The organism is Caballeronia sp. dw_19, from assembly GCF_018449515.1.
Classification (GTDB): Bacteria; Pseudomonadota; Gammaproteobacteria; order Burkholderiales; family Burkholderiaceae; genus Caballeronia.
The window spans coordinates 1-57671 of sequence record NZ_JAAVUQ010000041.1 but is presented as its reverse complement, the minus strand read 5'-3'; the positions used below and the strand labels follow the sequence as shown (position 1 = coordinate 57671).

The following is a 57671-nucleotide window of genomic DNA, read 5'->3' as shown; positions in this document are numbered from 1 at the left end:
ATTTCGGCGCGGAAAACCAGCTCGTGTTCGAACTGCGTCCGGCCCACGATCCCACCAAGGCATACGGCTTCGTCAACTCCGTAATCAGCCTGAACGATTTATCCGCGTCGATCTGGACGTGGTATCGCGACGGCGACCGCTGGGCCGTCAAGAAGATCATCGAGATTCCGGCCGAGCCCGCCAACCCCGATCTGTTGCCACCCATGCTGAAAGGCTTCGGCGCAGTACCTCCGCTCGTTACGGACATCGACCTGTCAATGGACGACCGATTTCTCTACGTCGCGTGCTGGGGAACCGGCGACTTGCGGCAATACGACGTGTCCGATCCCTTCGCGCCGAAACTCACCGGGACCGTGAGGATCGGCGGGATCGTATCGCGCGAATCACATCCGAAGGCGGCCGGGCGACCCTTGAACGGCGGACCGCAGATGGTCGAGGTCAGCCGCGACGGCCGCCGCGTGTATTTCACCAACTCGCTATACGGCGCTATCGACGATCAGTTTTATCCCGATGGTCTCAACGGCTGGATGGTGAAACTCGATGCGTCGCCCGAAGGCGGTATTGAATTCGATCCGAGCTTCCTGGTTGAGTGGCCTTCCACGCACCGGCCGCATCAGGTGCGGCTCGAGGGCGGCGATTGCTCGTCGGACTCGTATTGTTATCCGTGAGCCGCGGCTCTCGCGAAGCGCTCACGCCGGGCACATCATGAACATGGCATGGGCGGGGACGGGCCACGTATGGGAGTGGCTCGCCATTGCAGGGCTCGGCGTCTTTCATGGAATCAACCCCGCCATGGGCTGGCTGTTCGCGGTCGCCCTCGGTCTGCATCGGCGTAGCCGGCTGGCCGTCCTGCTCGCGATCCCGCCGATGGCACTGGGCCACGCACTCTCTATCGGTATAGTCGCCGCGCTCGTGCTCACTACAGGGATGGTCGTGGACAGCCATCTTATCCGCATCGCAAGCGGTGTCCTGCTCGTCGCGTGGGCGGTGTATCAGGTTCGCTACGGACACCGGCACCGCGTGCGTGTTGGCATGACAACCGGTTTTGTCGGCCTCGTCCTCTGGTCGTTCCTGATGGCGACCGCGCACGGCGCAGGTCTCATGCTGATTCCAGCGCTGATCCCATTGTGCGGGTCCGTGGCAGGCCAATCATCCGGGCCCTTGCTGGTCTCGCTCGCCGCCGTTGGCCTGCATACGCTGGCCACCTTGCTCGTGACCGGGGCCATCGCGCTGCTGGTGTACGACTGGCTGGGCGTGGGCGTGCTCAGGCGCGGCTGGATCAACTTCGACAGGCTCTGGACCATCGGGCTCGCGGGCACCGGCGTATTGCTGATCGCCACGGCTTAGCAACCGAACGCCGGATTGCTCGCCCGGCTTCGGCAAGCGCCTGTCATTTCTCACTCGTGCGCCAAACCGGGCGACGGCTGCCAAGCGGCGATAATGCGGCTTGCGTAGCGAGCTTGTCTGACAGCCACGATCGGCTACGATTGACGTCCACGGCCTGCGAGACGCGTCTTCACTGCGGGTTTCGCCCGATCCCTATAGAGCATTCGCGCCTTCCCGGAACCACAACCGTTTTGTCACTGAGCGAAAACGACAATGAAAAAAACGCCCGCATATCCAGTAAGCAAAAAAGCTTTCAGTGTCGTTTCAATTCACGCATAGGCACAGGGCAATGGCTCAAAGCTCCTCGAACTGGTTCGTGCGCGCGCGCCTCAAGACGCGGCAGTTGATGCTGCTCGCGGCCATGGAAGAAGAAGGCAATGTCCGCCGCGCCGCCGATGTCCTCGGCATGACACAGCCGGCTGCATCGCGTTTATTGAAGGAGCTGGAGGACGTGCTGGAGGTGCGGCTTTTCGACCGCACGCCTTACGGGATGCACGCTACGCTGTACGGTGAAGTGATGATCCGGCACGCGCGCATGGTGCTCTCGAATCTGAGCCAGGCGCACGACGAGATCTCCGCGTTGCGCGCGGGACTCGTGGGTCAGGTGCAGATTGGCGCAATTGCCGCAGCCACCGCAACCATGGTGCCACTTGCCATCGCGCGCGTGAAGGCGCTTTATCCGCAATTGCAGATCTGGCTGCAGGTTGAGACTTCAGACGTAATGCTGCCGCTGGTTGCAGAGGGCCACCTCGACATCATGATCGGCCGCGTGCTCGAGCGACAGGGTCAGTTCAAGGATGCTGTGCGATACGAGCCTATTGCCGAGGAACCGCTTTGCGTGGTCGTGCGCCCCGGGCATCCGCTCGAACAGGCGACCGGCTTGACCATGCACGACATTGTCAACGCTGGCTGGGTTCTGCATCCTCCCGGTAGCGTGCTGCGGCACAGATTTGATATGGTGTTTTCGCAGATCGGCCTCAGTTCGCCGCAGAATGTGGTGAATACCAACAACATCCTCGCCATCTCCGGCATTTTGCTGCAGAGCGACATGCTCGCTGTGATGCCCGAAGAGGTCGCCCGGCAATACGAGGAATTCGGCACGCTCAAACGGCTGGCTATTAAACTGCCCTGCCGCATGGATGCATTCGGCATTATCACGCGGCAGACGCAATTATTGTCACCGGCGGCAACCGTTGTGCTTCGGGCGCTGCACGATGCCGCGCTCGAAGTGTATGGCGCGCGGCAAGATGCCATCGCTTAAGGCCTCTGCGCAACAAGGCACGCGAGGCCCTTAAGTTATATTGCAGGTCGATCCACCATTCACGGAGTGTTACTCATGATCATCGAAGAGAACAATCAGCTCATGCTGCGGCCACTCGAACGTACCGATCTCCACTTCGTCCACAGCCTGAACAACAACGCAAAGATCATGCGTTACTGGTTCGAAGAACCCTACGAAACGTTCTCTGAGTTGTCCCAGCTATACGATCGCCATGTCCACGATCTGCGTGAACGCCGCTTCGTCGCTGTCGACAAGACGGGCGAGACCGTAGGGCTCGCGGAATTGATCGAGCTTGATTACATCCATAGGCGCGGCGAGTTCCAGATCATCATTGCGCCCGGCGCTCAAGGCCAGGGCTATGCAACAAACGCAACCCTGCTCGCAACGGACTACGCGTTTTCCGTGCTCAATCTGCGCAAGCTTTACCTGATCGTCGATGTGTCGAATCAGTCGGCTATTCACGTCTACGAAAAGTGCGGCTTCAAACAGGAAGCGGAATTGATCGAAGAGTTTTTTGGCAACGGCCGGTATCACAATGCGTATCGCATGTGCATTTTCCAGCACGATTTCCTCAAACAAACGCAGGCAGCCAAGTAAGCGCGGGTTGGCGTCGGCGAGTGGATCAGGTTCACCCGGCCATTGTTTGCCGCGTCGCTGTTGTTGTCAGACGCTACGCTGGCGCTCGTGGTGGTGACAGGGTATTGCGCCGCCGCTTGAGCGCCTTAAGCCGCATGACCCGCGGCCTACACACGCGCAAGCGATTCCGCCCGTTCGTTCGACTGTGCCCGGCGCAACATTTGATGAGTCAGCATGACGTGTTGCCGGGCGAAACCGCGCGTCGTCAGATCCTTCGACACCAACTCCTGCTGCGAGCGACGAATTCGCTTCGTCGTGCCTTCAGGGTCGGCGCCTAGCGCGGCGACAGTCTCGCGCAGGCTTTGTGCATCGTGGACCGGTACGTATGAGACGGCGTCATCGGAGAAATAGTCGGACAGACCGCCTATGCCCGTTGCAACGACCGCCTTGCCGGCCGTCACCGCTTCGAGCAAAACCGTAATGCCCGATGCATGGTGATTGGGATGAAGCGGCACGACGATTACATCGGCCCATTCATAGAGCGCACGTTGCTGCGCCAACCCCGACACCGGCGCGACAACAACGTTATCCGCCCGATCAGAACGCGTGACTTTGCGCTGGGTCGCCAGCCTCGCGTTGAAGCGCGGATCGTTTTCAAACGCGGCCATGAAGGTCTGCCAATCGCGGTCGCGATCGTTACCAATGGCCGCCACGCGCAATGGTTCGTGAGGACGCCACTCGGACACGGGCTGCAAAGGGAAATCGTCGGTACTGACACCGTAGAGCACCACCGTTGCTTCGCGATTCCAGAATTTTTTCGTGAGCGCTGCGTTGTCGTGAGTCAGGGTCGTCAGCAAGCTCGCCTGGCTTAGCAGCCTCTTGAAGATCACGCGTTTTAACACGCCAAGCGATTCCCAGATGTCGAGCAGCCACACGCTTTGTGCAAGCAGAAGCGGCTTACGCGGACCACGTTTGAGCATCAGCAATAACGCCGCCGATAGATACTCGCGCTCCGTATGCGTCCAGATCACGTCCGCTTCAAGCAGCGCTGCGCGATTGCGAAATGTATGAACGAGATCGCAACCGAGAAGCGCTTTCAAGCCGCGTCGAATAGTGCGGAGAGCACGTCCTTCGGGATGATCGTGGGAATACGAAAGGGTCATCGATTCCGACTCGGCGTGGTGATAACCGTACAGGCACCCAACGTTCTCGTCCTTGCGATATATGCTTGGATCGACACCATAGTAGAGGTGAACATGAACGTTAGTCGACTCGTTTGCCACCGTGCTTTTCGCTCCCATATCTCCCCCGATATCAGCGCTTTCCCAAGCGCCTGACGCGCCGAAAGACGCATCGTACCGATGCACGGACACAGAGGGAACGCCCTGAAGCAAGACATTGGCGTTTGAGCGATGGGTAACCCACACAACGCGTTGCATCTGCGCTGCGTGTTCGGCAGCGCTCATAACGCACGCGCGGATTCTGCTATTTAACGCACGCGAACAAGGAGCCAAGGCCAGGGAAGGGAAGTGGCCTGCCCTCAACTAACGAACAAGCGCCTATTTTATTTCCCGTCGATCTGACAACAATTGACAAATACCCAGGCTCTTTCTGCCACTTAAAGCGCGATGCTGCACAAAGCAGGTATTACTCAGTAAGGTTTCCAAGTTCGTTCGTTCGGCTAGCCACATTCACAAGATAGCCTGCTTGTTAAATTCCGCCCGCTTTTACAGATAACAACACCGGGGGCGGTTCATGTCTAATCCAGTTCGTTCGCGAGCGATCTCGCTTGCACCATCACTTCTGCTGATTCCTTTTCTCCTGAGTCCCATTGCGGCGGCAGCAGCATGTGCCGTGAACGGCCTCGATACGGTTTGCGACTCGACATCGCCGAACCCATGGACCACGACCATCGGTACCGGCTATATTCCGGGCAACGACAATCAGACGGTCACTGTCCAGAACGGCGCGAGGATTACCACGCAAGATGCATCGGCAATCAGTCTCGCTAACAACGCGAACATCACCGTGCAGACGGGCGGCACAGTCAGCAATTACGCCGTGAATTCGCACGGCAACTATGGCACGGGCGCCAACACCATCGAGTTCCAGGACAACGGCACGCTGACCGTGCAAGCGGGCGGCAAGGTGCTGTCCAAGGGCACGCAGGACATTGCCGAGGCCGTGAACATACAAGGCCAGGGCAATGTCATCATCAACAACGGCTTGATCCGGGCGATCAACGCCAGCGCCATCTGGTTCCAGAACAAGGTCGGCGGTAACACGATCATCAATAACGAAACCGGCGTGATCCGGTCACCCGGCAGCGTGATCGGTTCGAGCGGCGACGCCCCTATCGATTTCACCAACAAGGGCACGGTTATCGGCGACATCATTTTCTCCGGTGGCGACGACGTCATGCGCATCTACACCGGCTCGTCGGTGCAGGGCAATATCGACGGCGGTGCGGGCAACAACCAGTTATTCCTGAGCGGACTCGGCGTGGACACGCTGACCGGCAACATCGTCAACTTCCAGACGCTCATCAAGACCGACACGGGTACGTGGACCGTCAACGGCATTCCGGTCGACGTGCAAAGTGCTGAAGTTGCGGGTGGTACGCTGATCCTGACGGGCGACAACAGCACGTACACCGGACAGATGCTCGTCGATGCCGCGGGGACGCTTCAAGCCCGGGCACAGAGCCTGCCGGCCGCAATTACCGACAACGGCCTGGTCCGCTTCGCGCAAACCGATGACGGCACGTACGCGGGATTGTTGAGCGGCACGGGTTCGATCGAGAAAACCGGTGCGGGCACGCTGTTCCTCACGCCCACCGCAACCGGCGGCAACACGTATTCCGGCGGCACGCTGATCACGCAAGGCACGCTGAATATCGCAGCGGACAATGCACTGGGCGCGACCACTGGCGGTGTCACGTTCAACGGCGGCACGCTGCAACTGAACAACGACCTCGACCTCGCCGCGACCCGCGCCATCTCGATCGGTGCGAATGGCGGGACGATCGACACGCAGCAATATTCGTCCACGCTCTCACAAGCGGTGACCGGTACCGGCTCGTTGACCAAGCTCGGCAGCGGCATGCTCACGATGAACGGCGTGAGCGCCTATGGCGACACGAACGTGCTGGCGGGTACCCTTGCAGTCGGCGACGCACAGCACAATTCGGCAAGCATCGGCACGGGCACGACGACCGTCGCGGACGGCGCCACGCTTGGCGGTTTCGGTACCGTATTCGGCTCCGTGACGAACTCGGGCACGATCGCGGCGGCGAACGCCTTGCCGGCTTTTTCTGCATCGACGACCGGCACCTTTGCGATCCGCGGTGATCTCACCAATAACGCCACGATCAACCTGGCGGCTGCATCGGGCACGCCGGGCAACGTGCTCAATGTGAGCGGCAACTATGTCGGCAACAACGCGCAGTTGATTGTGAACACTGTCATGAACGCGGGCGGCGCGCCGTCCAACCAGTTCACCGACCAACTGGTCATTGGCGGCAACGCGAGCGGCAGCACGACCGTGACAGTGCGTCCGAGCGGGCTGGGCGCGCTGACGGTGGGCGACGGCATCAAGCTCGTCCAGGTGAACGGCAGCGCCGCTGCCAGTACCTTCCACATGCTTGCGCCGGTTCAGGCGGGGGCGTACCAGTATCTGTTGTATCAAGGCGGCTCGGGGCGCCCCAACGACTTCTATTTGCGCTCGGCGCTTGAGAGCGTGCCGGTGACGCCACCTGTGACGCCGCCGGTTACACCACCTGTGACACCGACGCCACCAACCACGCCGGCCGACTCTGGCCCGGTGGTTACACCGGTGACACCGATCGTGTCCGCGGGCACGCCCAGCTCCCCGCCTGCCGCTCAGCCTTCGGTCATCGCGTATCGCCCGGCCGTGGTCGGCTACACGATGACGCCGTCGCTCAACCTCGACTATGGTTTCACGATCATGGATCGGCTGCATGAACGTGTCGGCGACATCGCGAGTCTCGAGAACGCGCAGGGAACGTATGGCAACGGTGTGTGGGGACGTATCGGCGGCCAAAGCCTGAACGCCAACTCGGGGGACCGTTTCTCCGGCGATGAACGCACGTTCTTCGCGGAGTTCGGCAAGGACTGGACGCTCTCGACGAACCCGGCCGGCGGCAGCACGCATGCAGGCGTCACGGTGACTATTGGCTCGTCGTCCGCAACCTTCGAAGACAGCGCACGCAGTCTCAATCCGGCGCTGACGACCGCTACCGGCTCAGTCGAAACGCAGGCGCAATCGCTCGGTGGCTACTGGACCAAATATCTGAAAGACGGCAGCTACTTCGACGCCGTGGCGCAACTCACCCACTATCGCAACAAGTACGGCGATGTGTATGGCGGCGGCGCTTCGCAGAACGGCGTTGGCACGGGCCTGTCCGGTGAAGTGGGCAAGCCGTTGCTGATAGGATCGACGACAATTGCCATCGAACCGCAAGCCCAGTTGATGTACCAGTACCTGCATCTGAACGGCTTCGACGACGGCATTTCGCCGGTATCGAGCACGTCGAGCAACGCGTTGCGCGGCCGCGTCGGCTTCCGGATCTTCAAGGCGAACCTGACCAATGACACGAAGACGGGAACGGCAACGCCCTACTTCACCGCCGACGTACTGCACGACTTCCTGAACCCGGGCAACACGGCAGTGGATGGGGCGTCGTTCAACAGCGGGCTCTCGAAGACCTGGTATGAAGTCGGCGTGGGTGTCACCACGAGCATGAGCAAGTCGTCGGAGATGTACGCCAACGTCAAATACTCCCGCAACCTTGGTGGCGATTATCGTCAGGGCGTGTTTGGTCAGGTTGGATATCGATATAGCTGGTAAAAGCGATGCGCGCCGGTGTGGGTGACCGGTGCATGAGGTTTGACGTTCAGTTAAGCTCGTGTCAGAAACAGAAAGGCCGCGCCCGGAAACGAGCGCGGCCTTTCTGTTTGAAGGCTTACTCGTATCGACGAACTCTACCGCGAGTAAGGCGATTGATTCGGGCTACTGAGCAGGTCTAGAAGGAAACAATAAACCGGGTTCCGGACGCCAACGTTCTGACGGTAAGTTTCCAATTGTGCGCCACCGCTATTTCTTTGCAGATCGACAGGCCCAGGCCGGCGCCGTCGTGTTGAGCATCGGGCGCGCGCCAAAAACGCTCAAACAGAAATGGCAAATATTCAGGGTTGACACCGGGTCCCTCGTCCTGGACACAGATCGTCTTTTCGTCGACGGAAACAATGACGGACCCATGCGAAGGCGTCGCGTTGATCGCGTTTTCAACAATGTTTTTCAGCAAGATGAAAAGCGCGCTCCTGTCAGCTCGCATTGTTGCGGGAATGACAGGGACATCGACATGCAGTTTCACCTGCTTTTTGTCTGCCTTGCGTGCCAGATAGTCCACGACGTCCTCGGCAACATCGACCTTGTCGACCTCGCTGAATTCAAAGTTCTGCGATTCGCTTACCTCGGCGAGGTGCAAGAGTTGCCGGACCTGCCGCGCCATCAAGTCGATTTCGCGGAACAGCAAATCCTTGTTCTCGACCTCGGGTTGCAACTCGATCTGCCCTCTTATCAAAGTCAGCGGTGTTTGAAGTTCATGAGCAGCCGAGGCGAGAAATTGCTGTTGCACAGCGAAGCCATTTTCGAGGCGCGCGAGCGCATCATTGAACGCGACAAGGATAGGTTTGATCTCACTGGGGACGCCCTTGATGGAAAGCCGCATGCGAAGGTTCCGCGGGGTGATTGAAGCGGCGGAATCCGACGCCACGCGCAGAGGCCGCAGCACGCGGCGAACAGTGAACGTCAAGGTCAGGCCAAAGATGATTGTCGCGATCAGCAAGGTATAGCCCACGATCTTCGGGATCGGCTCGATCCTCTCGCCGAGAACGGCTTTATTGAACGCTACGCTCGCCGCGCTCTGTAGAAAATAAGGGGCTTGCCCGTGCATGATCTCCAGGGTCACCACGTCAAAAGGCTTGCCATTAATGGTCACGCGTTTCATGGCGCCGAGGGCGCTTGTCAAGTCACCGGCATCCCAGGAGGCATTGTTCAGCGCGCCACGCGACGCAAAAAGCACATGTCCCGAAGCGTCGAGCGTACGATACAGCAACTCGGTCGATGCGAAGTCGAAGAGCCACGTCGCGTGCTCGTCGAGGTTTATCGACACCGGGCGCCCCGACTCGTCAAAGCGCAATTGGGAGGCTAACTGGTGCGCGCTTCTTATGCTCTCGCTCACCCGGAATGTATCGGGTGGCAAGTGATTGAAGGCGTACAGCACGATTGTGGCGATGAGGGTAAGACTCACGGCCAACGCCGCCACGCTTGTAACCCATAAGCGCACCGAGAGGCCTTTGATCCAGTAGTTGAGCATGATGATGCTGTCCGTGTAACTTGATCGAATGCGGTGAAGGATGACATTGCGCGATGCGGGCGCGGACCTGATAGTGATCCATCCGTGTGCCGTCAGCCACCGGCAAACGTCAGTACAAACGGTGCCGAAGTGATTAACCGTACCGGTCACTGCGACCGGTAGTCATCTCGCATTGCGTTGGCTTGCCGCTGACGGTTCAGCATCCACTCTTCGGCGTTGCGGCGTAGGCTGACGGTCGGGATGGAAGACGTATCCATGGCCGCGAAACGTCTCTATGAACTCACATGCACCGACTATCAGCTTGATCCGTTCGCGCAGTCGATGAACCCAGACACCAACGTTGGTGCGAGCGCTGGACGCGTCCGAATGCATGCTTTGAGCAATCGCAGCTTTTGAGAAGACTCTCCCTGGTGCTGTTGAAAACAGGGCGAGTATGGCGTATTCATGCTGCGTCAGTGAGACTGGATCATCGAGGTACGTGAGCGAGCGCAGCCCGTAGTCCAGTTTAAACCCGCTGAACAAAAATGGCTTCCGGTATGTAGGGTCCTGAAAATGATGCTGTCCGACCCGTCGCAGAACGGTGCCGATTCTCAGCAACACTTCATGCACATTGAATGGCTTGGATATGAAATCGTCAGCGCCGCACTCGAGCGCGACAATGCGTTCCGTTACGTCATCGCGATTGCCTATCATGATGACCGGTAAGTCATCCTGAGCGATTCGCAGCGCCTGAAGCGCCCGGAGTGCGGGGAGACTACCGCGTTCGGACGAACCGCTGGCCATCAGGATCAGCGCAGGCCGCTCCTCTTCGATCCGGCGAGCCACTTTGCTCGCGTCATATAAGACCGCGACGTCGTAGCCATCGGTCTGCAAGGACGTGCGCAAGACATCGCGACACGTGGGGTCGCTGTCTACTATAAGTATAAGCCGTTTCATTTCTGCCTTTCATCGCGTTGCCCGACGCTCGCCTGCAAAGGGAGGCGGTCCAGTCGCTGGACTGCGAAACCCGCACCCCTGATGTTTGCAAGTCGTGTGGTCGCACCCACCGCAAGCAGCTTCTTTCGCAGCCGGTGAATGGTCACTTCAAGCGCGTTGGGGGTGACCGCGTCGCCCAGACCCCAGCCCGCATGCTCAAGCGCCGAGTGGCGAACGGTCCGGCCCGCGGCCTTCAATAGAACAGACATGATCTGTAATTCAGCGGGCGCAAGCGGGACGGACTGGTTGCCGCACCGCATTGCATGTTGCTGTGGATCGATAGCAATATCAGCGAAGCTTTGAACCAGCGTCGTCATTTCGGCAGGCCTGCGCATCAGCGTTCGTACGCGCGCTACCAGCTCACTCATCTCAAATGGCTTGGTAACGTAGTCGTCCGCGCCAGTCTCGAGCCCTTCTATGCGGTCGTGCAACGCATCCCGAGCGGTCAGCATCAGGCAAGGGGTCATGGTTCCGGCGGCACGCAACGTTCGAAGAAAAAGTAGCCCGTCGCCGTCGGGCAATCCGCGGTCAAAGATCATTACCGAGTAGTCGGCATGGCTCAGGCCATACGCTGCTTCAGAAAGATTGCTGAAGATATCGGTTTCGATTCCAGCACCGGACAACGATTGCCGGATCATGGCCGCCAGGCGGACATGATCTTCGATCAGTGCAATTCGCGACATAGGGCCGGTTCAATTGAATTGATAGAGATAGGCTACCTTGGCCTCAGGAATGAATCGCTTGCCCACGATGGGACTGTCAGTCATTCCGCTGCCCAGGTGCGCGATACCCAGGTCAAGGCTTACGAGCTGCTTGCGCGTTACGCGATAGTCGAACTTGGCGCCGACGGTTTCCTTGTAGGTGGATGTCCCGGTGTATGCAGGTCGTCCGGCTCGCGCCTCCGACGTCCTCACGCCATAATAATAATCAACGTAGTCGCCGCTGAACCAACTGACCGCTGCATGGGGCTCTATAGAGAAGTTACCATAGTCCAGGGTCTTGCCGAACTCGATATCGGCCTTCTGCCCTTTGTTTCCGCTAGTCAGGTACTCACCCGAAAGATCGCCATATTGCGTCTGCCATTTGAGTGCAGGGCCCAGCCAGAATGCAGCGCTCCGGTTTTGCATTCCGTTGAGTATGGGTGCGTCGGAGCCCCTGTAGCCGTCGGCGATCGCGTAATTCCCGCGCAGAGTGAACGCAACGCCGCCCCAGGTCCCGACCTTCAGATCGACCGTTGTGCCAATGGCGTGAATCCATTTATCGTCGAAAAAGAAGAACGGAATAGGCGTTATGTGCGTGCCATATCCTTTGTAGGGTGATTGCTCAAAGGCCGCCCCGCCGCCAAGTCCCCAATGGGTAACGTTCGTGGCATTGCTCAGAACTGTGAAGCCGGTCGTGTCGGCGTAAGGCAGATTCGCGCCAGGACCATCTGCCCAAGCCGCGCCCGAATACATCAGAGCAGATGCAACGGCGAATAGCAGTTGATACTCGCGACGAAGGTGTTTTTTCACAGTGATGCCTTTTATTGGTGTGGTCGTGAGGACGCACTGTAGGACCGGGGCACTTACTGTTCACTTACCCAGCAAACAATTACTTCCATGGAACAGATATCGAAAAATGGGGCACTTCACGTCGCGCGATGCGGCGCTCGGTTGTAGTCATGTGATTTGGAATGGAAGTTCGGCCGACATCAGAAGGATCTGGTGGCAGTGGTTACCTGCACGATCCGAAAGACTGGCAAGCGCCAGGTTTAGCGCTGCGCCATTTTGTGCTGCCCAGCCTCAAGGCGTGACGTATCTATCCGTGCACGATCCACGTTCAACTGCTTCGCTATAAGAAGAGGAATCCTATGCGTATGCTTTTTCTCACAGAAGTCAAAACTCGTCCAGACGTCAGCTGTTCCGAAAGGGACAATGCGCATCCGGTGATGCACCGTCGACCTGACCTCTCACCGGGCAAAGTAACGCTATGCGCATGGCCTCGCAGCCTGCTAGTCGTTGTCTTTCGCAACGACCGCGCCCGCAATCTGATGACGCGCCAGAGACGCCGCGACAAAGCCGGATGCTTTCATGTCCTCGACAAACGTCGACAAGTACGCGGCCGCTTCATCGCCCTTTGCTTTTGGCACCCCCATCGCTTGACGGATCACCATGAAACGTTGATCGAGCATCCGCAATCCACCTGCCTTCGCGGCATCTCTTTCAAGCTGTTGCCTGACGCCGGCGGCCACGTCCAGATGCTGATCCAGGAAACCTTGCACCACTGCGGGTGACGTCGGAATTCGCACAATCTTCGCGCGATGCAATTCGCGCGTGAGGAACAGATCGTACGCACTGTCTTTGCCAACGGCGACAGTCACTCCCGGTTGGTCGACCTGATCGTTGGTGGTAATCGGCGACGCGGCGCGCACCAGGTAAAAGCCTTCGATCAACACATACGGTTTCGTGAAACTGATTTCTTGTCCACGCTTTGGATCAACGGCGAAAAAGCCGACGTCCGCTTTGTCCTGATTGACGTTATCCACAGATGCACCCGCCGACCTGACCACGACCAGTTGCAGCGGCACACCGAGACGCCTGGCGAGCTCAGTGGCGAGATCAACCGATACCCCTGCCGCCTTGCCGGTTGCCGGATCGATACTCGCCAGCACCGGATTCCCGAGATTGATGGATGCGCGCAGCGTGCCGCTTGGCGCAAATACTTTCACCATGGGTTCACTTGCCTGCTTCGCGGATTGTGGAACAGTTGGTGGCGGCGGGATCGCGCCTTGGGACTGCGCGAACGCGGAAACGGATAGGGCGGCGCTAACTGCCAACACTACAGATAGCGTTGCGATGAAACCCGTCCGGCGTTGCATCATCGAAAGCTTCGTCATCTTGGGATGCCTTCTATTTAGCGAACCGGCACCCATTATCTCAGTAGGATCGTTGCTTGATTCCCTAACGATCCGCGTCGTAGGTGACCACCCATAAGTTCTTGTGAAGCGTGGATGTCTCAAACGCACCGGGGGCGTCGCCGCAACCAGACAAATGAATGTCCCTTGCCACCGACGCTGTTAAAAATCCGTGACCGTCGACACTCTTATCTCGCCTCGTCAGCCAGCCCTGGTCAGCCGGAGAACGAAAGCAAGGCCGGTGAAAACGAATCCCACTACACAGACACCGGTCCAGCCGGCCATCGCCCACGCGGCGCCGGAAAGCGCGGCACCCAACGCGCCGCCGACAAAAAATACGCCGACGAACAAACCGTTCAGCCTTCCACGCGCGGCAGGATCCATCAGGTTGATCGCACGCCGGCCCAAGGTCTGGTCAGTGACGACGCCTGCGTCGAGCGCGGCCGCGCCCACGACGAGCATCGCAACCGCCAGCACCGGATGAGCGCTCGCCGAAAACCCTCCCCAGCCCGCGCCCGCTACGCCGATTGCCACAAGCGCAAGGAGCATCGCGAGGTGGCCGGCAAGCAACGTCTTGCGACCCGACCCACGGTCGCCCGCGCGGCCGGCGAGCGGCGTCACGATCGCACCCGCTGCGCCGGCGAGCGCGAACAGGGCAATGCCATTCATATCGAAGCTGAAAGGCGGCTGCACGAGCCGCAAGCCGATCGCCGTCCAGAACGCGCTGAACGCCCCCATCACCAACGCCGCCGATGCAGCGTTCCGTTGCAACACAGGCTCGGTGCGCATCAGCGTCCAAAGCGAGTACAGGAGTGCCGGATAACGCGTCGGGATAGCTGGCATGCGCACAGGCAGTTTCATGTACAGGACGACAGCGAGTAGCGCATCGATCACCGCGGCAAGCCCGTAGAAGGCACGCCAGCCCATCGACCCGGCAATCACGCTCGCAGCCGGACGCGCCAACAGGATGCCGAGCATCAAGCCGCTCATCACGTTGCCGACTGCACGTCCGCGGTGACTGTCAGGCGCCATCGAAGCGGCCATCGGCACCAGCATCTGGATCACGCTGGATGCGGCACCGGCCAGGAATACAGCGGCCAGAAACAATACGCGTGAGTCGGTGAACATCGCGACCGCGAGAAAACCGGCGCCGCATGCCAGTGTGCGCACGATCAACCGCCGGTTCTCCAGCAGGTCGCACAGCGGTACGAGCAACACCAGTCCGACTGCGTAGCCCAGTTGCGGCACCGTGGCTGCGAGGCCGGAGAACTCAGGGGCGAGATGCAAGCTGCGGCTGATCGCACCCGTCAGCGTTTGCGCGGCAAACAGGTTCATCACAATCACGCCGACTGCCGCCGCGAAGAAGGCAGTCAGTGGTCCGGTGAGCCTGTGCGGATTGTCGGCTTCCTGCGTCGCGACGGCACGGGCGGGACCTTCTGCGGATGGATTCATCGAACGGGTTCTCAAAACGGGATCTGAGAAAGCATCCTAGCGAACCCCACACTATGCGACAATTGAAATATGTTGATAATGATTATGCGAGTTAATATGGAAACACCCGTCGGAGCCGCCGTTTGAACACCCGTGATCTACAAGCGTTCGTTGCCGTTGTCGACAGCGGTTCGATGGTGCGCGCTGCAGAAAAACTCCATCTCACGCAACCTGGGTTGACGCGGCGCGTGCAAAACCTTGAAAGCATGCTGGGTGTGGAATTGCTCGATCGCCAAAGCAAGCCGCTCAAGCCGACCGCTGCAGGCAACGAGGTCGTTGCCCTGGCGCGCACCGTGTTGCGCGCGGTGGACAACCTATTGCTGGCGGCCTCTCCCGAAAGCGAGCCGTCCGGCGAGTTGAGAATTGGAATGCCGCCATTTCTGGCCGAAGCAGCACTCGAAAAGCCGGTCGACCTCCTGCGCGGTGCCTTTCCGCGACTTACGCTGCGCGTAACAGCGGGTTGGTCGCCGGCTCTGTTGCAGAGTGTCGAACGGGGCTCGCTCGATGCATCGATCGTGATGATGCCGTCGGGCTTCGCACCACCCGAGACGTTGCGTGCTGCGCGCCTCGCGTTCCTTCCGACCGTGATCGTCGCGGCGCGCGCCCTCGGTCTGCCCGATACGCCGGTGACACTGGCGGATCTGGCGCGTTACGAATGGGTACTCAATCAGGATGGCTGCGGGATGCGCTCGGTGCTAAGACGTGCGATGGAGGCGGCGGGAGTGCCATTCAATGTCGCCGTCGAAGCGTTTGGCTCCGAACTGCAATTGTCCCTGGTAGCGCGTGGACTCGGTATCGGGCTCGTCACGCCGGACTTGCTGGAACGCACGGTGCATCGTCCGGCGCTTCAGGTTATCGACGCCACTGACTTTCGCACGGGAGTCGATGTGTGGTTCATTCACGGTTCCGTCCCCGGCCGGCTCATGCGGGCCATTGATCTGTTGCGCTGTTCGCTCACCGAGGCGCTCACCAAAGGAACAACGGCGATGCAACGGGAAGATACAGACTCCTAAAACAGTTTGGCATCCTGAGTAAAATGGGTTGGCGTTATTGCGCGGATGCCGGACCGGCATGCGTGACGCCACCCTTCCAACGGCCGACTACATACACGCACCTCGGCGATAAGATCAGCAGCGCCCCAGAATTTCAGGTCCGGGAGCGCTTCGCGGAAGCTCGTGCAGCGAGATCTGACCAACGTCCATGTGCCATCTTCAACGAACTCACTGCCGGATGCGCCTGAAAAAGCTACGAATATCGGCTGCAAGGAGTTCAGGTTCTTCCATTGCCGCGAAATGACCACCACGCGGCATGTCGGTCCACTGCGTGACATTGAACGTTCGTTCCAGCCATGCGCGCGGCGGGTGATTAATCTCTTTCGGAAAGTGCGCAAAGCCCACCGGCGGTAATATCCGTTGTCCAGCGGCGAAACGCATGGGCTGCAACCGGTTTTCCCAATACATTTGAATTGCTGTACCAATGCTTTGGGTGTACCAGTAGAGCGATAAGTTGGTGAGCAACTCATCTTTCGAAAATCTACGCTCGATCACCCCGTCGCAGTCGCTCCATGCGCGAAACTTCTCCCCGATCCACGCAGCAAGCCCGGCCGGCGAGTCGTTAAGCGCCGCGGCTAACGTCCGCGGCCTCGTGCCGTGCATATGCGCATAGCCGCCCTCGAGCGCAGCCCACTCACCCTTCTCTCGAAGGAAGTTTTGTTCTGCGACGGTCAGCGGCGAATTAGCGGCGTCGATTGCAGGTTCATACGAGCCCGGCAGAAAGTTGAGATGAATTCCATCGACTACCTGGGAGTGCCGCAAGGCGAGCGCGACCGACACGCCCGCTCCCAAGTCGCCACCTTGAGCACCAAATCGCTCGTACCCAAGACCTTGCATCAGCGATGCCCATAGATCGGCCACCTGAAACGAGGAAGTGCCAGAGGTGGCAGGCGCTGGCGAAAAGGTAAAGCCCGGCAGTGAAGGAATAACGACGTCGAAGGCATCGTTCGGGTCCGCGCCGAATGCAGCCGGGTCGCACAACAGATCAGCCAACGCGTGAAATTCGAAGAACGATCCCGGCCAGCCATGCGTAATGACCAGCGGATAGGGCCGGGGTCCCACACCACGCCGATGAACGAAGTGCACGCGCTGACCATTCACGTCGGCCATGAATTGGGGTTGCTGATTCAGACTGCGTTCAGCCGCCCGCCAATCAAAACTGTCGGCCCAGTACTTCACCAATTCGCGCAGCCATGTGGTGTCTGTGCCTTGTTGCCACGACTCGGATGGCGTCATGGATGCCCACCGGCTCTCGCGCAAGCGCCGGCGCAAGTCGTCGATCTCAACATCGGACACGGAAATCTGAAATGGCTCGATATGCATGACACCGCCGCTAGAACAGTGCAGTCGATTCTCCACGATCTGACTGTGAGGGACAACACGCCTATTGGCGCCGCTAATATCGCCACACGCATTCGCACGGCTTGACACTTATATACTCCGTGGCGTATATATAAAAAATGGAATCAACATTTGCCATCATCGCCGAGCCGAGCCGCCGCGCCATCCTGAGTCTGCTCGCGACTTCCGAGCGGTCCGTGGGTGATATCGAGGAGAAGTTAAACCTCTCGCAGCCCTCGGTTTCAAAGCATCTGCGGGTGCTTCGAGAGGCCGGATTCGTGGAGTCGCGCGTTGACGCGCAGCGGCGTCTATACCGGATAAAACCGGAACCACTGATGGAGATAGACGCCTGGCTCGCGCCGTTCCGCCAATTCTGGTCGGTCCACGTCGACGCACTCGAACGCCACCTTGATCGGATGGATCCTGTACCGCGCAAAAAGGGGAAGAAACGATGAGCAACCGCGACGAATACATGCCAGGACCGGCCGCCGGCGCCGAAGTCCAAAAGGATGGAGAAAAGTGGACACTGATTCTCGTGCGCGAGTTGCGCCATCCGCCGGAGAAAGTGTGGAAAGCGTTGACCGACCCGGCCAGTCTGCGTGAATGGGCGCCGTTCGATGCCGACCGGAGCCTCGCGTCTGTCGGCCCCGTCAAGCTCTCGACAGTCGGAACGCCGACGCCGCACATCTCGGACACGCAGGTGACGCGCGCCGAGGCGCCGAACCTGCTCGAGTACCGCTGGGGCGAAAATGACATGCGATGGCAACTTGAGCCGTTTGGCGACGGCACGCGTCTCACGCTCTGGCACAACATCGATCGTGGCTTCATATCGATGGGTGCAGCCGGCTGGCATATCTGCCTCGATGTACTCGATCGGCTCGTGGCCGACGATCCTATCGGGCGTATCGTCGGTGGCGATGCGATGAAATTCGGTTGGCCGCGCTTGAACACCGAGTATGCGAAGCAATTTGGTATCTGAACCCCAGAGCGCGGAAGGCGACGACGTTCAAGTCCCCGAGCGCAGGAAAAGGCTTTCCCCGAAATATGGAAGAGTCTGGAAATTTAGGATGACATAATGAAAAAATCGGATTCAACCGCGGGTCAACCGGCATCTGAGCTGATTGACAAAAGAATCACCGAGCTTGCCGATTGGCGTGGAGAGACCTTGAGCAGAATGCGCAAGCTCATCAAAGACGCAGACCCGGACATCGTGGAGGAGTGGAAGTGGATGGGCACTCCCGTGTGGTCACACGACGGGATCATCTGCACGGGGGAGTCTTATAAATCTGTAGTGAAATTGACCTTCGCCAAAGGGGCTTCGTTGAAGGACCCGGCCAAGCTCTTCAACTCAAGCCTCGACGGGAACACAAGGCGCGCGATTGACATCCATGAGGGCGAGGAGGTCGACTCGGATGCATTCAAGGCGCTCATCAATGCTGCTATCGCCCTGAATACATCCGGCGCAAAAGCAAGGCCAAAGCGAGCGAAATGAACTACGGGATTCGTTGCCTCCGTGGGCCGGGCAAATGCTCCGCCGGAGCCTCGCCCTGCTGCCCGAATTTGCCATAACGCGCGTTACAGGTGGGGCGCGGTCGCTATTACTCTTGCGCCCCATGCGATTAAAGCGCTTGTTCGCTTTGCGCTTGCGCATTTTTTCGCGGCCGGTTGTCATCTTTACAGCTGTTATTGGCCGGCGGCCGGTGACTTTACGCTCGGCGTCGCCAGCGTGTTGTTGCTGGTGGGAGCGCTGGTACCAGTCGTCAAGCTGTTGTTCGTGCCACTCGGCAGGCCCGAGTTCGGCGCCTTGGCACCCATGCCGCTGTCCGAGTTGGTGGTGCCTGGCGTGCCGTAGCCGCCTGTTGTACCGTTCACGTGGTTCACCTCGTTCGCCGGGCTAGCCGTGCTGCCTGAAGAACCGCCGCCGCTTGAACCTCCACCGCTTGAACCTCCACCCGCCTGTGCATAAGCGCCGCCCGACAACGTGAGTGCGGCAACTGCCGCGATTAATATGCTGGTTGCCTTATTCATGATCCGTCCCTCCTTGATTTGACTGGAATATAGACACAGACGGTCGCCGCCTGCTTGACTATGAACGAGCAGTTACCGTGCCGCGTGCTCCTTGTCCGCACCAAAACGGCGTGCGTCGCAGCCAGCGGCTTTCGTCTGCGCTTAGCAGATCGACCACGCCGTTCAGTCGCGCCGCCGCGTGCGATTTCGACGCCGGCCAGATGCGGGAGACGCCGCGTAACCTGAATTCACGCGAACGAGGTCATGCAGCCAGCATGCATAGTTGAATTTCACGAGATCGTAATAATTGGCGGCTACGGCGGCATGACTGCCCGACACCAAGGACAATGGAAGACTTCTAATCGACCGATTTCCTGAAGCGCTTCCCTTAGTAGTTGAAGCGGAGAGTGCGCGATGTCGGTGCCGATGGTGTCGACGTCTGCACACTCTGCTCACCGACCGATACTGGCCGCACCCAGGCCGCCGTTGATCGGCCCGCGTCGGGCAGACATCGACCCGAAGGGACATTCAGTCTTCTTCTTGAAAGCGGCCCTTCAAGACTGAAATTCAGCGCGAACTACCTTCTACGTGAAGATGGTGCCGAAGGGTACAAGCCGCTGAGCAGCTTGCAATGCCTGATCGACTGCCGCACGTTGCATTTCCAGCGGCTGTTCGAGGTCTATACGCGCGACCAGAATGTCCGCGGTGACGGACTTTGGGAGTCCGGTAAGTCGAACGCCGTCGGGCCAATCTGTACGCAGTTCGAGCAACTTGGCAAGGTTATGCTTGAAAAAGCTGAGCCGGACTATGCCGTCTGTCAGCTTGTGGTCGATCTGAACGTCGTGCTTTGGAAAGTTGCGACCTTTCAGTACGACCCATGTGGAACCGGCACCCCGCCCTTTCACGGGTCTCATGACAAGATCAGGATAGTTCGAACGCACGATTTCCCAATAGGCGTGATGAAACGCGGTATGGGCCGTATGCAGGACGAGTTGATAGCCGCGGCGTGCCTGCTCGATCGCGTGTTCGATTACTTGACGTCGCCATGAAGAACGTCGGTCCGGTTGTTCACTAAACCATGTGGCGATCTCTTCGTACGACACCTTGTACTGGTAGTTACTTTGCGCATTGAGACCTGAGAGATAGCGTTCTGGTGCACAGATCACAGTCACGTATGCATCGCATTTGCCCTGTTGCTGTTCACGCGCAGCGCGAATGTGGTATCGCTGCGCCTGCTCATGCTGTTCGAGAGCAGCCACCTTGTTTTCGATGAATACTGCGACGCGCTGACCGTCGGTGTTGACGCGCAACAGGAGGTCGGTTTCGCCATCCGAATCTGAAACGCTATGCCATGCTCCATCGCCGCGCACTTCCGGCAAGCCCAGTTTTGCGCAGAACCACGAGACAAACGCGTCACTCGCGTGAAATTCTTCCATCAGCAGCAGATCGACATCGCGCTCGGCGACACTCACCAGATAGTGGCCGAAGCCAGACGACGGTTTGTCCTGCAGTTGATCGCTCATGGATCGTTCTCTCGATGACTTCCGGCTTGCTTGCCGGCAGCGTTGAACAACCCGCCTATGCGAGCATTCATCTCATCAAGGATAACCCGCTGTACGGGGCCGTTCCGTTGCCCAACGGACAGAATCTCCGTTTCGGCTTAAGCGTCAAGACTGTTGCCCGATCGAGCCATAAAACAGACGTCGCCAGCTTGTCAACTGACAGCAGCGTCTCTGGCGAGATACGCAGAGACCGCCGCTGTCAGCGCGATGCCGTGCAATTCCTCCGGCGATGCCAGATGCGCGGCGATAATCTCGCGATTATCAAGCCGCAATTCGGGCATACGATCGAGGTGCAGCTCAAAGAAATGGACCCGGTCTCGTCGCCCGTCCCAAATGCCGCAGGCGCTGCCCGCTGGGAGTAATGCGTACGACGAGAGACCAATTTCCTCCTCCATTTCGCGCTGCGCCGCTGCATCAGGCGTCTCACCGGGATGGACACTACCGCCAGGAAAATTCCACTCGGCCCGGTACGATGACTTCAGCAGTAACAGCGCAGGCCCGACGTAGATGGCTACTAGCGCGCCCTCGTGGCGAGGCCGTCGAAGGTGCCACCAGACGCGAGCGAGCTGGAATCCGACGCGAAGCGCCATGCGCCAGACAGCGTCGATGAGCATAGCAGATCGACCTCGCTCAAGCCTCGGCATGAGGTCTTTCCTTTTCGTTCATGTCAGTGGATTCCGGTTCGCCGCGTTCGTGCGGCTTGGGTCACTCAGCGTCTGTCGCAGCACTGCCTGAACCGTAGTTTAGCCAGCCGTTGCGCCCGCGCGGGATAGCGATTGTCAAAAATTCAGGGGCGTGTGTCGATCGGCCGTTCGTGGCCGGACCCGGTCTAGTGCGATGCGGCGCGCTAGGCCAGTTGTTTGCACATATGCTCCTCGTCATAAAAACGATCTCCAACCTTCATCGCGCGTGGCTCCAAGCCGAATGTCTGAAAGCCGTGCGACGCGTAAAGCCTCTTTGCTGGCAGGTTTTCCGCATTAACGCAAAGCATCAACTGAATGGTGTCCCACTCCTTGGACGCATGGACTGTCGCTGCCGACAAAAGCGTTTGCGCGATTCCTCGTCCACGGTATGAAGGGTTGACAAACACGCCCCAAATCGTGGCCTTGTGATTTACCTGACACAGCGGTTCGCGACGGACACCCGTGATGCCGACCAGTACCTCGCCCTCGAACGCACCGAAGACGGCCTGTGTTGGCGTTGATCGAATGCGGGCGGCGATCTCCTCAATCGAGCGTGCCATTTCCTCCTGACGAGTAGGCCATATGGCGGTGGGGGAGTTGTCGACGGCGAGAAGACGTAATGCTTTGAATTGTCCTGCGTCATGTGGATCTAGTAGGCGGGCAGTGACCATGCGATATAAGGGGATAACCAAAGAACGCTTACCGTACTCGATATCAACAACGCCGCGCAAGTTTTGACGGTCAGGTGTTTGGCCCATCCGCATAAGTCAAGTTGTCGACGATCTAGGCGAGGACGACGAAGGGCTGCTTTTGGCCGAATGCGGCTCTGCACGGTTGGTAAAGACGTTCGAACCTTTGAAACGTGCTAGCGATCGATCAAGCCAACGGTCCCCGGCACTACAACGTCGCCCATCGGCGCCTATATAAAATTCCCTACGGACGGTGGCTGAACTGAGTGCGCATTGCCCCCCCCACTCGCATGACCGGTTCCATGCTGTTAGCGCATTTGCGAGTGGTCTCGGGACCAAGGACGCACACGTTGGCCGGTTGCGAACTCCCACGATTCAACGCCTCAGTCATGCACTTCGTACGGTCGGCGAAGATAAATGCGTCCGCATGGGATCCTGCTATGCACGGAACCGCAAATGCGCTTGCGATCAGCGTTTTGCGGCTGGAGCTATAGGAGAAAGATGAAAAGGAGTCGGTCAAGCACAATTTTGGTGCGCACTGATGCACCAACGTCCGAGAGGAAACGGCCAGACGTAGTGAGCCATACAGTTAGCGAATGGACAATTAGCGGCTAACGGGCAAACCGGCTCCCGCCGCTATGCTCGAAACCGCACTCGGTTTAATAGTTTCCGATTTGTTTTCCTGCTTAAATTGAGTGCTTGCTGCGTCCGCGTTTCCTATGCGTAGCGGCGAAAAAAACTTACGAACCCGTCAGAACTCTTTAATCCGCCACACGAGATCAGCCAATGAAGAACGCAACGTCGATCACTCTTTTTAAAGCTGCTTTACTGCTGGTTGCGACGCTGGGCGCCAGCGCCGCATTCGCCGCTGGGACCCTCCACTACGGACTGGAAGCGCAATATCCGCCGTTTGAGTCCAAGTCCGCGTCGGGCGAGTTGCAGGGTCTCGACATCGATATCGGCAACGCCATCTGCTCAGAACTCAAGATGAAGTGCGAGTGGACGGAAAGCTCGTTCGACGGCATCATCCCCGCGCTGCAAGCCCGCAAGTTCGACGTAATCAATTCGGCCATGAACGTCACGGCGAAACGCCGCGAAGTAATTGACTTCACTAACATCATCTACAAGGTGCCTACTCAATTGGTCGCTAAGGCGGGCATTGGCCTGATGCCGACACCGGACTCGCTCAAAGGCAAAAACATTGGCGTATTGCAAGGCTCGACCCAGGAGACCTATGCGAAGGCCAAGTGGGCCAACAACGGCGTAACGGTGACCACCTATCAGGACCAGAACCAGATCTACACTGACCTGAAGTCCGGTCGTATCGACGGCACGCTGGTTCTCGCCGCTGCGGGCCAATCGGGCTTCTTGTCGAAACCGGACGGCGCAGGTTTCAGCTTCGCCGGCGGTCCAGTGAATGATGACGCAATCCTTGGAAGCGGCATTGCGTTCGGAATTCGCAAAGACGACGTCGCGCTAAAGGAACGTCTGAACAAGGCGATCGCCAAGCTGCAGGCGAACGGCACGGTTAAATCGTTAGCGAAAAAGTATCTGGGCGACATCGACGTCTCGCCGAAGTAAGCATTCTCGCGAGGATCCGTCGACGCTAAACGCAATCAGGCTGCTTGACCCGTCTACGGGCGACGCCTTACGGTCAGAAGATCGCCAAGAATTTTTTTGGTCGATTGCAAGGCCGTGAGGCCGCGCTCAATATCTGAAACGTCTCCTCCATGTCTTCACCGATATGGATTACGCCCGCCTCGGTTCGCGGGCGTTTTTCGTTTTTGCGATCGTTGGCGATCGAGCGTTTCGGTCCCTCGATTTTCCGCGAAGCGCTCATTCAACGTTGGTCGAATTCAGCCATCTGACGCCTTACGGTGGGCTAGCCCGGTCGCTATTATTCAGTAGGTGTGCCGCAAGCCGCAGCTAGGAAGAGGTTAGGGAGAAACAAAAAGCCGTTGTCCGTGAGGGCAGCGGCTTTTCTTACGACGAGTGATGAATGAGGGGACGCTTGTTCGCTTTTTGCTTGCGCCTGTTTGTCGTCATTAATTGCCGTTATTGGGCAGCCGGCGACACGGTGCTCGGGGTTGCCAGCGTGTTGTGACTCCCGGGAGCGTTGATGAGGGACGTCGGGCTACTGGTCGTGCTATTCGGCAGGCCCGAGTTCGGCGACCCGGCGGGCTTGCCGCTTTCCGAGTTGGTGGCGCCTGGCGTGCCGTAGCCGCTCGTTGCGTGGGCGGCGGCCGGCGACACGGTGCTCGGGGTCGCCAGCGTGTTGTTGCTCTGTGCATAAGCGCCGCCCGACAGCGCGAGTGCGGCGACGGCCGCGATTAATGTGCTGATTGCCTTGTTCATGATCCGTATCTCCTTGATTAGACTGGAGTATCGACGCTGACGATCGCTCCCTGCCTGACCACGAATTGCGCAATCACCGAATTTCACGAGATCGTGGTAATTGGCAGCTACGCCGGCATGACCGCTCGATACCATGCACAGTGTAAAACATCTAACAAAACGATGTTCTGAAGCGGTCCATTAGTAGTCGAAGCAGCGAATACGCGGTCCCGATGCAGATCGACGATCTGGACGTCTGTCCTGACCGACCAGTGCGGACCACATTCGGTCCGACGATAAAACACCGAAGTCACCCTCCCCAAACCGCCGATCAGTGACGGTTTCCCCGACCGACACATGCCTCGGTACAGCCGCCTGGCAGAGCGTCAAATCACCCATGTCGCATGGCGCGCAAACTATCTGTGTTCTTCGTTCTCCGAACCAATCTGTTCCCGTTCCCTTTGAAGCGATGGAGAGCGTTCAGTTAGCCGGGCGACATCCTCGTCATCAGGAACGCCGGCCTCGGCAAACTCCCGGCGATACGCTGCCGGCGTCGTTTCCTTCGCCGTCTTGAACTGCCAGTTGAAGTTGGAAACATTCGCTGAGCGGGCTATGTCCGGGAACGTCAAACCAGTAGCGAAATGATTCCTCCAACGGTGAGTCCCGCAGCGATCCATCTCCCAGCCGTGTAGAACTCGTTGCGATTCTGTTGCGGCTGGTCGGGACGTTCGAGGCCAAGCGTCCCGTAAGCAAGCGACTTGACCGCCGATACGTTCGACGCTGACCCGTCATCGCTGCTTGCATCCTGACCCGCCATTGCAGCCCCTTCGGGCGAAATCGTGACGGCCGAATCCTGGGTCGTGGCATCTGCCGGGTTGGTCGCTTGCGTTGTTTGTGCTGTTTGCGTTGTTTGTGCCGGGTCGACGTTGTCGTCCGATACAGACCATGGGTCAGTCGCGGGACTCGAAGTCGATATCGTTCGCTCCGAAGTGGGTGACGACGCAATATTGCTTAACTGCATGGCAACTTCCCTCATCCTCTTGGTCGGTCTCTCCAGCTTATCGACTCAAGCGCGCAGATCTTTAGTGTTGGTAAGGATAGGTAAGGTCGGGGCAATGCGTCGTAGAAATACAGGGTGGCTTAAGCCAATACCTGCAACAGCTTCTGTCGCACTACAGCCGTAATGTCAAGCTGGCGGTCATTTTCCAGTATGCCGATTACGCGCTTGAGCGGACCATATGGAAGTTGTAGAGCAATCAGCGAATGGTCGCGCGTCCATGCAACATGCTTAAACAAAGGCACGATGGAAATTCCCACGTTTTGCCTGACCAGATCGATGATGGCCGCCACTGAATTGACCTTGAGAATCTTCTTGGGTTTTATCCGCATACGCCGCAAGGTCTGCTCGACTTTTGCGCCCGTTGGCGAGATCCGGTCGAAGCGAATGAACGGATGACTCTTGAGCAAGGATGCGACGTCTGCGTGTGCCGTCGCAACCCGCCACTATGTTCCCGCTTTTTATGTCGTCTTTGCAGCGCTGGTTTCGCTCGCGCTCGTGGCGTTCACGCGTACCCGGCAAACGGCCTTGGCTGGCGACCGTAGTAACAGGAAACCATTTTCTGCAGCGCAGCAAGGACCCACAGTGGACCTTCAGTCTTCCGATAGCTGATCCTCAAGTCCCCCCATCGCACGCCCTGCGCCAATTCGCTACACTTGAGCGCATCGAGTGCACTGGGAGGGATCTCATTCATGGCGACCCGGAAGACGGCGGGCAAGGCTGGGCAGATCAGGATCGGCATCGGCGGCTGGACCTTCGAGCCGTGGCGCGGCACGTTCTATCCGAAAGGACTCGTGCAAAAGCGCGAGCTCGAATACGCGAGCCGCCAGTTGACCACGATCGAGATCAACGGCACGTTCTACGGCTCGCAGAAGCCCACCACGTTCGCGAAGTGGCACGACGAAACCCCGGATGATTTTGTCTTCTCGCTAAAGGCACCGCGTTTCTCAACGAACAGGCGGGTGCTCGCGGAGGCCGGCGAATCTGTGGAGCGTTTCCTGGCGAGCGGTGTGCTCGAATTGAAGAACAAGCTCGGCCCGATCAATTGGCAATTCGCCCCGACCAAACAATTCGATGCGGACGACTTCGAAGCTTTCCTGAACCTGTTGCCCCATAAAGTTGATGGTCGTGAGATCCGGCATGCGCTCGAAGTGCGGCATGAGAGTTTTCGCGACGAGGCATTTGTTGCTCTCGCGCGAAAACATGGTGTTGCCATCGTCATGGCGGGGGATTCGAAATATCCGCAGATCGCGGATGTAACGGCGAAGTTCGTCTATGCCCGCATCATGGGGACGACCGAGGAGTTTGCGCGCGGCTATGACGACAAAACGCTGGATCTATGGACTGAGCGGGCTCGGGACTGGGCTTCTGGCGGCGCGCCGGAGGGACTTGAAACGGTCAGCAAACCAGCCGCGGTGACTACGCCGCGAGACGTCTATTTGTATGTGATCAGCGGGTTCAAGACGCACAACCCAGCGGCGGGCATTGCCATGATCGAAGGATTAAGCGGTAGTGGCGCTTAGTGGGGGAATTGGGTTTCGTTCGCACTCGGGGTTGGAGGAGGTTTGCTGGGGCTTGAGGGTTAGGGGTAGTGGTTCGGGGTCAGTGCCAGGGTGGTCAGTTCTGGGGTTAGTGGTCGGGGTCCATGCCGGGTTGGTGCTTTCGGCCGTGGTGGTCTGCGAGAGTCGGATTTTCTCTTTATCACTATTAGCCACTGTGCGTGGCGGCACGTCATTTCTTTGTCCAAAGCGACAAAGAAACGAAGCAAAGAAAGCGCTTTTAAAACACGCTACCCTAAGTGTCCACAGCGTGCGGTTTTCATTCATGGGTGCCCCAAAAGCACGGTGCTCGCCAGAGCGAAGGATGTTTGAACCCCTCCTTCTCGCGAATCCTGACATGAACACGCTTCGCCCCGTACGCTCTCGGGCAAGCACAATTGCCGAGGGACCTGCACGGCCTAACGCGTATTTGCTTCTACGGTTCTTCGCGGGTTAGCTGCTTGGTCAGCGCGCTTATTTTCGTGGCTTACGGCCCAGGACATCTTTGCGGCCTCGTTTCTTGGTGGGTCGGCGACGAGGTTCGACGAGCGTACTGATTTGGCGGGAGGTCGTCCGCGGATAGCGCGGGGTGTCCCTTGGGCAGGTTCAATCACTGGTGGCGAAGCGTGTGGGTATCGGTGTTCGGAGAAGGAGGGGTTCACACATCCTTCGCTCTGGCGAGCACCGTGCTTTTGGGGCACCTATGAATAGAAACTGCACGCTGTGGACACTTAGGGTAGCGTGGTTGAAAGCGCTTTCTTTGCTTCGTTTCTTTGTCGCTTTGGACAAAGAAATGACGTGCCGCCACGCACAGTGGCTAATAGTGATAAAGAGAAAATCCGACTCTCGCAGACCACTAAGGCCGAAAGCACCAACCCAGCACTGACCCCCGACCACTAACCCCAGAACCCCCCGGCAATACCACGGCCCTTACCGCTGCAATTTCGATCATCGCCATGCTGTGGGGTTTCGCGTTTAATTCTTTCTTCGGTATCCTTATTTCCTATGCATCAAACAAGGTTCAGAAGCTAAGCCTTTGGTCGCCGAGCACCAGTCGCAATATGGCGTCGTTCGAATTTCGTTGCAACTGTGGTCCAACTTGCTACAGTCGCGGAGTTCAATTGCAAAGAACGTAATCCGACCGCGATGAATTCCCCTGCCCGGCACTATGCGGCGCTCCTCTGCCGCCGCACTTGCAAACACGCGCTGCTCTGCGCGCTGCCGCTCCTCGCTACCGCAGGCACGGCCCATGCGCAAGGCTCAGTCACACTATACGGCACGCTCGACACCAGCATCGAAGTGACTAATCCCGGCAATGGCTGGACACCGCGAATGGATTCCGGCGCGTATCGCGGCTCGCGCATCGGCTTGCGCGGCAGCGAGCCCCTGGGCAATGGCACAAGCGTGATCTTCGACCTGGAGAACGGCTTTGGCTCTGCAGACGGCACCCTGGACACGGCCGGTACCCTGTTCAACCGGCAGGCATGGGTCGGCCTCGACGCACCGTGGGGTGAAACCCGCTTCGGCCGGCAATATTCGCCGCTCTATATCCCGTTCAAGGGCGGACTCGATGCCTTTGGCGCAGGCACCATTGGATCGGGGTTGAACAACTTGTCGAAGATCACGCCCTACACGGATAACGCACTGACCTGGATCTCTCCATCGGTGGCGGGCTTCGACGTCACGGGCATGGCCGCGCTGCGCGACCCAGGTGACGGCAACGGGATCGGCGGGTATTACGTGACGGCCAATTACACGCTCAATGCCCTGCAGTTATCGTATGCACGGCAACAAACCCATGGCGACGCCGGATTGCGCGCGAATCTGGCGGGCGCGTCCTATCTTTTCGGTCCCGTGCGCACCTACGTCGCGCTGTTCAACGGCGACGGCGGCAGTCCACGCTATCACGACGACGGCATTTCGCTGTCAGCCTCCTGGGCCATCTCGCCGCTGGCGCGCGCATCACTGGGCTACGCGCATGCGCGCGATCGCAGCGGCGAGGGCAACAACGCAGACCAGTTCAGCATCGCGTTCGAATACACACTGTCGCGTTCGCTCCTGCTGTATTTCACCGCCGCCGATCTGGAAAATCGTGGCAACGCTACGTTCACCCTGCGCGGCGTCAACGTAACGGGATTGCCGGTCGCCTACCCGGGCGCGCCGGTACGCGGCGTGCAGTTCGGCATGATCGAACGATTTTGAAGCAGATGTTCAGACAAGCTCCGCGCGGCCAAGTATTAAATTCCACTAGTGGGAATCGCCTTGATAGCGCCGCCGTGCTTTTGCCTGACGCGTCGTTACGGCAGCGCTGTCCATGCACAATGCCGACAGAGGCGGCCTCCCATCGTGCACGGGTATCGCGTAATAATTACGGCTGCTCGCCCGTTTTATCGAGGGTGATCCCCAGTTCGGCCGCCATCTGTTCAACCATCGTCCGCAGGCGGACCACCTCCTCACCAAGCCGCTTGTGGTCGGCTTTAAGAATCTCGAACTCGGTGTACGAAACGGAATCGTCAACAGCACCGCCGGCCGACACTTCGCTCACACTCACGCTCACTTCGCCGCATAACAAATGCGCCCAGCGGCTTTCGCGCTCGCCCGGCGTGCGCGGCAACTTCACGACGCGTGGCGGCTCATTCGCGGCGAGTTCATCGAGGAACGCCTCGACCGACGAGATATCGGCGAAACCATGCAAACGCGCGGCATTCAGGCGTAGCTCCGCTGCGGTCTGAGGCCCGCGCAGCATGAGCGTGGTGAGCAACGCGGCGGCCTGGCTCGGGATGCCCAGCACGCGGTTCATGTTGTGCTCGAAGCGCGGCACGCGGCTGCTGCTGCCTTCAAAAACCAGGCTCAAGCGTTTCAGGTCATCGACGGTCGTGAGGACATCGGCGTCGGTGACGTTCATCACCGGGGATCGGGCGGTCTTCTGGTTGCAACCGGATGTGAGTGCATTGACCGACAGCGGATAAGCATCGGGGACCGTGTGCTGCTTTTCGACAAGAACGGCCAACACGCGCGCCTCAAGCGGCGTCAGGGTGCGCATGGGCGGTCGTGAAGGTACATCGGGAGTGGAGTTCATGCTTGACGTCGCTGGATACAGATACGGGTATTCGGACCGGGCGCTAAGCCGGGCGGAGGATGTCTATAGGCGCTTAACCAGCCCTGCGAAGAGCACTATGATATCCGCCCTGCCCTGTCCAGAGAATACGCGGCGATGGATACGCTTATCTTCGATCGATTGAATATTTGCCCGCGCCGGTCACGCACAACAGCAGCAGGCCGCCCATGATGCTGATGTTCTTGTAGAAGTTGATCATGTTGGCCATATACGCGTCGCCGGTCATGGTCCAGAAGCGGTGTCCTATCAGGGCCGTGCCCAGCGTGTACAACGCAAAGAGGAGCGCGAGCGGCCGGGTGTAGAACCCGACCACAATCGCAATGCCGACAAAAAACTCCATGACAATCGCGATGATGGCAGAGAGCGTAGGGAACGGCGCGCCTTCCGTGGCCATGTAACCGACCGTGCCCGAGAACCCCGTCAGCTTGCTCCAACCAAAGATCACGAACAGGATCATGAGCAGTACGCGCGCGATCAGAATCAATTCGTCTTTACGTTGCTCGAACAAGGTGTATCGCATGATGGCTTTCCTTTGGAAGGGCACGACCGTACACGGGCTTGGAACGCCCGATGGGCGCCAGTCGAACATTAGCATCGCTATGTGGCAGTAGGCAAACGGCGGGATTGTTTCGATAAGCTAAGGAAACGGCGGCGAGACGTTGCGGGTCGCCTAACTCACGACCTGCGCCGCGGTTGTAGACCAGGTAGAAATCTCCGGTGGCTTCGACAGCATTTCACCCAGCCTCGCCATATCGCCGCGCTCCGTCCGCCACGCAATGTACGTCTTGAACGCCGCCTCGCTCTCCCACTCTTCGACAAACAGGATCGCGTTAACGCTTTCAGCATTGCGGAACGCGCGAACCGACCGCACGCCTGGCGAAGACGATGTTTCACGCACCAACGCAGGCAGTCCGCCAATAAAATCCGCCGCAAAATCATCCTTCACGTTCATCAGCAAAGTGACCGTGATTGCATCGCAGTTGACGCGCTCGATGCCATCGACAAACTCGCGGATGATACCGGCGACTTCTATCGGCGATTCAAGCGGTGACAAGTGGCCGGTATCAGGCAGCACATGCATGACCGCATGGGGAATGCGCGTGAGCAATTGCGCTTCGAGTATCGCGGTACCGTCGATACGATCAAGCTCGCCGGCAATGACAATGGCCGGTACATCGATCGCGGCGACATCAAGCGAAATATCTTCCAGGCTGGTGGACTGGGGCCACGCCAGCTTCGCCTGAACCGCGCCACGCAGGCTGTCTTCAATCACCCGTTCCCGGTGCTTCGGACTCAACGGTTTGGCGGTCAGCATCTGATCTATCGCCGTGCCGACGGACTCCCGTGACTGGTAAGCGCCTTCCATTGCCGCGCGCGCTTCAGCGGGCAGAACCAGCGGCACGGGTGGAGACGGCGCAACCAGCACAAGCCCCGCAAGTCCCTGCGGGCGGCGCGACGCGAGCAACTGCGCAATCTTGCCGCCCATCGAATGACCGACCAGGACGAACCGGTCCAACTTCATTGCCGCAATCAATTGCTGCACGTCATCGGCAAAGTCAGCGAGCGCGTAGCCAGCGGACGGCGCGTCCGAGTTGCCCCAGCCCCGGAGGTCGGGCGCGATGGTCCTGTATTGCGTCGGCAACGCCGCGATCACGTCATCCCACGTGCGCGACGACCCTCCCCAATAATGTAGAAAAACAACCGGCAGCGTGCCGTTTCCCTGATCCTTGACGTGAATCTGTATACCGTTCGACGTTACTTTCATCGCGCTTCTCCTTGATATCGGTGGCTTGGCCACGCTCGGCCAAACTCACAACGCGATGTTAGATTAGCGCGCAGAACGCGATAATCCCTGCTTTGGTATCATCACTCAATCATCGGGCTATCGAATAAAAATGGACCGCTTCGCAAGCATCGCCGTGTTTGTAGCTGCTATCGATGAAGGCAGTCTCGTGGCCGCCGGCAAACGTTTTGGTTTGTCCGCTTCGATGGCGGGCAAGTATGTCAGCGCGCTGGAAGCCGAGTTGAACGTACGCCTGCTTCACCGCAGCACGCGCAGCCTGAGCCTGACGGACGCCGGGCGCACCTACTACATCCGGTGCCAACGCATTCTCGAAGAGTTCGACGATGCCAACCGGGAAGCCAGCGACGCGCACAGCACAGTACGCGGCACCTTGCGGGTCGCCGCGCCGGTCACGTTCGGTACGCTGCATATGGGCGCGGTCGTCGCGCGCTATCTTGACGACCATCCGCATGTCAGCATTGAAGTCTCGCTCGATGATCGTTACGTCGATCTGCAAAGCGCGGGGATCGACGTCACTATCCGCATTGGCAAGCTGCCCGACTCTGATCTCGTCGCCCGGCGTCTTGCACCTTGCCGCATGGCAATCTGCGCATCGCCGGCGTACCTGAGCCGCGAAGGCACACCTAAGGATCCCGAAGACCTCCGGCGTGCACCTCGTCTGGCGTTCAGTGAAGCGGTATCGGTTCCCGAGTGGATACTGACGGACAAACAGAATCGCGACCATGTGATCGACGGAGCGCTTCGGATGCAGGCCAACAACATGCAGATGCTGCTCTCGGCAGTACTCGCGGGCGTCGGGATTGCGTACGGCCCTACCTTCGTTTTTGGGCAGGATATCAAGGCTGGAAACCTGATCAAGTTGCTGCCCGACTATAGAACCGCCGAGCTGACCATCAACGCGGTTTATCCGACTGCGCGCTATGTGCCGTCGAAGGTTCGTCAGTTCATCGATTATCTCGCCGACGCTTATCGTGACAAACCACCGTGGGATCGCTAAGCGTTGGACCTGGCTACGGCGCGCTGGTGAAGGTCCACAACCGCACAGCCGGGCTCCTGCACTGGTGGCGAACGATATTGCCGCCGCCACGCATTCCGCTATGCGGCAGTGGTTGATACGTGGGAAGTGTCAAACGGACGGAACGATAGCTGCTGAATTCAAAAGCGCATCACGCCCCGACCTTGAGCCTACGAAATCACGCCAGCGCAGTCACCGTAATCTCGACCAGCAAATCAGGCGCGGCCAGCTTGGACTCCACCGTCGCGCGTGTCGGCGCGCAACCCGGTGCAACCCATGCATCCCACACTTCGTTCATGCCCGCGAAGTCGCGGCCAATGTCCGCCAGCCAGACCTGCGCGGATACCAGCCGCGTTTTATCGATACCCGCCTGCGCGAGAAAACCATCGATCTTCGCAAGAACCTGTTGCGTCTGACCTTTCACATCGAGCGTACGGTCATTCGACGTTTGTCCGCCGACGAACACCAGCCCTGCAGCCTTCACAACACGGCTCATTCGTTGATTGGTTTCGATCCTGACGATATCATTCATAAGTATTCCTTGTTAATTTAAAATAACCATCAATCAGCATGGCACAACCCTGTGTTGCGTTCATGGTGCCGCAACGTCCTTGAATCGGTCAATGGCAAACGCATCCAGCGGCAACGACGCTACGCCGTCCAGCACCAACTCGGACACCAGCTTCCCGCATCCCGGCCCAAGCTGAAACCCGCTGCCGCAATACCCGAACGAATAGGTCAGATTGGACGCGCGCCGGCTAGGCGAGATCACCGGCAGCGAGTCGTCGGTGAAGGCTTCCACGCCGGCCCATGCGCGATTGATGCCGAGATTGCGCAAGTGCGGAAACAGATCGACAACCGTGTTCGCGCTCTTCACCAGCCGCGCGAAATCGACTTCGCCGTGACGTCCGGGCAGGTCCGCAATCCCGATCAGCTTGCCGCCAATAACCACCGTGCCGTTATCGAATTGCTTGAACGACAAAGGCCGTCCCGTTGCACCGAGCGTCGCGCGGCAGAACGGTGCAGCCCGATGCGTGACCATCAGCATCAGCCCTTCGGGATGAACCGGCACCGGCTCGCCCACTTGTTGCGAGAGTTCGCCCGCCCATGCCCCGGCCGTCACCACCAGCTTCGCAGCCGAGAACACACCCGATGGCGTATGCGCGAACCAGCGCTCGCCCTTCTGTTCGATCCTTGTCACCGGTGTGCCTTCATGGAACACGGCTCCATGACGCTCTGCTGCCAGCCGAAACGCAGTCGTTGTCCGGAACGGCAACGCGTAACCATCGCGTTCGACCCAGATGCCGCCAGTCACATGCGGCGTGATCGCCGGCTCCAGCTCGAGCAAAGTCTCACGGTCGATTATTTTCTCGTGCGTGAAACCATGCGCTTCAAGCAGCGCCACGCGTTCGCGGCATTCATCGAGTTCGGCTTCGGTCTCCGCGATCTTCAACTGACCTGACGCCACGAAACCCGCGTCGTCACCAATTGTATCGACGATGTTGTGCCATATCTCCCGCGACATCAACGCCAGAGGAATCTCCGGCAATGGCCTGCCTAGCGTGCGCACGCCGCCTGCATTGACGCCCGACGCATGGCGGCCGACATAATCGGCTTCCAGCACGGTCACGCTCACCCCACGGCGGGCAATATGAAATGCGCTGCTCGATCCATGCAGCCCACCGCCAATCACCAGCACATCCGACTCATTGGCTACGGGCTTATTCACCGGCCAGTTCTCCGAGCGTAAGCGGCTTGATCGGCGGACGGATGCGGTAATAGCCCACGGTTTCAGGAGGCACGTTGCGTGCATCGGCGATCACTTCGGTCACGGTCAATCCGCACAGGCGGCCTTGGCATGGACCCATGCCGCATCGGCCGAAGGACTTCGCTTGGTTCGGCCCGAGGCAACCAAGCTTCACGAAACTACGGAGTTCGCCGGCCGTCACCTCCTCGCATCGGCACACGATCACCTCGTCCTTCGGCACACGGTTTTCATCGCGTGGACGATAAAGACTGTCGAGGAAAGGACGAATACGCATGACCTCAGCCAGGCGGCGAAGCAGCGGCGCGGCGCTGCGATTACGCGCGGCGGTATCAATCGCGCCAAGCTGCGCAGCAATCGCCAGCGCCGTCACTTCGCCCTGCGTTTCTGCCGCCTGCGCGCCGCCAATGCCGCCGCCATCGCCCGCCACGAAGATGCCGGGGACATCGAGCTCGCCCCATTGATCGGTTAAGGGTGCGAAGCATAACTGCGCGTCATCCCACTTATGCGATGCCCTGAGCGAGAGCGTGAACTGCGTATTCGGCACCACGCCCTGGTGCAACAGGATCACGTTGGCCTCGATCCGATGCGACACGCCGCGCACCGAAAAATGCAGCGCGCGCGCCCGTTCGGAACCGTCTTCATCGATACCGCTTTCCACCCGAAGGTCATCGGCGGCTTCATGCATCGGAACGCCGGCTTCGCGCAACGTGCGCATCAACTGCAGGCCCTTGCTCAAGTATGGCCACGCGCGCAAGGCGGACAACATGTGCCGCTTCGCGCGCCAGCGATCCTCGTAACGCGTGGTATCAACAAGCGCGCGAATGGGTACACCCGCGCGAACGTACTGCCATCCGAGCAAGTAAAGCAGCGGTCCGCAGCCGACGAGTATCGGCGGTTCAGCCGGCACTTCGCCCGCGCTTTTCAGCAGGATCTGTGCGGCACCGGCGGTCATCACACCGGGTAGGGTCCAACCAGGAATCGGGAAGGGACGCTCCAGCGCGCCGGTCGCGAGCACCACGCGCCGGGCCTCGAAGCTGCTTACCTTGCCGTCCTTGAGGTAGTGCACCGAGCGCTCGCGCGTGACTTGCCAAACTGATGCGTTAGGCACATAACGCGCGCCGGAACGGGCGAACTCGCTCGCCAGCGCCGCACCGGCAGCATAGTCCGCGCCAAGGATGGTGCGGCGTTGCGCGTCGCTGCGTTCGATCGCGCGATAGATCTGTCCGCCCACCGCTTCCTGTTCATCGAGCAGGACCACGGACAGCCCCGCTCTCGCAGCCTGAGTCGCGGCGGCGAGCCCGGCAGGTCCGGCGCCGATCACGGCGACATCGACAGTATTAGCGGCCATGAACGTTCTCCACCGAATTCACATCCGACAGCGGCGGCAGATCGCGTGCGCCCTCTTGTGAATGAATACGCATGCCATCCTGCACCGTGACGAGACAACTCTGCCGGCTCGGCATGCCGTCGATCTCGACCAGGCATTCGAAACACGCGCCCATCATGCAATATGGTGCACGGGGCGCACCGGACACGGGCGTCGCGCGAAATCGCTGGACTCCAGCGGCCAGCAATGCGGCGGCAACCGAGCGTCCGCCCGGCACGCTGAGCGGCTGGTCGTTGAACCAGATCTGGATAGTAGCCTCGGCCTGGGTATCAGTGCCAGTGCCAGTGCCGGGGGCCGGCGAGAGTATTCTGAATAGCGGTTTTGAAGTCATAGTCGGACAAGTCGAAGCAAAGCGGAATGTCGGCGTTCAGGATGCATCGCGAGGAGCGGACAACGGCGACAACAAGCCGGAGCCGATGCAAGCGAGACGTTGAAGCGGCTAGTTAGCATGGCTGGTCGCATGATTCGCGGCGAGAAAACGGCCACCCCGGAATGCGGCAAGTTCATCGGGGATCGGTCCACCCTTGATCCACGGAGCAATGCGCATGGCATGCGCTGCCGCGAGCGTCACGCCGCTGTGGCAGGTCACGACGAACGCGCCCGGATACTGCAGCGACTGCTCATAGATCGGGAAGCCGTCGGGGCTGTAGACACGCAGCGCAGCCCACATGCGTACCAGCCGCACGTTCCTCAACAAGGGGAATGCCCGCACGCCGCGCCGCGCGATGGTCGACAGCACATCGGCGGTGGTGTAGTCGTTGTAGCCGACCTCTTCCATTGAGTCGCCGAACTGCACCGATCCTTCATCGGTCTGGCGTACGTTGATGGTCGGGTAATGCAGGAACGGGGCGACCCGTTCACTGACCAGCACCTGCCCGCGATTCGGTGCAACCGGCGCGTGCAGACCCACCTGGGCGCTGAGCGCGCGGTTGCCAAGACCTGCTGACAAGACAACCTTCGGCGCACGCCACACGGCGTTCTTGCCATGCACGGCGAAGCCGTTCGTCTCGGGAACGATGCGCCCGATGTCTTCGTCATTGATGAGCGTCACGCCGCGCCGCTGCATGGCGTCGTGCAGCGCACGCAGCAGCTTGAGCGGATTCACATGACCATCCATGGGCGTATAACTCGCGCCTATCACCTCAGGTCCTACGGCGGGAAGACGTTCGCGCAACTCCCGAGCGTCGAGCAATTGATAGGGATATTCGCCGCCAAGTTCTGTCTGCAACGTAGACAGGCGCTTCTCGCGCTCGGCCATTTCTTCGTCGGAGAAACACAGGTGGAAACCGCCCGGCTGCTTCAGCGAAACGTCTATACCCGTTTCCTCCAGCAACGCCGCAGCGAGTCCGGGCCACAGCCGCGACGAACTGCGCGACCAGCGTGCGTAGGGCGACAAACCGTAGCCTTTGCCCTGCACCCACACCAGCCCAAAATTGCCGCGCGATGCACGAAAGCCGCCGTCACCCTGGTCCAGCACCGTCACCTTTGCTCCCTCGCGCGCCAGCCCGTAGGCCACCGCGGTTCCTACCAGCCCACCCCCGACCACCAGCACGTCGGGACTGTCGACTGAATGACCTCTCATCGTGTTTCTCCAATCAGGACGCGGTCCAGACCCACCATGCGGTCTAGCACCAGCATCAGTACTATTGTGCCGACGATCAACACGGTCGACACGGAGGCCACCAGTGGATCGATCGTCTGCGCGATCTGGTTGTACATCGCGACGGGCAGCGTGGTCGTGCCGGGTGTCGCGACAAAAATGGTCATGGTGAGTTCGTCGAAACTCTGGATGAACGACAGTACCCAGCCGCCGGCTACGCCGGTACGGATCATCGGCAGCACGACGCGGCGAAAGGCCGTAAAGCGGCTCGCGCCACATGACAGTGCTGCGCGTTCGGCATCGCGATCGAGACCAATAGCCGATGACAACGCCAGCCGCAACGCGTACGGCAACACAATGATCACGTGCGTCGCGCAGAGCGCCCAGAATGAGCCGCCGAGGCCGAGCAAACTCAGGAATCGCAGGAACGCGATGCCGAGCACGACGGCGGGAATCATCATGGGCGAGAGGAAAAAGCCGGTCAGTGCGGCGCGGCCAGGGAAACGATAACGGGCGATAGCCAGCGCCGCCGGCAACGCGAGCGCCACGCCGACCGTGGCCGCCACCAGCGCAAGGCGCACCGAAAGCCAGAAGGCATCGACGATCTGGTCGTTGTCCAGAATTGCCCTGAACCAGCGCAGCGACGCGCCATCGAACGGCAGCGAGATGAAGCCTTTGTCAGTGAATGCAACCGCGATCACGACCACGAGCGGCGCTGCAATGAACGTGAGAAACAGCGCGTTGAACAGCAGGCCCAGGAATCCGTTTTGTTTCATGGCGTCTCCCGGTTCAATCGAAGATGTGCTTGAAACGGCGCTCGGCCAGGCGACTGCAGCCCAGCACGATTGCCACGTTGGCGATCAGCAACAGGACGGCGATTGTCGCCCCGAGAGGCCAGTTCAGCGTACCGAGGAACTCGTCGTACGCGGCGGTCGCGACCACTTTCAGACGCCGTCCACCGATCAACGCGGGTGTCGCGAATGCGGACGCGGACAGCGCGAACACAATGATCGATCCGGACAGCACGCCGGGCAGGATCTGTGGCAGCACTACACGCCGGAACACGCGGAACGGCGAGGCGCCCATGGACCGCCCGGCCCATTCCACCTGCGGGTCCAGCTTCTGCAACGTCGCCCATACCGACATCACCATGAAGGGCACCAGTACATGCGTCAACGCAATCACAACTCCGGTCATGGTGAAGACGAGGCGGATAGGCTCCGACGTGATGTGAAGCGCCTGCAACGCATTGTTCAGTACACCGTTATTTCCGAGCAGGATTTGCCAGCCGAGCGTGCGCACGACGACCGATATCAGCAGCGGACCGAGCACGATCAGCAGGCAGATGGACTGCCACGGCCGCTTCATCCGCGCGAGCACGATGGTCTCGGGCACGCCAAGCAAAATGCAGAGGAAGGTCACCGTGAACGCCATTCCCGCGGTGCGGGCGAAGATTGCGCCGTAGTAGGGATCGGTGATAACTTCGAGGTAGTTGCGCAGCGTGTAGGTCGCGAGCGTGCCCTGGCTGTCGCTGAATACGTGGAAGGACAACACGAGCGTCAACAGCAGCGGCACCAGCAGCAAGCTGCCGAACAACAGCAACGCGGGGGCGGACAGGAGCCACGGGGCCGCACCCGCGCGTTCGTTGTCAAGCGTGGCCATGATGTCCCTCCTTCTGAAGCACGCGCAAGTCGTCGTCCGACCACGCCACACCCACTTCCGTGCCCTCATCCGGCGGCGGTGCGCCGTTGTTCGGCTGGGCCACGCTTAGTTGCCCAAGGCCGGTATCGATCAGCAGAAGCCACTGATTACCGGTGAATACGCGCGTGGTAATGCGGCCGATGGTGCGAACACCCGCTGTATCGATGACCGCGAGATGAACCTTCTCCGGACGGATATACACGTTCACCTCGCCCTGAACATGGCGGCCTTCGTGCGGCACCTTGAGCGTGATGCCCGCTACATCGACTTCAGCGCAGCGCGCGTTGCGGCGCAAAACCGCGCCCGGCAGCAAATTGGTCTTGCCAAGAAACGCCGATGCAAACGGCGTCTCCGGCCGCTCGTACGCTTCGAACGGTGTGCTCAACTGAGCAATCACTCCGCGATGCATCACCGCGATACGATCGCTCATCGTCATGGCTTCGACCTGATCGTGCGTGACGAGAATAGTGGTAATACCCAGTCGCTTTTGTATCGACCGCAATTCGATATGCATTTCCTCACGCAGCTTGGCGTCGAGATTGGACATCGGTTCGTCGAGCAACAATAGTTCGGGACGCATCGCGAGCGCGCGGGCAATCGCAACGCGTTGCCGCTGGCCGCCCGACAACTCTTTCGGATAACGCCCGCCCAGTCCGTTAAGACGCACCAGGTCGAGCGCTTCGGCCACGCGTTCGGCGCGTGCCGCGCGTTTCATGTTGCGCATCTCGAGGCCGAAGCCGACATTGCCGTTCACGGTCATATGCGGAAACAACGCATAGCTCTGGAACACAACGCCCATGCCGCGCTTCTCGGGCCGTTCATGCGTGATGTCGCGGCCGTCGAGGAGGATGGTGCCGGTGGTCGGCGTAACAAAACCCGCGATCATCTGCAAGGTCGTGGTCTTGCCGCAACCGGAGGGACCAAGCAGCGACAGGAACTCACCACGTTCGACGTCAAGGTCGATCTGCTCGATCGCGGTGAAGTCGCCGTAGCGCTTCGAGATGCCTTTGAGGGTCAGAAAGCTCATGTGCGTCCGTGGGTTGAAGTCGGCGGTCGGTGTGTGAGGCTCACCGCTCCACGCTGCGATTCCAGCGTTCGGTCCACTCAGTCCTGTGCTGATTGATCGTCGCCCAGTCCATCGCGACCAGCTTCGAAATCTGCTCGGGACCATACGGCACGCGCGCCGCCACTTCCGGTGTCAGTTGCACGGTCTTGTTGACCGGGCCGAGTCCGATCGCCTGCGCCTGGATCACCTGCACTTGCGGGCTCAACAGGTACTGGATGAACTGCTGCGACAACGCGGGCTGCGCGTTCTCAGCCACCGCGCAAGCGCCAACCTGCAGCGCGACGCCGCCCTCTTTCGGGTAGAAGAACTTCAGCGGGAAACCGGTGTTCTGCAGTGCAACGGCGCGGCCGCTGCCATACGGTGCGAGGATCACGTCGCCGCTTTGCATCAGGCCGTCCATCTCACCCGGCGTCGGCGCCCACGACAACACGTCCGGCGCGACCTGCTTGGTCATCGCTGTGAAACCCGGGTCGATGTTCTTCTCGCCGCCGCCATTCAAACGCGCCAGCATGACAAGCGCATGCAGGCCGTAAGTGTTGGTGATAGGCGGCATGCCGAGCTTGCCCTTCAGGCGCTTGTCGTACAGCACGTTCCAGGAATCCGGCGCGGGCAGGCCCATCTTCTTGAATGCATCGGCGTTATAACCAATGCCCGTCGCGACCATGCCGACACCCACCGACGTGGGGCCAAGATGCGCAAGCGGATACAGGTCCTTCATCACCGGCGCGTCCTCGACCTTCGCGCACAAACCCATCTGCATCGCCTGGTACATCGGGCCGTCATCCATCACCGCGACGTTGATCTGCTGATGCCCTTTTTGCGCTTGCAGTTTCGCGAGCGTGTCGCTGGAATTACCGGCAACGTAGACGATCTTGACGTCGTGCGCTTTCTCGAACGGCGGGATGATTTTCTCGCGATACATGGTCTCGTTCGAGCCACCGACGTTCGCCACGTAGAGCGTGGTTTCAGCGTGCGCCAACAACGATCCCGACAACGCCCCGGCACAGCCGAGCGCGGCCACCAGCGGCCGCAAATACGAACGAGAAGACGGCGAGCAACGGGTTTGCTGCTGTTGTTTCATGTGCGATTCTCCAGACTATGCGGGTCGGACGGTTGAGGAATGTGGCCCCCAAGCGAAATTATTTTGTTCGCCGCAGGGCATATCGTCCAATAAGAATAAAATAACTATCCATACATGGATGATATGGGTCTCACTCAATGAATCTTAAGCATATAGAGGCATTCCGGGCGGTCATGCTGGCAGGCTCCATGACCGCGGCGGCGAAGGAATTGTTCACGTCGCAGCCCAATATCAGCCGCCTGATCACCCAGCTCGAACGCGAAACCGGACTACTGCTGTTCCAGCGCAGCGGCGTGCGGCTGATTCCAACCAGCGAGGGCAATGCGTTTTTTCGCGAAGTGGAGCGCGCGTATGTAGGCTTGCAGGGACTGACCAACGCCGCGGCTCAGATCAAGAACCTGGGGACCGGGAGATTGCGCATTGCAGCCATGCCGTCAGCGGGAATGACGCTGGTGCCGCACGCAATCCAGCGCTTCCAGGCGTTGCATCCGGAGGTCACCATCTCGCTGCACGTGAACACCTCAGGCACCGTCAATCACTGGACGAGTTCGCAGTTCTGCGACCTCGGCGTCGCGATCTATCCCAGCGAGGCGTCCAATTGCGAGGTCGAGTTGTTATCGAAGGTGGCGGCGGTATGCGTGCTGCCTGCGGGACATCGGCTGGCAAAGAAGGCGTCGCTCAAGCCGAAGGATTTTCAGGGGGAGCCGTACATATCGCTGTGTCATGGCGACGGCACGCGCGCGCAGATGGACGAGGTCTTCGAACGCGCCGGCGTTGAACGGGTGCTGGCAATCGAGGCCCAATACGCGGCCATCTGCTGCGAGATGGTTCGCTGCGGCATGGGCGTCACGCTGTCGCATCCTATCGTTGCGCAGGATTTTGCCGGTCCTGGCATCGAGATCCGCCCATTCACGCCGGCGGTCCTGTTTCCTACTTATCTGCTTTTCCCCCCGCATCAGCCGCGGGCTCGTCTGACCATGGAATTCGTCGACATACTGCGAAAGACGCACGACGATCAGTTGGCGGCAATGGGTAAGCCGGAGCGGTTGAAGAGGGCTTGAGAGGGACGTGGTCCTGACGGCTATTGACCCGCCAGCTTATGCGTCGGAATCGACTTGATTGCACTCTCGCAGGCGGGCGCTCCCGTCTCCAGATGGACCACCAGGTCGTAGGTCGTCGAGCGCCGGGTGAGCATCAGGCACGTCGACTCGCCATGAAGCACCCGCGTTGCGTGCCAGCAGTGCGGCCGCATGCAGACACCCTCACCCTGCGGCACCCAAAACGCACGCAGCGACTCCATATCGGGTCGGCCGCCCTCCGTACTCGTTGCAACGATCTGAATGACAGGCGCGGTCAACGGCACGATGGCCTGCTGCGTCAACCAATGGGCTTCGAGGCTTGCGATCGTTTCGTCAGCGTTCGTGTACTTGACCCACAGGACTTCCGTCTCGCCGGTCACGCCAGTATCGAAGAGATGCTCGCGCCAGAAATCCGAGGCCGGACTGGTGTACGCGGGAGCGTGGCCGTCGTTTTTAAGCGGTTTGCCCAGCATCCAGCCATAGGCGTTGAAGGCCTCGGCGCTGAGCGGTTCGATCGTGAGGGAAGGGATAGGAGGATAAGGATCAGTCGGCATTTTTCGGCAAGGCGTCTAGATGTAACGGGGAACGGAGGCTTGACAGTGAAATCGGCGTATCACCCGTGTTGGGGAACAGCGCGAACTCGGGGCCGTTGGCGAGACTGAAATCGCGCACGACCTGCAACGCGAGGCGCGTGATGGATTCGCACAGCAGGCTGTCCGGGCTGCGCCTGAACGTGGCGACGAGCGGGAGCGCTGGAACGCGGTGCGTCACCTGCAGCAATTGCAGCCGGCCCGACTGCAATTCGTCCATGACAAACGCGGTCGGCAGCACGGCTATGCCGAAGCCATCCAGGACGAGACGGATGATCGCGGCCACCGACGAGACACAGTTGATCTGGACGGTGGTCTCGCCGCTGGCCGAGAACAACTCGGTGAGGAACCCATGCGGCGCCGAGTGCCGCGCAAAACTGACGATGGGAAACGCGGCCAGTTCGGCCTCCGAAAGCGCTTCAGCCGATAGATTCAGTGAAGGGCTCGCCACCCATCGCATGGGGAGTGTCCCGAGCGGAATGTTGACGGCGTCGCTGCCGGTAACGTTCGTGGTCGTCAACGCGACATCGACGTTGCCGTTGACGAGATGCCCGGAAAGATTGGCCGTGGTGTCCGACGTGAGTTCGATCGTCAGGTTCGGGTACGCCTCCCGTACCCGCTTCAGCAGATTCGGCAGCCATGTATGCACGACCGACTCGATCACACCCAGCCTCAGCAGCCCCGCGACTTTGGAGCGGTCACTGACGCTCGCGAGCATGTCGCGGTTCAGCTTCAGGATTTGCTCCGCGAACGCAAGCGCCTTGGTGCCTTCCTGCGTGAGCGTCACATCGCGTGGGCCCCGGTCGAACAGACGTACGCCGAACTCCTGCTCCAGGGCAGATATTCGGCTGGAGATGGCGGCCTGGGTCGCGTGCAGGTGCTCGGCCGTCATCCGGAAGTTGCGCAACTTGGCGAGCCATACAAACGTTTCGAGAAAGCGGACATTCATGGCGCACCCCGGCTGTTGCGTTGAGTGGCGAAGCGGCGGGTATCGACCGAATCAATCCCGTCAGTTTATCGCTGGAAGAATTCCCGCGTGACAAGAAAAAGTGACCACGTGGGCCCACATTTACTTGTTGGACATCGCAGCGCCCTTCTTCAAGACTGTCATTCATTGAATTCAACGGGTGAAAGGTCTTGATGAAGACACTTGACTGCAGGATCGATGGCGGCGCGAGTATCGAGGTTATCGAGGTAACGGTGAGCGGTCTGGTCATCGCCGGCTGGGCGGGACGCGATGCGCGCGACGTCGAGCACCATATCCGGGAACTGGAAGCGCTGGGCGTCAAACGTCCTGCGTCGGTGCCAACGTTCTACAGGGTCGCGTCGGCGTTGCTGACGACCGAGGACGCAATCGATGTCGTGGGCACGCACTCATCCGGCGAGGTCGAAGTCGTGCTGATCCAGACCGCGAACGATGGCTTGCTCGTCGGCATAGGGTCCGACCACACCGACCGGCGGGTGGAAAGCTACGACGTTGCCGTATCGAAGCAGATGTGTGCCAAGCCGGTAAGCGCCGCGCTCTGGCGTTACTCCGATGTCGCCTCGCACTGGGATTCGCTGATCGCCCGCAGTTGGCGGATCGACGGTGATGCCGACTCCGTGCTGTACCAGGAGGGCACGCTCGCTCGCTTGCTGCATCCGGACGCGCTGATTGAACGAGGTTTCGGTGCGGGCGCCATGCCGCCCGGATCGGCGATGTTTTGCGGCACGCAAGCCGTGCTCGGTGAACTAAGCGCAGGCGAGGGCTACGAGCTCGAACTACATGATCCGGTGCTGGGACGGAGCCTCCGGCATCGCTACATGGTCGACGCATTGGCCCATGTCGAATGAGAGCGATGACCGGGCGCCAGGCTCGGCCGACTCATGCCATTCAGCGAGGCATTAGATTTGTTTATTGCCGGCCAACAGAATTAGTCGCTGGACGGGGCAAATTGGCGTTTGAATACTGAGCCTCATTCGCCGCCCGTGTTGCCGGTCGCGTTCGATGAACACATCTGCCTCCGCTCACTCTCCAAGCCCCAAGGATCCGCTCGTGACTCCCTCTTCCGCCCCGCTTCCTTTCTCGCGTCCCGCCTGCTCCGCCCTCGCCGCAGCGGTCTTTCTGGTTGTCGGGGGACCGAGCTATGCAGCCGATCCGGCCATCGTCCTGATCGGCCACGCTGCGCCCCTGACCGGGCAGCTTTCCCATATGGGCAAGGACAGCGAAAATGCTGCCCGGCTGGCGATCGACGAGATCAATGCCCAGCACCCGGTGATCGGCGGCAAGCCAGTCAGATTCCAGCTCGACTCCCAGGACGATGCCGCCGACCCTCGCACTGGCACGCAGGTCGCGCAGAAGCTGGTGGATGACGGTGTGGTGGCCGTCGTGGGCGACATCAATTCGGGCGTCTCGATCCCTGCATCGAAGATCTACAGCGAAGCAGGCATTGTGCAGATCTCGCAAGGTTCGACCAACCCCACGTACACGTTGCAGGGATACAAGACCACGTTTCGCGTAGTCGCTACCGACGCGCTTCAGGGACCCGCGCTCGCCCATTACGCGCTCGACTCGCTGCATGCGAAGCGCATTGCGATCATCGACGACTCGACCGCCTACGGTCAGGGTCTCGCCGATGAATTCGAAAAAGCCGCGAAAGCGAACGGCAGCACGATCGTCACGCGCGAAGCGACCAACGACAAGGCAACCGATTTCCGCGCGATCCTGACGAAGATAAAGGGCTTGCGTCCCGACGTCATCATGTACGGCGGCTCGGACGCCACCGCCGGGCCGTTGGCCAAGCAAGCGGGCAATCTCGGGATCACAGCGAAGGTGCTCGGCGGCGACGGTGCATGCACGGAGAAGATGATCGATCTGGCCGGCGACGCGATCGGCAACGTGACCTGTTCGGAGGCGGGTCTGGCACTGTCGAAGATGCCCAAGGGACAGGACTTCGAAAAGCGCTATACGGCACGTTTCAATACGCCGATCGACGCGTACGCGCCGTTCACCTATGACGCCGTCTACGTGATCTACAACGCGATGAAACGCGCCGACTCGGCCGAACGCACCAAGGTGCTTGCCGCGATGCCATCGACTCAGTATGACGGCGTGATCGGCCGCATTGCGTTCGATCCGCATGGTGATCTCAAGGACGCCGCCATCACGATCTATCAGTTCAAGGACAAGAAGAAGACCGTAATGGATGTCATCAAGATGTGAGGATTGTTGCGGGCGGCAAGGCCGATCCTGCTACGCGACGCGCTCAGCGCGCCGCTCGGCGAACCGGCGTTGTCGATGTTCATGACGCGTCGTGTGCGAGGATCAGTCCAGCAACCTGGCCTGATCCTCGCACGGATAAGCCGAGAGCAATTCGCCACGAACCGTTTCATAGCCTGGGCGACATAGACGCGATGCACGATCGCGTCCGCCGGAATCAGGTCGCGTGTCACAAAACCGCTGGTGCGGTCCATGAAGATACGGCGCAGATCGGCGTCGGACAGCGCGGGGTCGTCGGCAGTAAAGTAGGCGTTGACCTTACGGGTTGAAAAGTAGGTTTTTTGGCGAGCGCACGACCCTCGTTGCGCGCCCGCTCCAGCGCCTGCGGGCGCAGGAAGTCGTGCAGCTCGGCGCGGCAGCCAGCCACCAGTTCGTTCAGGCGGGGCTGTCCGGGTCATGCAGGGGATAGCGGCCGGTGTTGACGATATCGCCGAGATCCAGGCATTCGGCATCGGCAAGTGAAACGGAGAGACCAAGGCAGGCTCCAAATCGATATTTTGGCGAGTGGATTTACGAGTCGACTTCAACAACAATCTGCGAACACAATCTGCAAACAGCGGCCCGATCTTTTGGCGGCCAATTTCTTTTGGAAAGCGAGTATTTCCGATGGATTCCATTAGCGAGCCCGATTGGTCCAAGATCGCTTCACTCGATGCGGAACTCGTGCGTGCGTTTGTAGTAGTGGCTGAAAGCGGGGGTTTTACAGCGGCGGCGCGCCAGCTTCATCGAACGCAATCGACCATCAGCCTGCGTATCCGGACGCTTGAGGAACGGCTTGGCGCGCACCTGTTCATGCGCAATAGCCGTCATTTCGCGCTCTCAAGCGATGGCGAGAATTTCCTGATCCACGCACGGCGGATATTGCAGGTACAAAACGAGGCGATTGCGTCGCTGACGCGCGGCAGCCGCGGCAATGTGATTCGTTTCGGGCTGCCGGAAGATTATGCGGAGCTATGGCTACCGGAATTGCTGCGGGCGTTTTATGCATTGCGCCCCGGCGCGCGGCCGCATATTCATTGCCGGACGTCGCTGGAATTGCTGGAGCGGCTGGGTGCCGGCGAACTCGATCTGGCGCTGGTCGTGCGGCATGGCGAGCGTGCCGGGGGAAAACCCCTGGCGCGTCAGGAACTGGTATGGGCAGCACATCGCGATTTTGTGCTGTGCGCGGATGCGCCGGTGCCGCTCGCTCTCTTCGACGAAAGTTGTACTTATCGGCAACGGGGATTGCAGGCGCTGACCGCGATCGGGCGTGATTATCAACTCGTATATACGAGCCAGAGTCCGACGGGAATCCGCATTGCGGTGAATCACGGTGCGGCTGTGACGATCATCGATCGCCGGACGCTGCCCGCGTGCTGGCGCACGTTCGGCGACACGGACGGTCTGCCGGCGCTGCCGCCGGCCGAACTGGAGCTTCATGTTGCACCGACCATGCGTAACGAAGCCACGCGCGACCTGAGCGCGTTGATCGAGATGCTGGTGTCGGAGCATAGCGGCGTGATGGCTTGAGGCGACGGGTGGTCAGTGCAGGATGTGCGACTGGTCTCTTGCGGTCCTGACGTGAGCGGTTATATTCCTTGTTCATTTCTGGTCACGCTGCACGCGGCGTGCCCTGCCTTATCCACGCTCACATGCTTTCACCATGCCCCATTCCACCTTTGTCCTGGAAACCGATCGCCTTGTCCTGCGTCCACCGCAACAAACCGATTTCGAGGACATCTACGCCATGTGGTCGGACCTCGCGGTCGTGCGCCATGTCACCGGCGTCGCCTTCACGAAGGAAGAAGCATGGGCACGTCTTCTTCGAAGCGCAGGGCACTGGTCATTGATGGGATTCGGCTACTGGGTAGTCAGCGAGAAGCTCAGCGGCAAGTTCATCGGCGAGGTCGGCTTTGGGCAATACAAGCGCGGTATCGACCCGGCATTCGATGAAGCGCCAGAGATTGGATGGATGTTGACGTCAGAGTCGCAAGGACAGGGGTATGGAACTGAAGCGGTACGTGCCGCATTGCAGTGGGCGGATACACGGTGGCCCGAAGCAGAGATTGTCTGCATCATCTCACCGGAAAATGCGGCCTCGCTTGCACTCGCCAGGAAATGTTCATTCGCGCAAAGTCGCACGACCACTTACAAGGGCAAGCCAACCGTTGTATTTCAGCGCGAGGCGTCGTTGCGTGAAAGTTAAAGCGCTTCCATTCTCTGTTTACCCAGGTATAGGAAACCGTAATCAGATCGGCGAATCGATCTCGTGTCCAACGGCATCGAGGGAATGAACAGGGAACGTGCCAAGGGTTCACTCAAGCATCATTCGCTTTGCGTCGTACCTTGTAGTACTTATGACCGGCGAGCGCCTTAGCTAACACTACGGCTTCGAAATACTTACATTCGCGCTTACGGATCGCGCTTCGTCACTCCGATGAGGACAACGCTATTGACGTGGCGGGTCCGCTTATCGAGAATCCAGGCAACACCTAAAGAAAACAAAAACTGCCGGGACTAAGATGCGCCCTTGTTTCTATTCAGTGGTAAGCGCTCTGATCGTGCTTGGTCTTGCCGCCGGTCCGTCCGCCGCCTTGTCCCAGGAAACCGGCACGGCGCCGGCTGACACCTCAGCCGCGCCCGTCGACACGCAGGCGTCGCCCGACGCGTCCGCTTCATCGGCTGCCGGAACACTCGTACGCGCGGACGCGGTGCCCCCCTCTGCTCAGGCCAATCAGGCCAATCAGGCCAATCAGGCCAACGCCCACGCCGCATCGGATGCGGTCCTCAACCCTGCTCGCCGCAACCGCGCAAGCGCCGCGCGAACAGCGGCAGCCAGTGACGCTGCCAGCGAAACGAAAACGGACACCCTGATACCGGTCCCGCCGGAAACCACGTCCGTCACGCAACATTCAATCAGGCTCGATGGCCGCAAGATCGACTACACGGCCACTGCCGGCAATCTGCTTCTGCGCAACAACGCGGGCCAGGCTGAGGCCAGCGTCTTTTATGTCGCCTACACCGCGAATACGAAAAGCACCGCCACCCGTCCGATCACGTTTCTTTTTAACGGCGGCCCGGGTGCGGGCAGCGTCTTCCTTTTGATGGGATCGTTCGGACCCAAGCGTGCACATACGTCGAGTCCGGCCATCACGGCACCGGCGCCTTACGTGCTCTCGGACAATCCGGACAGTCTCCTCGACACCACCGATCTGGTCTTCATCGATGCCCCCGGCGCAGGCTTCTCAAGGATCGTAGGCCACGCAACCGGGAAGCGCTTCTGGGGAGTCGATGAAGACCTGGACGCGTTCGAACACTTTATCGAGCGCTACCTGAGCGTGAACCAGCGCTGGAATTCACCGAAGTACTTGCTTGGCGAATCGTATGGAACGGCGCGCGCCGCCATGCTTGCGTATCGTTTGAGCCAGAGCAACATTGCATTGAACGGAGTCGTGTTGATGTCCTCCATCCTCAACTCGGGTGCGCACGCGCCGGGGACGGATCTGGAGGCCGAGAGCTACTTGCCGAGCTATGCGGCCATTGCCTGGTATCACGACAAGATCGTACCCAAGCCACCGAGCTTGCCGGCGTTCGTCGACGAGGTCCGCGCGTTCGCTTCCGGTCCGTACGCGCAAGCGTTAGCCGCGGGTGACTCGCTGCCCGATTCGGAGCGTGACGCAATCGCCGCACGTGTGGCGCATTACACGGGACTCGATGTGAATTACGTCAAGCAGACGCGGCTGCAAATCTGGCCGTCGCGGTTTCGCAAGGAACTCCTGAGAAGCGAATCGCGTACCGTGGGTCGCTACGATGCGCGATTCGAAGGCCTTGACTACGACGATGCCTCCGAGCATCCCGACTATGATCCGTCGGTCACCAGCGTATCGAGCGCCTTCGATGCGGCCTTGCACGAGCATCTCGCGCAAGACCTCCATTTCGACGCGAAAGATACGTACCGCGTATTCAACGACGAAGCGTTGCGCCAATGGAACTGGAAACATCGCGAATGGTGGGGGGAGCAACTTACGCTACCGTATGCGGCCGGCGACCTCGCTGAAGCGATACGGCAAAATCCCCGCCTGCGCGTGCTGTCGCTCAACGGCTACTTCGATCTGGCAACGCCGTTCTTCCAGACCGAATACGATCTGGCGCATATGGGACTGGACCCATCGCTACGATCGAATGTTCAGCTCGCGTATTATCCGACGGGCCACATGATCTATCTCGACGATGCAGCCCTGCATTCGCTCAAGGGCGATCTCGTGCGTTTTTATAATGCCGCCACGGCGGACACAAACAAGCCCGCATCACAGTAAATAGGTAGCAAGCGGGCTCATTCGCATTCCTGATGAATGGCCGATAGGGTCGCTCAAAGCAACGGCAATCCCGCGTGGCGCTTGACCTCTCGTAGTGACAGCGTGGACTCGACTGCCGTCACGCCTGGCAACGTCCGCAGTACGTCACGGAGGAACGTGCCATAGTCCTCCAGATCTCGCGCGACGATCTCCAGCAAATAATCAGCGCTGCCGGAAATGTTGTGGCACGAAACAATGCGCGGTATGGCCTGGATTTCGCGCTCGAATCGGTCGGCCAGTTGCCGGTCGTGCACGCCGAAGCGCACCAGCGTAAATGCGACCAGACCTAGCTTTAATGCGGATTTGGACAGGATCGCCCGATACCCTTCAATGTAACCTTCCGCTTCGAGTCGCTTGAGGCGCCGAGCGCACGGCGTTTCGCTAAGGCCAACTGCGTCGGCGAGGCTCGCGTTGGTCGCACGGCCATCGGCCTGGATCGCTATCAGGATTGCGCGATCTATCTTGTCAAGTTCCATCCGTTCCATTCCTATCCTCCATGGAGGATAGGAATGTTAGTGCATTCCGCTAAACCCTACGGCCTCCCTGCCGGAAATACCTAATTCGTGAATATAGTCTGATGTAATGAAAACGCGCTCCATCCTAAGCGGGACGGTTCGTCAGGCCCGGCGGCAACTCGCCAATCTGCCGGAACAAGCCCAGCCAGTCTTCAATGTGCCACGTCTTGGCAATGCGGTCATCGCGGAGTTCATGGAAAGAATGAATCGCGAAATCGACCGCCTTGGACGTAGCCGGAATGCCCATGAACGGTCCCGACTGCGTACCCGTGATCTTTGCACGCACGCCGACCATGGCGTCGTGGATCAGGACATCGAGCAGGATGATTTTCATATCGGGGAGCGCATGCCGCAGATCTGCAAGCATGGGTGCTATCTCCTCCACGCCGATCGGTTGTCCCGATGCCCCCGCAACATACTGCCAGTCGGAAGTGACGGCCGTGCGCAGAAGCGGTATATCCGCAAGCTCGATAGCGCGATAAAAACGCGTGATGACATCCCTCGTGGCGGCGTGCCCTACATCGTTCGATACAGTCATGTTCCATCCTCTCGGGCGCTGATGAGACGCGCATAGGCAAGCAGTCGGCCCGCTCCCTTATGCTGCATTCCATCTGCATGGGAGAGGGTTTTAGCAATGATAAGCCACTTGGCAGACTACGCCCGACTACGGAACACGACGCCTTTTCACGCGGGAAAATCTGTCGACCGTGACAGCGCCTCCCAGGCCAGAAGCTCCTGCTCGACAAACGCGTTCTTCTCACGAACCCGCGTCAAGGCGTCCGTGCCCAACTGAAGCCGCAGCGGCGGATTCGCGGCGGACACCAGCGCCAGCAAGGCCTGCGCGAGCCGCTTGGGGTCTCCTGGCTGTTGATGGTTGTATGCCCTCGCCGACACGCGAACCTTGCCGGCGGTTTCAGCGTAGTCCGCGATCACATTCTTCACTTCCATCACAGACGAAGAATCGAGAAAGTCCGTTCGAAAATAACCCGGTTCGACGACCGTGACATGAATGCCGAGCGGCGAAAGTTCTGCGTGGAGCGCTTCTGAAAGCCCCTCTACTGCAAACTTGGTCGAACCGTACACGCCGAAACCCGCACCGACCCGATAGCCGCCAAGCGACGACATGTTGATCACATGCCCCGAATGCTGGCTGCGCATTTGCGGCAGCACGGCGCGCGTGACGTTAAGCAAACCCATCACGTTGGTGTCAAAAATACTGCGGACCTCTTCGGCACTGCTCTCTTCAACCGCGCCTGCCAAGCCATAACCGGCGTTGTTGACAAGCACGTCGATGCGGCCGAAATGCTCGACCGCCATCTTGACGGCTTGATGAGCCGCCGACTCGCTGGTGACATCGAGGTCGACAGCCAATAGGCCGGGCTGCGAGCCAAGTGCGTCGGTGACGGCACTCGATTTGCGCGCCGTGGCAACCACGGCGTCACCTTGAGCAAGCGCCGCTGCGGTGATCTCGGCGCCCAATCCGCGCGATGCGCCGGTGATCATCCAGACGCGCTTGAAGCTGGTTTGCAGGGTCATTTTAAATCTCGCTGGTAGGAACGGCGACCGGAAATCCGGCTGCCATGACGCGAATCCTACGCATCCGATTCAGCTTGAAAAAGCGTATCGAGGTACATTCGCTATGAACCAAAAGTTCATAATGGAGCGGTGCATGGACAAGGATCTTCTGGACGGCGTGGCCATGTTCCTGGCGGTGGCCGAGCATAAGAGTTTCACGACCGCGGCCGCTCGCCTGCAGGTTTCACCCACGGCGGTAAGCAAATCGATCCGGTTGCTGGAGCGGCGTCACGGCGTGTCGCTCTTTCAGCGCACCACCCGGAGAGTCGCGTTGACCGAGGCAGGGGTATCGCTGTTCGAGCGCCTGCGTCCGGCTGTTGAAGATATCGACGGTGCGTTTGAAGCGCTCAATAGCTTTCGCGACAACGCCTCCGGTACCTTACGCGTCACGATGACCCGTTCTGCCTGCACGCTGCTGATCGAGCCAATGATCGAACAATTTCGCCTGGCCCATCCCGACGTGCATCTGGACCTGACGCTCGATGAAGGCGCCGTGGATCTGGTGGAAAGTGGCTTCGATGCCGGCATTCGCCTGGGCGAAGCGCTCGCGAAAGACATGGTGGCTTTGCGGCTCACGCCGGACGCTGTCTGGTCGGTTGTCGGCAGCCCCGCATATTTCGCAAGGGCAGGACGTCCACGAACGCCGCAAGACCTGATGGATCACGAAGGCATTCAGTATCGTTTCGTTAAATCAGGCGTCGTCCACCGATGGGACTTTCAGGTCGATGGCCGTAAGGTCATGATCGACATCGGCAGCCGTCTGACGGTCAATGATCGAGGCGCCTTGATTAAATTTGCTCGCATGGGCCTGGGGCTCGCGTACGTCGCGGATTTCGAAGCCAGGCGTGAACTGGCCGCGGGCGAACTCGAACAAGTGTTGCTGCCCTTTACTCCTCCTGGCGACGGCCTGTATTTGTATTTCCCGGTCCGCACTCAGTCGCAGGCAAAGCTAAGGGCATTGATTGATGCACTGAAGCCTAAGCGCTCAACCAAAGGCTAAGCGCCAAGGTTTATTTGGCCGCCTGATACCCATCCGTCAACGTATTCAAAAACGCGACCACGTCCTTGATTTCCGCCTCATCCAAAGCAGGCTTTTCACCGGGCTTGCAATCGAATGGAGCGTCGGTATTGAGATTCGCCCAATAGCGCTTAGGCAAGTCGTCGAACTTCTGGACCTTGCCATGAACAGTCGGATAAAACTTCTCTGGGTTCGTATCGCGTTGAGCATAGAAGCGCACGGCTTCGTCGAGTGAATGATAGATCCCGTTATGGAAAAAGACCTTGCGTGTGGCCACATTGCGCAATGACGGTGTTCTGAAGATGCCGCAATACTCCGACTGGCCCTTAAGGTCGTGGCGTTCCGGACCGCACGCCCCGAGGTCGAAATACTTAGGGTCCTTATTGATAGGCAACGCCCGATTGCGCGGCACACCCAGCGCAATCAAACCAAAGTCGCTGAACTGCGGCGGCGAGCCATCTTTCGCGCGCTGGCTGATATGACATGCGGCGCAATTGCCTTTCTTTTCGTCGTTGAATAATTCGAGCCCGCGCATTTCCGCTTCGTTCAGCTTCGCCTTGCCCGCAAGAAATGCATCGAACTTGCTGGTGTACGAATAGAACTTCTGCGGCGTCTGCTCAAATGCTTCAAGCGAGCGCAGGATAGCGTCGAAGGCTTTCTCGTCGTTGTCGAAAATGGTGGTGCCGAATGCTTCGCGCAGTTCTCCCGCATAGGGCGCGGCCTTCACCGCGGTCACCACCTGCGCCGGCGTGCTGCCCATTTCAAATGACGATGTCAGCGGAATCCGCGCCTGGTCCGCACCATGATCGACCCTCCCGTCCCAGGTCAAACCACCGGTGGGACCGGCGTCGACACTTTCGTCGCCTTCGTCGTCGGAATCGTGGAAATGCTGCGTGAATTGCGGCACCGATTGCAAATAACGCAGCGACGGCACCGCGCGAAATCCCGGCCGCCGCAAGTCGCTGCCGCCCAGTTGCACCGACAACGCATTGGGTGGTCCGAACGCATGATCCGGACTATGGCACGAAGCGCAAGCAAGCTTTCCCGAGCCGGATAACGACGGGTCGAGGAACATCTTTTCTCCCACCGACGTCATCTGCTTAACCTGCGCGAAAACCTGCGCGCGAGTTTTCGCTTCGCCTGCACTGTAAGGCTCGGCTTGCGAAGCCGTTGAAGCTGCGTGCGAATCGCAGCCGGTCAGTACAACGGCTGAAACACAAAATGCGGCCAAGGGCAGCAAGAGGGAAGCGATAGATGGCATGTGCATAAGGCCTTGGAAGGAAGCCGAAGCCTATGACCTTTATGTGTCACATCAATGACATGACAAATTGCATTCGAATATCTAACTCAATCCGACATATTATTACTTAATGAAAGCTATATTAAATGTTCATGTCAAATGGCGTTGGGACACTGCGGCACCGGCAAAAATCGCTTAACGGCTTAAACAGCGCTTGGCGTGAAGCAGACGGTACATAGGCGATTCCCTCGCCGGTCCCCCAACGACAGAGATCTATCGATGAATAAGAAACACGTCCTCGCCGTGCCACTCACGGCGTCGATCGCACTCGGCTTGTACGCGTGCGGCGGCAATGACGACAACCATGCCGACCTCAGCTCGGTGAAGAACATTGTCGTGATTTATGCGGAAAACCGCAGCTTCGACAACCTCTACGGCAACTTCCCGGGCGCTAACGGCTTGCAGAACGTCACCGCAGCGAGCGCGCAGCAGCTCGACCGCGACGGCAGCGTGCTGACCACGTTGCCGCCCATCTGGAACGGCCTGACAGCCACGGGCGTGACGCCTGCCGTGACGCAGGCCATGACGGCGAACTTGCCGAACTCGCCTTTTGCTATCGACGATCCGGCTGGCTTCAACACGCCTTTGTCGCTGACAACACGCGACCTGTATCACCGTTTCTATGAAAACCAGATGCAGATCAATGGCGGCAAGAACGACAAGTTCGCCGCGTGGGCCGACTCGGGCGGTTTTGTCATGGGTCACTACAACACCAACGCCGACAAGCTGCCGCTTTACAAGATCGCCCAGCAATACACGCTCGCCGACAACTTCTTCATGGGCGCGTTCGGCGGGTCATTCCTGAACCACCAGTGGCTTGCCTGCGCGTGCACGCCGGTCTATCCGAATGCTGACAAGAGCGTGGCGGCAGGATCAATTTCATCGGTGAACGCTGACGGGGTATCGTTGAAACTGACGGCAGCCTCGCCCGCTTCCGCTATCACGGGCATCCCCAAGTTCGATAACTCGGGCAACCTGACGCCGGACTTCTACGCCGTCAATACGATGCAGCCCCCGTATCAGCCGAGCGGCAATACACCGCCGGCGGGTGGCGACGCAACGCTCGCCGACCCGAGCGTTGCGACCACGCTGCCGCCGCAAACGCAGACGCATATTGGTGACTTGTTGAATACGGCGAACGTTTCGTGGGCCTGGTACGGCGGTTCGTGGGGCGCGGCATTGGCGGACCGTTCGAAGATCAGCGGCTCGACAAATTCAGTGCCGAATTTCCAGACGCATCACCAGCCGTTCAACTATTTTGCCGACCTGGCCCCGGGTACGACGAACCGCGCTCAGCACTTGCTGGATGGCGGCACGGACGGCACGGCGTTCATCTCGGCGATCGATGCGGGCACGCTGCCCTCGGTCGCGTTCTATAAACCGCAGGGCAACTTGAACGAGCACGCGGGTTATACGGACGTCGCATCGGGCGATGCGCACATCGCGAATGTGATTCAACATTTGCAGGCGAGCCCGCAGTGGAAGAACATGGTCGTGGTCGTGACATACGATGAAAATGGCGGGTTCTGGGATCACGTCTCGCCGCCCAAGGGTGACCGCTGGGGTCCGGGTACGCGCATTCCGGCGCTGGTGATTTCGCCTTACGCGAAGAAGGGTTTCGTCGATCACACGCAATACGATACGACGTCGATTCTGCGTTTGATTACCACGCGGTATTCGTTGCCGAAGCTGCCGGGCTTGACGGCACGCGATGCGGCGATGGTCGCGGCGGGCGGCAAGCCAATGGGCGATCTGACGGCAGCGCTGCAGTTCTGAAGTTGAGGTTTTGCGTGGCTTGATGATTGCCAGGTTGTTGAAGCGCGATGGGGTGTCGGGCCGTCGTGCTTTTTTTTGGGGGGGCGGGGTTGATGGTGGGGGGGGCTGGGTTGGTCGGTTCCGGGGTTAGCGGTCGGGGTCAGTGCCGGGTTGGTCGGTTCTGGGGTCAGCGGTCGGAGTCAATGCCGGGTTGCTGCTTTCGGCCGTGGTGGTCTGCGTGACTCGGATTTTCTCTTTATCACTATTAGCCACTGTGCGTGGCGGCACGTCATTTCTTTGTCCAAAGCGACAAAGAAACGAAGCAAAGAAAACGCTTTCAACACGCTACCCTAAGTGTCCACAGCGTGCAGTTTTCATTCATGGGTGCCCCAAAAGCACGGTGCTCGCCAGAGCGAAGGATGTGTGAACCCCTCCTTCTC

At 59.5% G+C, this 57671-nt stretch carries 55 protein-coding genes (1 of these 55 running past the window's edge); 21 read left to right on the top strand and 34 right to left on the bottom strand.

Going from position 1 to position 57671, the window contains the following annotated elements; all coding sequences use genetic code 11:
* The 4 genes from HB376_RS34200 to speG all read left to right on the top strand — a co-directional run.
* Positions 1-668 carry the 3' end of a selenium-binding family protein gene (locus HB376_RS34200; protein WP_213768095.1) on the top strand. Its footprint begins 727 nt before the window's first position, so the window shows 668 of its 1395 coding nt (coding positions 728-1395); its start codon lies beyond the left edge, outside the window; the stop codon is at positions 666-668.
* 37 nt (positions 669-705) lie between these two features.
* Positions 706-1347, top strand: coding sequence for a hypothetical protein (locus tag HB376_RS34195; protein WP_255631723.1), 642 nt, complete (start codon positions 706-708; stop codon positions 1345-1347).
* Positions 1348-1675: 328 nt separating this feature from the next.
* Positions 1676-2647 (top strand): LysR family transcriptional regulator, encoded by a 972-nt coding sequence (locus tag HB376_RS34190; protein WP_213768094.1) that lies wholly within the window; start codon positions 1676-1678, stop codon positions 2645-2647.
* 75 nt (positions 2648-2722) lie between these two features.
* Positions 2723-3265 carry a spermidine N1-acetyltransferase gene (gene speG / locus HB376_RS34185; protein ID WP_213768092.1) on the top strand — a complete coding sequence of 181 codons (543 nt, stop codon included), beginning with the start codon at positions 2723-2725 and terminating at the stop codon, positions 3263-3265.
* Positions 3266-3411: 146 nt separating this feature from the next.
* Here speG and HB376_RS34180 read toward each other — a convergent pair whose 3' ends face one another.
* A complete protein-coding gene (locus HB376_RS34180; protein WP_255631721.1) occupies positions 3412-4407 on the bottom strand; it encodes a glycosyltransferase in 996 nt (331 codons plus the stop codon).
* 592 nt (positions 4408-4999) lie between these two features.
* On the opposite strand from HB376_RS34180, the gene HB376_RS34175 reads away from it, so the two are divergent.
* Entirely contained in the window at positions 5000-8113 is a 3114-nt protein-coding gene (locus tag HB376_RS34175) for an autotransporter outer membrane beta-barrel domain-containing protein (RefSeq protein WP_213768088.1), read from the top strand.
* Between the two features lie 175 nt (positions 8114-8288).
* Here the strand turns inward: HB376_RS34175 and HB376_RS34170 are convergent, their stop codons facing one another.
* The 6 genes from HB376_RS34170 to HB376_RS34145 form a co-directional block, all read right to left on the bottom strand.
* Positions 8289-9593: an ATP-binding protein gene (locus tag HB376_RS34170; protein ID WP_346730643.1), complete on the bottom strand. Its 1305-nt coding sequence runs from the start codon at positions 9591-9593 to the stop codon at positions 8289-8291.
* Between the two features lie 213 nt (positions 9594-9806).
* Positions 9807-10580, bottom strand: a complete 774-nt coding sequence (locus HB376_RS34165) for a response regulator transcription factor (RefSeq protein ID WP_213768084.1) — start codon at positions 10578-10580, stop codon at positions 9807-9809.
* Entirely contained in the window at positions 10577-11302 is a 726-nt protein-coding gene (locus HB376_RS34160; RefSeq protein ID WP_213768083.1) for a response regulator transcription factor, read from the bottom strand. The genes HB376_RS34165 and HB376_RS34160 overlap by 4 nt, the downstream gene beginning before the upstream one ends.
* Positions 11303-11311: 9 nt before the next feature.
* Positions 11312-12130 carry a MipA/OmpV family protein gene (locus tag HB376_RS34155; protein WP_346730641.1) on the bottom strand — a complete coding sequence of 273 codons (819 nt, stop codon included), beginning with the start codon at positions 12128-12130 and terminating at the stop codon, positions 11312-11314.
* Between the two features lie 479 nt (positions 12131-12609).
* On the bottom strand, positions 12610-13329 hold the full coding sequence (locus HB376_RS34150; RefSeq protein ID WP_255631730.1) for an ABC transporter substrate-binding protein: 720 nt from the start codon (positions 13327-13329) through the stop codon (positions 12610-12612).
* Between the two features lie 384 nt (positions 13330-13713).
* Positions 13714-14964, bottom strand: coding sequence for an MFS transporter (locus tag HB376_RS34145; RefSeq protein WP_213768080.1), 1251 nt, complete (start codon positions 14962-14964; stop codon positions 13714-13716).
* 122 nt (positions 14965-15086) lie between these two features.
* Here HB376_RS34145 and HB376_RS34140 point away from each other — a divergent pair, with 122 nt between their 5' ends.
* Positions 15087-16016: a LysR family transcriptional regulator gene (locus HB376_RS34140; protein WP_213768078.1), complete on the top strand. Its 930-nt coding sequence runs from the start codon at positions 15087-15089 to the stop codon at positions 16014-16016.
* A gap of 207 nt (positions 16017-16223) precedes the next feature.
* Here HB376_RS34140 and HB376_RS34135 read toward each other — a convergent pair whose 3' ends face one another.
* The gene (locus HB376_RS34135) at positions 16224-17378 is read right to left on the bottom strand and encodes an epoxide hydrolase family protein (protein WP_213768077.1); all 1155 of its coding nucleotides are present in this window, start codon (positions 17376-17378) and stop codon (positions 16224-16226) included.
* 137 nt (positions 17379-17515) lie between these two features.
* Here HB376_RS34135 and HB376_RS34130 point away from each other — a divergent pair, with 137 nt between their 5' ends.
* From HB376_RS34130 to HB376_RS34120, 3 genes are all read left to right on the top strand, one after another.
* Complete coding sequence (locus HB376_RS34130; RefSeq protein ID WP_213768076.1) at positions 17516-17851, top strand: metalloregulator ArsR/SmtB family transcription factor; 336 nt, start codon at positions 17516-17518, stop codon at positions 17849-17851.
* Positions 17848-18375, top strand: a complete 528-nt coding sequence (locus HB376_RS34125) for an SRPBCC family protein (RefSeq protein WP_213768075.1) — start codon at positions 17848-17850, stop codon at positions 18373-18375. The genes HB376_RS34130 and HB376_RS34125 overlap by 4 nt, the downstream gene beginning before the upstream one ends.
* A 96-nt stretch (positions 18376-18471) precedes the next feature.
* The gene (locus HB376_RS34120) at positions 18472-18888 is read left to right on the top strand and encodes a DUF1801 domain-containing protein (RefSeq protein ID WP_213768074.1); all 417 of its coding nucleotides are present in this window, start codon (positions 18472-18474) and stop codon (positions 18886-18888) included.
* 191 nt (positions 18889-19079) lie between these two features.
* On the opposite strand, the gene HB376_RS34115 is transcribed toward HB376_RS34120, so the two are convergent.
* The 4 genes from HB376_RS34115 to HB376_RS34100 form a co-directional block, all read right to left on the bottom strand.
* Complete coding sequence (locus tag HB376_RS34115) at positions 19080-19424, bottom strand: hypothetical protein (protein WP_213768073.1); 345 nt, start codon at positions 19422-19424, stop codon at positions 19080-19082.
* A gap of 563 nt (positions 19425-19987) precedes the next feature.
* Positions 19988-20926 (bottom strand): PD-(D/E)XK nuclease family protein, encoded by a 939-nt coding sequence (locus HB376_RS34110; RefSeq protein WP_213768072.1) that lies wholly within the window; start codon positions 20924-20926, stop codon positions 19988-19990.
* 191 nt (positions 20927-21117) lie between these two features.
* Positions 21118-21609, bottom strand: a complete 492-nt coding sequence (locus HB376_RS34105) for an NUDIX hydrolase (protein WP_213768071.1) — start codon at positions 21607-21609, stop codon at positions 21118-21120.
* 203 nt (positions 21610-21812) lie between these two features.
* The gene (locus HB376_RS34100; protein WP_213768107.1) at positions 21813-22319 is read right to left on the bottom strand and encodes a GNAT family N-acetyltransferase; all 507 of its coding nucleotides are present in this window, start codon (positions 22317-22319) and stop codon (positions 21813-21815) included.
* 804 nt (positions 22320-23123) lie between these two features.
* Here HB376_RS34100 and HB376_RS34095 point away from each other — a divergent pair.
* Entirely contained in the window at positions 23124-23918 is a 795-nt protein-coding gene (locus HB376_RS34095; protein ID WP_213768070.1) for an ABC transporter substrate-binding protein, read from the top strand.
* A 474-nt stretch (positions 23919-24392) separates the two neighbouring features.
* On the opposite strand, the gene HB376_RS34090 is transcribed toward HB376_RS34095, so the two are convergent.
* The 3 genes from HB376_RS34090 to HB376_RS34080 form a co-directional block, all read right to left on the bottom strand.
* Positions 24393-24692, bottom strand: a complete 300-nt coding sequence (locus HB376_RS34090; protein ID WP_213768069.1) for a hypothetical protein — start codon at positions 24690-24692, stop codon at positions 24393-24395.
* A 604-nt stretch (positions 24693-25296) separates the two neighbouring features.
* Positions 25297-25692: a hypothetical protein gene (locus tag HB376_RS34085; protein WP_213768068.1), complete on the bottom strand. Its 396-nt coding sequence runs from the start codon at positions 25690-25692 to the stop codon at positions 25297-25299.
* Positions 25693-25811: 119 nt separating this feature from the next.
* Entirely contained in the window at positions 25812-26138 is a 327-nt protein-coding gene (locus HB376_RS34080; RefSeq protein WP_213768067.1) for a LysR substrate-binding domain-containing protein, read from the bottom strand.
* Positions 26139-26420: 282 nt separating this feature from the next.
* Here HB376_RS34080 and HB376_RS34075 point away from each other — a divergent pair, with 282 nt between their 5' ends.
* Positions 26421-27251, top strand: coding sequence for a DUF72 domain-containing protein (locus HB376_RS34075; RefSeq protein WP_213768066.1), 831 nt, complete (start codon positions 26421-26423; stop codon positions 27249-27251).
* Between the two features lie 1161 nt (positions 27252-28412).
* Complete coding sequence (locus HB376_RS34070) at positions 28413-29468, top strand: porin (RefSeq protein ID WP_213768065.1); 1056 nt, start codon at positions 28413-28415, stop codon at positions 29466-29468.
* 166 nt (positions 29469-29634) lie between these two features.
* Here the strand turns inward: HB376_RS34070 and HB376_RS34065 are convergent, their stop codons facing one another.
* The 3 genes from HB376_RS34065 to HB376_RS34055 form a co-directional block, all read right to left on the bottom strand.
* Positions 29635-30345 carry a YceH family protein gene (locus HB376_RS34065; RefSeq protein ID WP_213768064.1) on the bottom strand — a complete coding sequence of 237 codons (711 nt, stop codon included), beginning with the start codon at positions 30343-30345 and terminating at the stop codon, positions 29635-29637.
* Positions 30346-30490: 145 nt separating this feature from the next.
* Positions 30491-30904, bottom strand: a complete 414-nt coding sequence (locus tag HB376_RS34060; RefSeq protein WP_213768063.1) for a DoxX family protein — start codon at positions 30902-30904, stop codon at positions 30491-30493.
* 150 nt (positions 30905-31054) lie between these two features.
* Positions 31055-32149 (bottom strand): alpha/beta fold hydrolase, encoded by a 1095-nt coding sequence (locus tag HB376_RS34055; RefSeq protein WP_213768062.1) that lies wholly within the window; start codon positions 32147-32149, stop codon positions 31055-31057.
* A gap of 130 nt (positions 32150-32279) precedes the next feature.
* On the opposite strand from HB376_RS34055, the gene HB376_RS34050 reads away from it, so the two are divergent.
* Positions 32280-33185, top strand: coding sequence for a LysR family transcriptional regulator (locus HB376_RS34050; RefSeq protein WP_213768061.1), 906 nt, complete (start codon positions 32280-32282; stop codon positions 33183-33185).
* 196 nt (positions 33186-33381) lie between these two features.
* Here the strand turns inward: HB376_RS34050 and HB376_RS34045 are convergent, their stop codons facing one another.
* The 9 genes from HB376_RS34045 to HB376_RS34005 form a co-directional block, all read right to left on the bottom strand.
* Positions 33382-33735, bottom strand: coding sequence for a RidA family protein (locus HB376_RS34045; protein ID WP_213768060.1), 354 nt, complete (start codon positions 33733-33735; stop codon positions 33382-33384).
* A 60-nt stretch (positions 33736-33795) separates the two neighbouring features.
* Positions 33796-34932 carry an FAD-binding oxidoreductase gene (locus HB376_RS34040; protein ID WP_346730638.1) on the bottom strand — a complete coding sequence of 379 codons (1137 nt, stop codon included), beginning with the start codon at positions 34930-34932 and terminating at the stop codon, positions 33796-33798.
* Positions 34925-36319 carry an NAD(P)/FAD-dependent oxidoreductase gene (locus HB376_RS34035; RefSeq protein WP_213768058.1) on the bottom strand — a complete coding sequence of 465 codons (1395 nt, stop codon included), beginning with the start codon at positions 36317-36319 and terminating at the stop codon, positions 34925-34927. The genes HB376_RS34040 and HB376_RS34035 overlap by 8 nt, the downstream gene beginning before the upstream one ends.
* The gene (locus HB376_RS34030) at positions 36309-36689 is read right to left on the bottom strand and encodes a (2Fe-2S)-binding protein (RefSeq protein WP_213768057.1); all 381 of its coding nucleotides are present in this window, start codon (positions 36687-36689) and stop codon (positions 36309-36311) included. The genes HB376_RS34035 and HB376_RS34030 overlap by 11 nt, the downstream gene beginning before the upstream one ends.
* Before the next feature lie 108 nt (positions 36690-36797).
* The gene (locus HB376_RS34025; RefSeq protein ID WP_213768056.1) at positions 36798-37940 is read right to left on the bottom strand and encodes an FAD-dependent oxidoreductase; all 1143 of its coding nucleotides are present in this window, start codon (positions 37938-37940) and stop codon (positions 36798-36800) included.
* On the bottom strand, positions 37937-38734 hold the full coding sequence (locus HB376_RS34020; protein WP_213768055.1) for an ABC transporter permease: 798 nt from the start codon (positions 38732-38734) through the stop codon (positions 37937-37939). The genes HB376_RS34025 and HB376_RS34020 overlap by 4 nt, the downstream gene beginning before the upstream one ends.
* A gap of 13 nt (positions 38735-38747) precedes the next feature.
* Positions 38748-39620: an ABC transporter permease gene (locus HB376_RS34015; RefSeq protein ID WP_213768054.1), complete on the bottom strand. Its 873-nt coding sequence runs from the start codon at positions 39618-39620 to the stop codon at positions 38748-38750.
* Positions 39607-40686, bottom strand: coding sequence for an ABC transporter ATP-binding protein (locus HB376_RS34010; RefSeq protein ID WP_213768053.1), 1080 nt, complete (start codon positions 40684-40686; stop codon positions 39607-39609). The genes HB376_RS34015 and HB376_RS34010 overlap by 14 nt, the downstream gene beginning before the upstream one ends.
* A gap of 40 nt (positions 40687-40726) precedes the next feature.
* Positions 40727-41806, bottom strand: a complete 1080-nt coding sequence (locus tag HB376_RS34005) for an ABC transporter substrate-binding protein (RefSeq protein WP_213768052.1) — start codon at positions 41804-41806, stop codon at positions 40727-40729.
* A 137-nt stretch (positions 41807-41943) separates the two neighbouring features.
* Here HB376_RS34005 and HB376_RS34000 point away from each other — a divergent pair, with 137 nt between their 5' ends.
* The gene (locus HB376_RS34000; protein ID WP_213768051.1) at positions 41944-42867 is read left to right on the top strand and encodes a LysR substrate-binding domain-containing protein; all 924 of its coding nucleotides are present in this window, start codon (positions 41944-41946) and stop codon (positions 42865-42867) included.
* A gap of 20 nt (positions 42868-42887) precedes the next feature.
* Here the strand turns inward: HB376_RS34000 and HB376_RS33995 are convergent, their stop codons facing one another.
* Complete coding sequence (locus tag HB376_RS33995) at positions 42888-43439, bottom strand: ureidoglycolate lyase (protein ID WP_213768050.1); 552 nt, start codon at positions 43437-43439, stop codon at positions 42888-42890.
* Positions 43429-44424: a LysR family transcriptional regulator gene (locus tag HB376_RS33990; RefSeq protein WP_213768049.1), complete on the bottom strand. Its 996-nt coding sequence runs from the start codon at positions 44422-44424 to the stop codon at positions 43429-43431. Before HB376_RS33990 ends, HB376_RS33995 begins: the two co-directional genes overlap by 11 nt.
* 191 nt (positions 44425-44615) lie before the next feature.
* Between HB376_RS33990 and HB376_RS33985 the strand changes: the two genes are divergently transcribed.
* Together HB376_RS33985 and HB376_RS33980 are read left to right on the top strand one after the other, a co-directional pair.
* Positions 44616-45308, top strand: a complete 693-nt coding sequence (locus tag HB376_RS33985; RefSeq protein ID WP_213768048.1) for a DUF2848 domain-containing protein — start codon at positions 44616-44618, stop codon at positions 45306-45308.
* 271 nt (positions 45309-45579) lie between these two features.
* Complete coding sequence (locus tag HB376_RS33980) at positions 45580-46677, top strand: branched-chain amino acid ABC transporter substrate-binding protein (RefSeq protein WP_255631725.1); 1098 nt, start codon at positions 45580-45582, stop codon at positions 46675-46677.
* On the opposite strand, the gene HB376_RS33975 is transcribed toward HB376_RS33980, so the two are convergent.
* Positions 46629-47351 carry a hypothetical protein gene (locus tag HB376_RS33975; protein WP_213768046.1) on the bottom strand — a complete coding sequence of 241 codons (723 nt, stop codon included), beginning with the start codon at positions 47349-47351 and terminating at the stop codon, positions 46629-46631. The two genes, HB376_RS33980 and HB376_RS33975, sit on opposite strands and share 49 nt — an antisense overlap.
* On the opposite strand from HB376_RS33975, the gene HB376_RS33970 reads away from it, so the two are divergent.
* From HB376_RS33970 to HB376_RS33960, 3 genes are all read left to right on the top strand, one after another.
* Positions 47341-48243, top strand: coding sequence for a LysR substrate-binding domain-containing protein (locus tag HB376_RS33970; protein ID WP_213768045.1), 903 nt, complete (start codon positions 47341-47343; stop codon positions 48241-48243). The two genes, HB376_RS33975 and HB376_RS33970, sit on opposite strands and share 11 nt — an antisense overlap.
* A 133-nt stretch (positions 48244-48376) precedes the next feature.
* Positions 48377-48919, top strand: coding sequence for a GNAT family N-acetyltransferase (locus HB376_RS33965; RefSeq protein WP_213768044.1), 543 nt, complete (start codon positions 48377-48379; stop codon positions 48917-48919).
* A 316-nt stretch (positions 48920-49235) separates the two neighbouring features.
* A complete protein-coding gene (locus tag HB376_RS33960) occupies positions 49236-51029 on the top strand; it encodes a peptidase S10 (protein ID WP_213768043.1) in 1794 nt (597 codons plus the stop codon).
* Between the two features lie 53 nt (positions 51030-51082).
* Here the strand turns inward: HB376_RS33960 and HB376_RS33955 are convergent, their stop codons facing one another.
* From HB376_RS33955 to HB376_RS33945, 3 genes are all read right to left on the bottom strand, one after another.
* Positions 51083-51544, bottom strand: a complete 462-nt coding sequence (locus HB376_RS33955; protein WP_213768042.1) for an Lrp/AsnC family transcriptional regulator — start codon at positions 51542-51544, stop codon at positions 51083-51085.
* Positions 51545-51668: 124 nt separating this feature from the next.
* A complete protein-coding gene (locus tag HB376_RS33950) occupies positions 51669-52121 on the bottom strand; it encodes an ester cyclase (RefSeq protein WP_213768041.1) in 453 nt (150 codons plus the stop codon).
* Positions 52122-52267: 146 nt separating this feature from the next.
* Positions 52268-53119, bottom strand: coding sequence for an oxidoreductase (locus HB376_RS33945; RefSeq protein WP_213768040.1), 852 nt, complete (start codon positions 53117-53119; stop codon positions 52268-52270).
* Positions 53120-53252: 133 nt separating this feature from the next.
* On the opposite strand from HB376_RS33945, the gene HB376_RS33940 reads away from it, so the two are divergent.
* A complete protein-coding gene (locus HB376_RS33940) occupies positions 53253-54158 on the top strand; it encodes a LysR family transcriptional regulator (RefSeq protein ID WP_213768039.1) in 906 nt (301 codons plus the stop codon).
* Between the two features lie 10 nt (positions 54159-54168).
* Here the strand turns inward: HB376_RS33940 and HB376_RS33935 are convergent, their stop codons facing one another.
* A complete protein-coding gene (locus HB376_RS33935) occupies positions 54169-55437 on the bottom strand; it encodes a cytochrome c peroxidase (RefSeq protein ID WP_213768038.1) in 1269 nt (422 codons plus the stop codon).
* Between the two features lie 258 nt (positions 55438-55695).
* Here HB376_RS33935 and HB376_RS33930 point away from each other — a divergent pair, with 258 nt between their 5' ends.
* Positions 55696-57252 carry an acid phosphatase gene (locus HB376_RS33930; RefSeq protein ID WP_213768037.1) on the top strand — a complete coding sequence of 519 codons (1557 nt, stop codon included), beginning with the start codon at positions 55696-55698 and terminating at the stop codon, positions 57250-57252.
* Positions 57253-57671 lie beyond the last annotated feature (419 nt).

Coding starts and splice junctions, on each gene's coding strand:
- HB376_RS34195 (WP_255631723.1), top strand. CDS start 706: ATGAACATGGCATGGGCGGGGACGGGCCACGTATGGGAGTGGCTCGCC.
- HB376_RS34190 (WP_213768094.1), top strand. CDS start 1,676: ATGGCTCAAAGCTCCTCGAACTGGTTCGTGCGCGCGCGCCTCAAGACG.
- speG (WP_213768092.1), top strand. CDS start 2,723: ATGATCATCGAAGAGAACAATCAGCTCATGCTGCGGCCACTCGAACGT.
- HB376_RS34180 (WP_255631721.1), bottom strand. CDS start 4,407: ATGACCCTTTCGTATTCCCACGATCATCCCGAAGGACGTGCTCTCCGC.
- HB376_RS34175 (WP_213768088.1), top strand. CDS start 5,000: ATGTCTAATCCAGTTCGTTCGCGAGCGATCTCGCTTGCACCATCACTT.
- HB376_RS34165 (WP_213768084.1), bottom strand. CDS start 10,580: ATGAAACGGCTTATACTTATAGTAGACAGCGACCCCACGTGTCGCGAT.
- HB376_RS34160 (WP_213768083.1), bottom strand. CDS start 11,302: ATGTCGCGAATTGCACTGATCGAAGATCATGTCCGCCTGGCGGCCATG.
- HB376_RS34150 (WP_255631730.1), bottom strand. CDS start 13,329: ATGGTGAAAGTATTTGCGCCAAGCGGCACGCTGCGCGCATCCATCAAT.
- HB376_RS34145 (WP_213768080.1), bottom strand. CDS start 14,964: ATGAATCCATCCGCAGAAGGTCCCGCCCGTGCCGTCGCGACGCAGGAA.
- HB376_RS34135 (WP_213768077.1), bottom strand. CDS start 17,378: ATGCATATCGAGCCATTTCAGATTTCCGTGTCCGATGTTGAGATCGAC.
- HB376_RS34130 (WP_213768076.1), top strand. CDS start 17,516: ATGGAATCAACATTTGCCATCATCGCCGAGCCGAGCCGCCGCGCCATC.
- HB376_RS34125 (WP_213768075.1), top strand. CDS start 17,848: ATGAGCAACCGCGACGAATACATGCCAGGACCGGCCGCCGGCGCCGAA.
- HB376_RS34120 (WP_213768074.1), top strand. CDS start 18,472: ATGAAAAAATCGGATTCAACCGCGGGTCAACCGGCATCTGAGCTGATT.
- HB376_RS34115 (WP_213768073.1), bottom strand. CDS start 19,424: ATGAATAAGGCAACCAGCATATTAATCGCGGCAGTTGCCGCACTCACG.
- HB376_RS34110 (WP_213768072.1), bottom strand. CDS start 20,926: ATGAGCGATCAACTGCAGGACAAACCGTCGTCTGGCTTCGGCCACTAT.
- HB376_RS34105 (WP_213768071.1), bottom strand. CDS start 21,609: ATGCCGAGGCTTGAGCGAGGTCGATCTGCTATGCTCATCGACGCTGTC.
- HB376_RS34100 (WP_213768107.1), bottom strand. CDS start 22,319: ATGGTCACTGCCCGCCTACTAGATCCACATGACGCAGGACAATTCAAA.
- HB376_RS34095 (WP_213768070.1), top strand. CDS start 23,124: ATGAAGAACGCAACGTCGATCACTCTTTTTAAAGCTGCTTTACTGCTG.
- HB376_RS34090 (WP_213768069.1), bottom strand. CDS start 24,692: ATGAACAAGGCAATCAGCACATTAATCGCGGCCGTCGCCGCACTCGCG.
- HB376_RS34085 (WP_213768068.1), bottom strand. CDS start 25,692: ATGCAGTTAAGCAATATTGCGTCGTCACCCACTTCGGAGCGAACGATA.
- HB376_RS34075 (WP_213768066.1), top strand. CDS start 26,421: ATGGCGACCCGGAAGACGGCGGGCAAGGCTGGGCAGATCAGGATCGGC.
- HB376_RS34070 (WP_213768065.1), top strand. CDS start 28,413: ATGAATTCCCCTGCCCGGCACTATGCGGCGCTCCTCTGCCGCCGCACT.
- HB376_RS34065 (WP_213768064.1), bottom strand. CDS start 30,345: ATGAACTCCACTCCCGATGTACCTTCACGACCGCCCATGCGCACCCTG.
- HB376_RS34060 (WP_213768063.1), bottom strand. CDS start 30,904: ATGCGATACACCTTGTTCGAGCAACGTAAAGACGAATTGATTCTGATC.
- HB376_RS34055 (WP_213768062.1), bottom strand. CDS start 32,149: ATGAAAGTAACGTCGAACGGTATACAGATTCACGTCAAGGATCAGGGA.
- HB376_RS34050 (WP_213768061.1), top strand. CDS start 32,280: ATGGACCGCTTCGCAAGCATCGCCGTGTTTGTAGCTGCTATCGATGAA.
- HB376_RS34045 (WP_213768060.1), bottom strand. CDS start 33,735: ATGAATGATATCGTCAGGATCGAAACCAATCAACGAATGAGCCGTGTT.
- HB376_RS34035 (WP_213768058.1), bottom strand. CDS start 36,319: ATGGCCGCTAATACTGTCGATGTCGCCGTGATCGGCGCCGGACCTGCC.
- HB376_RS34030 (WP_213768057.1), bottom strand. CDS start 36,689: ATGACTTCAAAACCGCTATTCAGAATACTCTCGCCGGCCCCCGGCACT.
- HB376_RS34025 (WP_213768056.1), bottom strand. CDS start 37,940: ATGAGAGGTCATTCAGTCGACAGTCCCGACGTGCTGGTGGTCGGGGGT.
- HB376_RS34020 (WP_213768055.1), bottom strand. CDS start 38,734: ATGAAACAAAACGGATTCCTGGGCCTGCTGTTCAACGCGCTGTTTCTC.
- HB376_RS34015 (WP_213768054.1), bottom strand. CDS start 39,620: ATGGCCACGCTTGACAACGAACGCGCGGGTGCGGCCCCGTGGCTCCTG.
- HB376_RS34010 (WP_213768053.1), bottom strand. CDS start 40,686: ATGAGCTTTCTGACCCTCAAAGGCATCTCGAAGCGCTACGGCGACTTC.
- HB376_RS34005 (WP_213768052.1), bottom strand. CDS start 41,806: ATGAAACAACAGCAGCAAACCCGTTGCTCGCCGTCTTCTCGTTCGTAT.
- HB376_RS34000 (WP_213768051.1), top strand. CDS start 41,944: ATGAATCTTAAGCATATAGAGGCATTCCGGGCGGTCATGCTGGCAGGC.
- HB376_RS33995 (WP_213768050.1), bottom strand. CDS start 43,439: ATGCCGACTGATCCTTATCCTCCTATCCCTTCCCTCACGATCGAACCG.
- HB376_RS33990 (WP_213768049.1), bottom strand. CDS start 44,424: ATGAATGTCCGCTTTCTCGAAACGTTTGTATGGCTCGCCAAGTTGCGC.
- HB376_RS33985 (WP_213768048.1), top strand. CDS start 44,616: ATGAAGACACTTGACTGCAGGATCGATGGCGGCGCGAGTATCGAGGTT.
- HB376_RS33970 (WP_213768045.1), top strand. CDS start 47,341: ATGGATTCCATTAGCGAGCCCGATTGGTCCAAGATCGCTTCACTCGAT.
- HB376_RS33975 (WP_213768046.1), bottom strand. CDS start 47,351: ATGGAATCCATCGGAAATACTCGCTTTCCAAAAGAAATTGGCCGCCAA.
- HB376_RS33965 (WP_213768044.1), top strand. CDS start 48,377: ATGCCCCATTCCACCTTTGTCCTGGAAACCGATCGCCTTGTCCTGCGT.
- HB376_RS33960 (WP_213768043.1), top strand. CDS start 49,236: ATGCGCCCTTGTTTCTATTCAGTGGTAAGCGCTCTGATCGTGCTTGGT.
- HB376_RS33955 (WP_213768042.1), bottom strand. CDS start 51,544: ATGGAACTTGACAAGATAGATCGCGCAATCCTGATAGCGATCCAGGCC.
- HB376_RS33950 (WP_213768041.1), bottom strand. CDS start 52,121: ATGACTGTATCGAACGATGTAGGGCACGCCGCCACGAGGGATGTCATC.
- HB376_RS33945 (WP_213768040.1), bottom strand. CDS start 53,119: ATGACCCTGCAAACCAGCTTCAAGCGCGTCTGGATGATCACCGGCGCA.
- HB376_RS33940 (WP_213768039.1), top strand. CDS start 53,253: ATGGACAAGGATCTTCTGGACGGCGTGGCCATGTTCCTGGCGGTGGCC.
- HB376_RS33935 (WP_213768038.1), bottom strand. CDS start 55,437: ATGCCATCTATCGCTTCCCTCTTGCTGCCCTTGGCCGCATTTTGTGTT.
- HB376_RS33930 (WP_213768037.1), top strand. CDS start 55,696: ATGAATAAGAAACACGTCCTCGCCGTGCCACTCACGGCGTCGATCGCA.